Raw genomic sequence first — 57671 nt, forward strand, 5'->3', positions numbered from 1 at the left:
TGCACTGCCGGAGATCCGCGGCTACGACGCCGACGCCAAGGTGCTGTTCGCGGCCGAGGCGAATATCGCCCGCGCCGGCCTGGAGCGGCAGGTGCGGGTCAGCTGCCGGCCGGTATCGGCATTCAAGGTGCCCAGTCACCGCGAGATCAAGCCCGGCCTGGTGCTCAGCAACCCGCCCTACGGCGAGCGCCTGGGCGAACAGGAGGCCCTGCGCGAGACCTATGCTGAGCTGGGTCGCCAGCTGAAAACGGAGTTCGCCGGCTGGAAGGTGGGGATCTTTACCGGCAACCCGGAACTGGGGTTCGCCACCGGCCTGCGCTCCCACAAGCAGTACCAGTTGTACAACGGCAGTATTCCCAGCCAGTTGCTGCTGTTCGATGTGCGCGAGCGCGGCGGGGATTCTGCTGCCGAACGGGAGCCGGTGCTGTCTGCAGAGGTGCAGATGGTGGTCAACCGCCTGAAGAAAAACCTGCGCACCACCGGCAAGTGGGCCGCTAAAAATGCCATCGACTGCTACCGGCTCTACGATGCGGACCTGCCGGAATACGCCGCCGCCGTGGATCTGTACCGCTCCACAGAGGGTGCGCTCTACGCCCATGTGCAGGAATACCGTGCGCCGGCCAGTGTGCCGGAGGACAAGGCGCGTTCGAGGCTGCGGGACCTGGTGCGCGCGGTGCAGGTGGCACTGGAAATCCCGCAGCGCCATATCAGCATCAAGGAGCGCCGCCGCCAGAGCCACAAGGGCGGCGACCAGTACGGCAGGCGCGATGTCGACGGACAGGCATTCTGGGTCAGGGAATACGGTGCGCAGCTGGAAGTGAACCTGTGGGCCTACCTGGATACCGGCCTGTTCCTGGATCACCGGCCGGTGCGCCAGTACCTGCGCGAGCGGGCGCGCGGCCGGAAACTGCTCAACCTGTTCTGCTACACCGCCACCGCGACGGTACAGGCGGCGCTGGGTGGCTGCGAACAGAGCACCAGTGTGGACATGTCGAAAACCTACCAATCCTGGAGCGCGCGCAATTTCCGCCGCAACAACCTCGATCCCTACCGCCACCAACTGGTGGAGGCGGACTGCCTGCAGTGGCTGGAATCCGCGCAGCAGAACCGCCGCGGCCACTACGACCTGATCTTCCTCGACCCGCCGAGCTTTTCCAACTCCGCCAAAATGCGCGGCGTACTGGATATCCAGCGCGACCACGGCAGGTTGATTCGCCAGTGCATGGCGCTACTCGCCCCGGGCGGTACGCTGGTGTTTTCCAACAATCTGCGCAGCTTCACGATGGACGAAGATATTAAAGCGGCGTTCGCAGTGGAGAAGTTGCCGTTGCTGGACCGGGATTTCCAGCGCAACCCGAAAATTCACAATGTGTGGAAAGTCCAGGCTTGAAGGATGTGTGCGGCGCACCCTACTCACCGTAATCCCATCCTTCCTTTTCGACAGACTGTCTGCCCCAGTCCGCAGGATAGAGTCCTCGCCGCACCTCCCGGTGAAGCGTCGAGTACGGCCATTGTGATGGTGACAGTACCAGCCCATGTTTTACCGGATTCCAGTAGCAGTAATCGAGATGGTGCTGAAAGTCTTTCTCGTCCCTTATTTCGTGCTCCCAAAAGCGCCGTTGCCACAGGCTTCCCTCCCGCCGTCTGCTCTGTGACAGTGTAGGGTGCGCCGTGCGCACCGCCGGATCGGTTTGCAATGACTGGGTGGTGAGTCTTTTGATTATTGACCAACGTCGGGAGAAGTCGGTGTCCGGATTCGGCAGAGTCCATATGCAGTGCAGGTGGTCCGGCAGCAATACCCAGGCGTCGATTGAGAAGGGATAGCGCTGCCTGGTTTCGTTGACCGCGTCGCGCAAAGCTGCACGGCATTCAGGGGTCAGTAGAGTGGGTTGCCGTTGGTAGGTGACGAGCGTAAAAAAATAGACTTTCGATGTCGGATGATATCGGTGGTAGTTGGGCATTCCCTGCTCCTCTACGACCGGTGCGCACGGCGCACCCTACTAGCCCGGATATTTCACCAAGCCGCTCAGTATTCAACGTAACTTTATGTTTTCGTTAATGTTTTCAGGAATCTCCGCGGGGACAGATTGTCACCGGCCAACGCTGGCCACGCCCTCGCTTGATCTCTGCACGCTCAGCACATTTTTGCGGCTAATACGTGCAATAAGCATGCATGTACGCCGCAAAAACGCACTGAGCGCACAGATCTCGGCGCGATCATCGTGGCCCTTGGTGAAATATCCGGGCTAGTGGTCCATGCTTTGTAGTGGCGGCTTATTCCAGTTCCATCACCACCCGGAAGCCCACCTCCCGCGACATGCTGCTCTCGTTGAGTCCCGCCCGGTAGTCGGAGCGGACCATTTCGAGCGGGTCGCGCATGGAGCCGCCGCGTATGACCCGCTGCTCGCAGTTGGCGACCCGTGGCGGGCGTCCGTCGCTGCGGCTGTTGCTGTAGTCGCCCTGGTAGCAGTCCTGCACCCACTCGGCGACATTGCCGGCGGTGTCGTGCAGGCCGAAGGGATTGGCCTGGAAGTGGCCCACGGGGGCCGTGGTGGCGGTGAAAAAGCCGGTGAATTCGCTGGCGCAGCCGCGGCGGCAGTTGGCGCGGCCGCGGGATTCGCGCTCGCCCCACCAGAAAGGTTTCGGGACGCCACCGCGCGCCGCGTACTCCCACTCGGCCTCGCTGGCCAGGCGGTATTTCCTGCCGGTCTGCCGCGACAGCCACTGCGCGTAGTCACGGGCGTCGCGCCAGCTGACGTTGATCACCGGGCGCTTGTCGCGGCCCCAGCCGGAATCGCCGGGCAGGGCGCTGCCGGTGGCATCCACGTAGCGGTCGTACTCGCCGAAGGTGATCTCGTGGGTGGAAATGGCAAAGGTCCGCCCGATTTTCACGCGGTGCGCGGGGCTGCTGGCCGGGTACTGGTCGTTGCCCATGCGGTAGCTGCCGGCGCGCACCACCGTCATTTCCGGGCCCTCGCCGCCGTTCGTGAGCGGCGAGCGGAGTGTCTTGCCGTGATACCAGGCGCGCTCGAGCCTCACCGGCACGGTGAGATCGCTGTCATCGATTTCGATCCAGCGGCGCACTGTGGTGTAGCCGGGCTTGCTGACTTCCAGGTCGTATTCGCCGGCTTCCAGCTCGATGCCCGGCTGGTAGCGGGGCACGATATTCATGATGCGCACGCGGGCGTCGTCCGGGCGGGGGCGCACGTCGAGGCTGAATGTCGCCGGGGGCTGTGCCACAGCGGGCTCGGCGGCGGGCGCTGTCGCCGGGACTTCGTCGCCGGTCTCCGCCTGCATTGCGGCGTCCTGTTGCCCGTCTGCCGGGGATTGCGCGGCAGGCACCTGGAGGGTGGGTTCGTCTTCCGCGCCCGCGGGTGTCCCGTCGACCGCTGCGGGGGGCGTCGCCACCGGCAGCGGGTCTCGGGGCGTGTCTTCGGCGGGGGAGATTGCCGCGGTGCGCTGCGTAACCGGCTCGTTCTCCGCGGCTGCCGGCGCGTCGACTGCATCGCCGTCCGGCAACAGCAGCTGCGCGGTAAAGCGGCTGGCGCTATCGAGGGATTCGGAACCGGATTGCCAATGCAGTGTGTAGGTGATCAGGCTGAACAGCATCCAGGCGAACAGTACCGAGCTGCTCACCAGGCTGCCGAACAGCCATTGGCGTCGCTTGCGCTGCGGTGCCTGCTGGATCACCTGGTGGATGCGCATGATCGTGGCCTGCTCGGCGCGCGGGTGATTTTCGTTCAGCGGCTTGTCGCGCAGGCGCGCCCAGGCGGTGGCGATTTTGTCGCTGACCGTGCCGTACAGGGTCATCAGCAGTGCGCGCATCAGGCTGGAAACGCGCACCGAGGTATTGTTCAACTGGGTGGACTGCGCCGTGGGCTTGCCGGCCAGCGCGGCGATCAACTGGTCGATGGCATCCACCACGTCCAGGCCGCGCTGGAAGCGCTGGTCCGGATCCTTGGCCAGGAAGTGGTCGATCAGGTTCTGGTATAGCGAGTGCCGGGCCGGCAGCCGCGGGATGGGATCGGTCAGGTGCTTGATGGCGATGGCCACTGCCTCGTCCGCCTGGAAGGGCACGGCACTGGTGATCATTTCGTAGAAGACCACACCCAGGCTGTAGAGGTCGGCGCGGCCATCGATCGCGGCGCCGCGGGCCTGTTCCGGGCTCATGTAATGGGGCGTGCCCACCACCATGCCGGTGTTGGTCATGCGTGTGGTACGGGCCACCGCGCGGGCGACACCGAAGTCCGTCAGCACGGCCGAGCCGTCTTCGCGGAAGAGGATGTTTTCCGGTTTCAGGTCCCGGTGCACATAGCCTTTGCCGTGGGCGTGATCCAGGGCCAGGGCGATTTCGCGGGTGACATTCAGCGCGTCCAGGGGCTCGATGGTGCCCTTCGCCAGGCGGTCGGAGACGGAGCCGCCGGGCATATAGTCCATGGCGATATAGTTCAGGCTGCGGTAGCGGCCGATATCGTGGATGCCGACGATATTGGGGTGCGACAGCTGGCCGACGATATTGGCCTCGCGCTGGAACCGTTCGCTGAAGATGGGGTCGGCATTCAGTACCGGCGACATCACCTTGAGGGCCACCTGGCGACCGACGCTGCGCTGGATTGCCAGGTAGACGGTGGACATGCCGCCCTGGTTGATTTTCTTGAGAATCCGATAGCCGGGAATTTCCAGCGATGTGCTGCCGGTGCTGACGACTTCCATCAAACGCTTCCTCGAATCAGATAATGCCGAACAGCCAGGCGGCCAGCACGGCGCCGGCGCCGAGTGCACAGGCCGCGACTGCCAGTGTGCCCCGGGAACCCAAACCAAGCGCTGAAGCGTGTAGCGCTTTGCCTGTGCGCGAAGTCCACTTTTGCACACTCGTCGGCGCCGGATCCGGTGCGTCGATCACCTGCACGGTAATATTGTCCTTGCCGCCGGCGTCCAGGGCCGCGGCCACCAGCAGGTCGGCGGCGCGCCGGTTGTCGCTGTTCCCGGCCAGGATGGCGGAGATCTGTTCCGACTCCACCTCGGCACTGAGGCCGTCGCTGCACAGCAGCAGCCTCTGCCCCGCGTGCCAGGGGGAGGAGACGCGATCGATGTCCAGGCGGGGATTGGTACTGCCGCCGATACAGCGGGTGATGACATGGCGGTTGGGGTGGCTGGCGGCTTCGGTGGAATTGATCGCGCCGGAATCGACCAGCATCTGCACATAGGAGTGGTCGTTGGTGAGCTGCTTGAGGCGGCCGTGCCCGGCGCCCGGAGACCAGAGATAGGCGCGGCTGTCACCGACCCAGTAAATATGAAAGTAGGCGCCGTCCTCGGCCACCACCACCGCCGTGGACCCCATATTGGCAGTGCTCTGCTCGTCGCCCAGCAGCAGCGCATGGGCGCGCTGCAGGGCCCGCTCGTAGTGGCGGTCTGTCGCCGCCGAACGCTGGATTTCCTCGACGACTGTCTTGCTGGCGATCTCGCCGGCCTGGTGTCCGCCGAGGCCGTCGGCCACCACCCAGATGCCGCGCTGCTCGTCGGCCCAGTAGGCATCTTCGTTCTGTTCGCGTTTGTAGCCTGGATGTGTGGCTCCGGCGCTGCGCCGGGGGCCACTGGTGCGCTGGACTGTCCCGCTGTGCCGCGATTCCTCGCGTACTTTGGCTTCACTCACTGGCGTGCAACTACCTGTCTTATTCTGATTTGTCCGGCGGCGCCCCGCTCCCCGGTGTGCGGGTGGTGCGGGCGAGGACCGGATGTTCCGTCCCTGAGGGGGCAGTAGCGCCGCGGCTGCCGACTGACTCTGGCGCACAGCGCATACTAATGCCCGGGGGGCATTGTAAGCTGCAAACCGAATCACACGCTAACGAAAATCCCCGTGATAAACTCGGGCCAACTCTGGAAGGGGGCGAAGTCGCCGCCCATCGATGGCGAGTAGTCGCAGACTGTGTGCGGCTGCCGACCCGGTTTAAAGGAAACAGAAGCCATGCTCAAACTCTGCGATCCCAAGGATGCCAGTCATAGTGTGTGGTTGGTAGCGCCAAAAGTGACAATCGGGCGCGCCGGCAATTGCGATTTAACCATTTCCGACGAATCCATTGCCAAGGTCCACGCCGAGGTGGTGGTGTCGGGAGACAGGCTGACGGTCCACAACCTGGCGGGGGCCGGCCAGTTGGAGGTCAACGGCAGGGCGGTGGAAGACAGCTGTCCGCTGCAGGTCAACGACAAACTCAAGATCGGCGGTCGCACCCTGGCGGTGCTGGATCCCAAGGTGACGAAACTGAAGTCGGTGGGTTCCGGCAACGGGGTTTCCTGGGCCCTGCGGGCCAATCACCCGGCCATTGCCGGGCGGGTTTTCCCGGTGCGGGACAGCAGTGTGGTGGGGCGCTCGGATGAATGCGACATCACTTTTTCCCTGTCCCACCTGTCCCGTCGCCACGCGCGGCTGGAAGTGCGCGACGGGCTGCTGTTCGTGTTCGACCTGGGCTCTTCCAACGGCACCTACCTGAACAACCGGCGGGTGGTGGAAACCCGTGTGCGGCGGGGGGACGAGCTGCGCTTTGATACGCTGAGCTTCAGCGTGGTGGGGCCGGCGGACGACCGAAACCAGACCACGGTGCGCCCGGCGGTATCGCTGGCCCAGGCCCGTTCCGCCACCGATCACCAGGATGCGGCGCGGGCGGAGGAGCGGCCGCAGCCGGTCTCCACCTCCGAGCTGACCCGGGAGCGCCGCCGCTATGAAGGCGACTCGGCGCTCGCCGACGGCGGCAGCAGTGCCTGGATCTGGATGGGCGGGCTGCTATTGGCCGGGGGCGGCCTCGCGTTTTTCTGGGCGCGCAGCCAGGGGCTGGTCTGACTTGGGGGAACTGATTCTTTACACCACCCTCGGCTGCAGCCTGTGTGAAAAGGCCAAGCCGGAAATATGGCCGGTGCTCGAGTCTCGCGGGTTGCGCCTGCGGGAAGTGGATATCGCCGGCGACGCCGACCTCGAGGCGCGTTTTGGTATGCGGATCCCGGTCGTGGGGCTCGGCGACCCGGACGATGTCTGCGCCTGGCCCTTCGACCGGGACCAGCTCGCCGACTGGCTCAGCCGGCGGTTGTGATCGCGGGCCGCCCGGCCGTCTCTGCCTCCCTTTCGATACTTTTTTTGATCCTTTCTCAGAGCTTTGCCGCCGCTTCATTCTCGCGCAGCAGCGACAGTTCGGTGCCGCTGCGATAGGCGTAGATCACGGTGTACGCCAGTACATTCTGCACGTAGCGGCGCGTCTCGCTGTAGGGGATTGTCTCTATCCAGATATCATAGGGCAGCTGGTTGGCGGTTTCCTCCAGCCAGCGGGCGACCCGGGTGGGGCCGGCGTTATAGGCCGCCGCGGCCAGGAAGCGGTTGTTGTCGAAGCGGTTCAGCAGGGTGTTCAGGTAGAAGCTGCCCAGTGCGATATTGGTGCTGGGGCTCAATAGGTCCCAGCTGCGCCGGTAGCGCACCCCGGCCCGGCGCGCCGTGGCGCGCGCGGTCGACGGCAGCAGCTGCATCAGCCCCAGCGCACCGGCGCGGGATTTGGCATCGTGGCTGAAGTGGCTCTCCTGGCGTGCCACCGCGTAGATCAGGTAGGGGTCCAGCGCGGTCTTGCCGCCCATTTCCCTGCTGACCCTGTCGACGATATCGGAGAAGGCCAGCGGGAAGCGCAGCTCAAGGTCGTCCAGGTAGTCCGCCGCCAGCACTGACTGGATCGACTTGTGGTACCAGCCCCAGGCGCTGGCCACCTTGCCGGCGGTGAGCAGCTCACCGTGCGACATGCCCTCGGTGGCGTAATGCCACTCGCGGCGGGCGTGGTAGAACTCGCCGATCGCCTGCAGCTCCCGCGCCCGTTGCATCGCCGGCCTGGCGGCCATCTCTTTGACCTGGCTGGGGGTGACCGGCGCCGGCCGGTCGACAAAGCTGTAGTTCTGGCCCAGGGTGTCGGCGGCCAGGAAACCGTAATAGCTGCGTTCCTCCGCGGCCTTCCGGTAGAGCTGCACGGCCACATCGGCGCGACCCTTGCCGTAGAGTTCCTCGATGGTGCGGGCCTTCCAGTAGAGCCAGCGATCCCGCTGCTGCTCCTCTTCCGGCAGGCGGTCGATCCAGAATTCCACCTGCGCCCAGTCCATCTGGCGCAGCGCCTGGCGCGCCAGCCAGTCGATGGTGCGCTGGTCGGAAAAATTTTCCTGCTCGATCAGTCGCCTGACCCCGGCCAGGTCGTCGTCGCGGGCCAGCTGCAGCGCCAGTTCGCGCAGGATGCCGTCGCGATCGGCGTCGTCGAACAGGTAGCTGGCCTGGTAGCGCCGCCAGGCGTGTTCCGCAACTGCCGGATCGTCGCGGGTCAGGCGGTGCAGCCCGTGCAGGACGATGGCGCGGTACTCCCGCTCGGCAGCGGGGGGCTTGTCGCCGATAAAGCGCTTGTAGTCCAGCAGTTGTTCCGGGTCGCTGTGTACGGAGCGCAGCAGCCGGGCCAGGTCCGCCTGGTCGCCGCCCATCTTGCCGGCGATGTATTCGGCCAGGTCCAGATGGCCATTTTCCACGGCCAGACGGTGCCGCTCCCACGCCAGTGTCGCCGTCAGGCGGCCGTCTTTCATCCAGCGGGCAAAGACCGGGTCGCACTCCTCGGTCTGGGAGTAGCCCACCATCCACAGATCCTCGACCAGCTTGTAGGCCGCCTCCTTGTCCCCGTGGCGGGAGAGGGCGTCGGCGTAGTAACAGCGCAGCGAGGTGCGCACGATCTTGTCCGGGTCGTAGTACTTGAGGTAGGCGCGGAAGCGCCGCTGGCTGCCCAGCTCGCGCAGTATCCGCACGCGCATCCAGTCGCCGATCGCGGTGCCGCGATAGTTGTCCAGGAAACGGTCGATTTCATCGTAGGGCAGGCTGGAAATCTTTTTGCTGATGGCCCAGTAATCGATATAGGGCAGCAGCGGGTAATCCTTCAGCTCCCGCTTGATTTTCGCCAGCTCCGCGGTATCCCGGTGGGCGATGGCCAGGCGGGCATCCTGCAGCCGCTCGCGTTGCGCGACGGCCTCCTCCGCGGAGGACTCGGCTGCGGCGGCCGGCGTGGATGCCACGGCCACCAGGACTGAAACAAGGAACGCGATTCCCTTTGCGTCAATCGACATTGCGAACACCCGATTGAAATTGCGCACCTGCAAATTTATCAAAACAGGGCGATGAATAATGCGTAAAATATCCGTTTTCCGGTGTGGAATCCGGCACTGAATACAGGTGTTGGAGTCCACAGCCCGGCCGCTGGTTCATTCTTTATCACCGCTGCGGCGGTGCCTTTGAGTGCCCGGCGGGCTCCCATTTATTGTAGTTGTTTCACGGAATCGGTTTATGTTGCTTCAGTTGGACGGTGTCAGCCTGCGTTACGGAACCCAGGTACTGGCGGAAGAGGTCAGCGCCAAGGTCGCGCGCGGCGACCGCATCTGTCTGGTGGGGCGCAACGGTGAGGGAAAATCCAGTCTGTTGCGCCTGATTGCCGGGGAGATCGATGCAGATGGTGGCGAGGTTGTGCGCGCCAATAACCTGGTGCTGGCGAGCCTGGACCAGGAATTGCCGTCGGGTTGCCGCGACAGTGTCTACCGCTTCGTCGCCGGCGGTCTCGGCGACGTGGGCCTGTGGCTGGCCGACTACCGCGATGAGCCGGTTGCCGACCTGCAGGCGCGTATCGAATCCGCACACGGTTGGGACCTGATGCCGCGCATCGATGCGGTACTGGATCGCCTGGGCCTGAACGCAGGGGACTGGGTCGCGGACCTGTCCGGTGGCTGGCAGCGTCGCGCGGCGCTGGCGCGGGCACTGGTGATCGAGCCCGACCTGTTGATTCTCGACGAGCCCACCAACCACCTGGATATCGCCGCGGTGGAATGGCTGGAGAGTTTCCTCGCCAGTTACCGTGGCGCCCTGCTTTTCGTGACCCACGACCGCGCCCTGGCGCAGCGGCTGGCCACCAGTGTCTGGGACCTGGACCGCGGGCGGCTGACGGTATTCGAAACGGGTTTCAATCGCTACCAGGCCGACAAGGAAAAACTGCTGGAGGAGGAGGCCAGGAACGAGGCCCTGTTCGACAAGAAGCTGGCGCAGGAGGAGGCCTGGATTCGGCAGGGGATCAAGGCGCGGCGCACGCGCAACGAGGGGCGGGTGCGGTCGCTGCAGGCGCTGCGACGCCAGCGGGAGGCGCGCCGCGATCGCCAGGGCAGGGCGAAGCTGTCACTCGACGCCGGCGAGATGTCGGGCAAGCTGGTGGCGGAACTGGACGATGTCTCCTTCGCCTACCCCGGGGAGGCGCCCCTGATCCGCGATCTGTCATTCACCCTGATGCGCGGCGACAGGGTGGGCCTGATCGGCCCCAACGGCGCCGGCAAGAGTACCCTGATCCGCCTGTTGCTGGGTGAACTGCAGCCGGACGGCGGGAAGGTGCGCCTGGGTACCAAACAGCAGGTGGCCTACTTCGACCAGCGTCGCGACCAGCTGGATCCGGAGCAGACGGTGCTCGACAATATCGCCGGTGGGCGCGAGTCGATCACGGTCGGCGGCAAGAGCCGCCACGCCATGTCCTACCTGGCGGACTTTCTGTTCAGCGGCGTCAAGGCGCGCACCCGGGTGGAGGCGCTCAGCGGCGGTGAGCGCAACCGCGCGCTGCTGGCCAAGCTGTTCAGCCAACCGGCGAATATCCTGGTGCTCGACGAGCCCACCAACGACCTGGATGTGGAAACCCTCGAGCTGCTGGAGCAGCTGTTGCTGGATTTTCCCGGCACGGTGCTGCTGGTGAGCCACGACCGCGCCTTTCTCGACAATGTGGTGGATTCCTGCCTGGCGTTTGAAGGTGAGGGCGTGGTGCGCGAGTACGTGGGCGGCTACGCGGATTTCCTGCGCCAGGGAGGCAGCTTCGCGACGGCCGGGGACAGGGCGGCAGAGAAAGCGCAAAAACCGAAGGAAAAGCCGGCCCCAGCGCCGCAACCGCCACAGAAAAAGAAAAAACTCAGTTACAAGCTGCAGCGCGAACTGGACAGCCTGCCGGCGCTGATCGAACAGCTGGAGGAGGAGATCGGCGAACTGGAAACGGCCACGGCGCAGCCGGATTTCTACCAGCAGGAACAGGCGTTGGTGGAGGAAAAGTTGAAGTTGCTGGCGGACAGACAGGCGCAGCTGGAGGCCGCGTTCGAGCGCTGGGCAGAACTGGATCAGTGACCGAATGCGGAAATCGGGGACCGGGGAAGCCGCTCCCCGATCCCGCGGTCCGCTTATTGATCGTCCGCAGTGACCCGCACTGCCAGCACGTCACAACCGGCGCCGTGCAATACGCCGTTGGCGGTGGAGCCCAGCAGCAGGGCCAGGCCGTGGCGGCCGTGGCTGCCGATGACAATCAGGTCGCTCTCCTGTTCCTCTGCCAGGCGGTGCAGTTCGGTGGCCGGCTGGCCCAGCACGACGTGTTGTCGCTCCGCGGGTATATCCAGCTTGCCTGCACATTTGGCCAGCTGTTCCTGCGCCTGGGTCTGCAACTGTTCCTGGACTTCCGACAGGTCCATGGGAATGTCGCCGCCATAGGCAAAGGTCAGCGGTTCGATGATATGGGCCAGGCTGATCTCGGCGCCAAATGCCTTGCCGAGCTCCCCGGCTCTCTGCACTACCTGTTCCGTGTCCTCGGACAGGTCCAGGCCCACGAGTATGCGTTTGTAGCTGGCCATAAGCTTTCGCTCCTTTGAATCGGCTCCGAAGAATCAGCTTCGGGAATCCGCTGTCGGAATCGGTTCCGGGTCGATCGGTTTTCGCGCCTGTACCGCCTTTGCGCCCGATCGCCGTTGCAAAAAGTCTACTTTAAAAAAAACCGGTTGACACAAGTGGCGCGCCCAACCGCAAAATGGGCGCCATTTCCCTCTGACAAGGAGCGTTTATGTCCGGCTGGCTTCCCGTGATCATTATTCTGTTCGCCGTGGTGCTGGTGGTGGGCCCGGTCATGTGGCTGAAGCCCAGCGAGCGGGACCGGCGCCTGGCCAGTCTGCGCAGCGGTGCGGCCAAGTCCGGCCTGACAGTGCAGATGATGCCATTGCCGGCGGCGCTGGGCGAGGGGTCGGCCGCGGTCTATATCCGCCGCTGGGAGGACCGGCGGCGGCTGCAGACCGGATGGGTGCTCGAGCAGCAGCGGGTCGAACACGAGATGCATTTTTCCGGGCGCTGGGACTGGCGCAATGGCCGCGCGGCACCGGAGGCCGCGCAGGAGCCGCTGCGGACAATGCTGCTGGATTTGCCGGCGGATGCCTGTGCCGTTATCTCCACCGAGAGCGGCCTGGGAATCCAGTGGCGCGAGACCAGTGGCGATACCGGTGCGTCCAGGATCCGGCGGCTCCTGTCGGAATATCGCCCCACAATAGAGGAAGCGATACGTCTGCCGCGCCGCAATGAAGAAAAATTGGAGTAGCCTGCCGGGCGCGCTTTTGCGGGTCGCGAGATTGGCCCGGAGGCCACGGATCCCGCGGCCTCCGGCACCCCCGGCGGCAGTGCCGCAACGGCCGCCGGGCAGTTGCCCGGGCGACAAGAAATTGAATTGCTCGCTTGACCCTGCCGGGGGCGGGGCTTATATATTCGCGCAGCGCGACGCTTCACCGGCGCTTTGCCGGGCGTGCGGAAGCAGTAAATTTTCTATTTAAAATCAAGTGCTTATGGGTAAATCACTGGTCATCGTCGAGTCGCCGGCCAAAGCCAAAACCATCAACAAGTATCTCGGAAAGGACTTCGTGGTGAAGTCCAGTGTCGGCCATATTCGCGATTTGCCCACCGGCGGTGGCAACAAGCAGCCGGTCGATCCGAAAGAGCGCGCCCGCCGCGCCGCTGAGACCCGCAAACTGTCGCCGGAACAGAAGGTCATCTACAAGCGCAAGAAAAACCGCGAGCAGTTGATCAAACGCATGGGCATAGACCCGGATCACAACTGGGCCGCCCACTACGAAATCCTGCCGGGCAAGGAAAAGGTGGTCAGCGAACTGCGCAAGCTGGCGGAGAACGCCGACCAGATCTACCTGGCGACGGACTTGGACCGCGAGGGGGAGGCGATTGCCTGGCACCTGCGCGAAGCCATCGGTGGCAACGACGATCGCTACCGCCGGGTGGTGTTCAACGAGATCACCAAGTCGGCGATCCAGGAGGCATTCAAGGAGCCGGGTCGGCTGAATATCAACCGCGTCAACGCGCAGCAGGCGCGCCGTTTCCTCGATCGCATCGTCGGTTACATGGTGTCTCCACTGCTGTGGGAAAAGGTCGCCCGCGGCCTGTCCGCCGGCCGTGTGCAGTCGGTGGCGGTGCGCCTGGTGGTCGAGCGCGAGCGCGAAATCCGCGCATTCATTCCGGAAGAATACTGGAATATCTTCGCCGATACCGAAACGGCGAAGAGCGATGCGCTGCGCCTGGAAGTCAAGAAGCAGGCCGGTGCGGCCTTCCGCCCGACCAACGAGGAGCAGGCCAGCGCCGCGGTCAAGGCGTTGCAGGGCAGCGAGTATGCGGTCACCCAGCGCGACGACAAGCCCACCAGCTCCAAGCCGTCCGCGCCCTTTATCACCTCGACGCTGCAGCAGGCGGCCAGCAACCGCCTGGGCTTCAGCGTCAAGAAAACCATGATGCTGGCGCAGCGCCTCTACGAGGCCGGTCACATCACCTATATGCGGACAGATTCCACCAACCTGAGCCGGGAGGCGGTGGAGTCGGCGCGGGAATTTATCGGCGAGAACTACGGCGATAAATACCTGCCTTCGAGCCCCAACAGTTACTCCAGCAAGGAGGGCGCCCAGGAGGCGCACGAGGCGATCCGGCCGTCGGATGTGCGCGTGCAGCCGAATATGCTCTCCGGTGTCGAGCGCGATGCAGAGCGCCTGTACAACCTGATCTGGCAACAGTTCGTGGCCTGCCAGATGACGCCGGCCCAGTTCACTTCCACCTCGGTTGTGGTCAGTGCCGGTGATTTTGAACTGCGCGCCCGCGGCCGGGTGATCCGCTTCGACGGTTTTCTCAAGGTGGCCCCACCGTCCAACAAAAAGGAAGAGGATGCGGTCCTGCCGGACGTGAAGGTCGGGGACAAACTGTCGCTGAAAAAGCTGGATCCGAAACAGCACTTCACCAAGCCGCCGGCGCGCTACAGCGAAGCGGCGCTGGTCAAGGAGCTGGAAAAGCGCGGTATCGGCCGCCCGTCCACCTATGCCTCGATCATCTCCACCATCCAGGATCGCGGCTATGTGCGCCTGGAGAACCGCCGCTTCTACGCGGAGAAAATGGGCGATATCGTCACCGACCGCTTGAGCGAAAGCTTTACCAACCTGATGGACTACAGCTTTACCGCCAACCTGGAGGAGTCCCTGGACTCGGTGGCCGAGGGCGACCGGGGCTGGAAGGACCTGCTCGACGCGTTCTTCAAGGATTTCTCCGGACGCCTGGAAAAGGCCCAGGATGCCGACGACGGCATGCGCCGCAATACACCCACGGACACGGATATCGAGTGCAGCAAGTGCGGTCGCCACATGCAGATCCGCACCGGCTCCACCGGTGTCTTCCTCGGCTGTTCCGGCTATGCACTGCCGCCCAAGGAGCGCTGCACCAACACCATGAACCTGGTCTCCGGCGACGAGGCCGTGGATGCGGACAAGGATGAGGAGGCGGAATCCCGCCAGCTGCGCGACAAGCGCCGCTGCCCGAAATGCGGCACGGCCATGGACAGCTACCTGCTGGACGAACATCGCAAGCTGCATATCTGCGGCAACAACCCGGACTGCCCCGGCTACGAGGTGGAGAAGGGCACCTTCAAGATCAAGGGCTATGACGGCCCGGTGATCGAGTGCGACAAGTGCGGCAGCGATATGCAGCTGAAATCCGGCCGTTTCGGTAAATATTTCGGCTGCACCAACGAGGACTGCAAGAACACCCGCAAGCTGCTCAAGAGCGGCCAGCCAGCGCCGCCGAAGATGGATCCGGTGCCGATGCCGGAATTGCCCTGCCAGAAGGTGGACGACCACTACATCCTGCGCGACGGCGCCTCCGGGCTCTTCCTGGCGGCGAGCCAGTTCCCCAAGAACCGCGAGACCCGCGCGCCACTGATCAAGGAGATACTGCCGCACAAGGACGAGATCGATCCCAAGTACAGTTTCCTGTTCTCGGCGCCGAGCGAAGATGACCAGGGGCGCGACACTGTGGTGCGTTTCAGCCGCAAGACCCAGGAGCAGTATGTGCAGTCCGAGGAGGACGGCAAGGCGACCGGCTGGCGCGCCTTCTACCGCGACGGCAAGTGGCAGGTCGAGGCGGCCAGCAAGGCCAAGGCGACGACCAAGCGCAAACCTGCGCGCAAGAAGGCGGCGGCGAAAAGCAAATGAGCAATCCGTATACGGGCGCCGTGGCATCGGCGCTGCGCAAGGGCGAACTGCTGCTGTCACTGGAACAGGCGGCGCCGCTGCAGCAGGCGGCGGTGCTGGAGGCGGCCGTGTTGCACCTGTGGCGGGCGTACCGGGCGTTTCTCGCCGAGCTGGCCTACCAGCTGCAACTGAACAGTGAGCCGGAGTCGGCGCAGGCACTCGCCGAGCGGGCTACGGCGCTGGGCAAGACCTGCTCCGAAGCGGTGGAGTTGAGTGACCTGGCGGCAGACCCCGACAGCTGGCTGTCGCAGTTACAGGCCGCCTGGGTGCAGTTGTGGAGCTTCTCGGCGGAGAGCCGCCCGCACACGGCTGCCGACAACCTGATTCCCCTGCAGAACCTGTCTGCGCCGCAACCGGCGGCGCTCACCGAGACGCGGTTGCGGCAGTGGCACGCGGGCCTGGCGGAGCTGATCCGGCGCCAGCGGGCCCAGTCCGAGGAGTGGTGAGGCGACTTCCGGGTGCGGGTGTCCGCCGCCGATTTCTGGCTATTGGCGCGGGTGTGTTACCCTGCACACAATCTTTGGAAGTACAGAAGGGAGAAGTGAATGTCCTCCGAGACCTTTGAGATCATCGAGCTGGCCAACGGCGATGTGGCCCTGCGCCGCGCCGGTGAACGGGAGGACCCGCTCGTGCGTATTCACTTTTCCGAGGAGAGCCGCCATTTCCTGCGCGAACACAAAATCGCCATCGCCCGAGCGATGCTGGAAGCCGGCATAGAGGCGGTACAGAATATCGATGAGATCGACCCCGACTTCCACGAGGAAGAAGAACTGGAGCCGATCAACCACACCATTCATTGAATGCGGAGTTCCGCATTCAGCACTGTCTGATCACACCCACCGCCAGCCCCTCGATCGCAAAGCTGTTGTTGCGCATATCCACCTGAATCACGTCGAAGTCTTCGTTTTCCGGCAGTAGCTGCACCGTGGCCTGGTTGCCCTTGCGGCGGAAACGCTTGACTGTCACCTCGTCTTCAATTCGCGCCACGACGATCTGGCCGTTGCGGGCCTGGTCGGTTTTCTGCACTGCCAGCAGGTCGCCGTCGAGAATGCCCGCGTTGCGCATGCTCATGCCGTGTACGCGCAGCAGGTAGTCGGCCGGCGGGTGAAAGAAGTCCGTCGGCAGATCGCAGTAATCCTCGATGTTTTCCTCCGCCAGGATCGGGTTGCCGGCGGCCACGCGGCCGACGATCGGCAGGCCCGGCTGGTAGTCGGGGATACGGATGCCGCGGGAGGCGCCGGCCACCATTTCGATGGCTCCCTTGCGCGCCAGTGCCTTGAGGTGCTCCTCCGCGGCGTTGGGTGAGCGGAAGCCGAGTTCCCGGGCAATTTCCGCGCGCGTTGGGGGGTAGCCGGTTTCATCCAGATACACCTTGATCAACTCGAGCACCTGGCTCTGTCGGGCTGTGAGGTTGGTCATGGGCTTCACCTGGCCCGGGCGCGATGCCGGGCCGCTCCTTTCAGTTAATGGCAGTTAATGGCTGCCGATTCAGTTAATCGCTGCCGAGGACTCAAACGGTGCCCGTTTGCCGGCGGCCGCGCCGCTGTCTCGGGGCAGGTTTTCTTCTGTATTTATATACAGTTGCTGTGATTATATACAGATTTGCACGCCGCGCAATCTTTCCGGCAGCTGCTAAAGTGGAAGTGATCGGCGGATGCATGGAGGCACTTCGTCGCCGGGAAAAATAACAATGCGGTTGGAAAACGCGACAAAAAAGGGATAAGTAATAATGCTCGATGCAAAGATGCCGGAAGCCTGGCGGGTCCTGCGAATTCAATCGGAACTGGTGGACGGGATAGAGCGCCTGATTGCGCTCAGTGGCGCGGTTACCGTGTTCGGCAGTGCGCGCTTTGCGGAAGACAGCCCCGAGTACCGGCAGGGCGTGCGCCTGGGCGAGCTGCTCGCGGCCGAGGGCATCCCGGTGATTACCGGTGGCGGGCCGGGCCTGATGGAGGCCTGTAATCGCGGCGCCTATCCGCAGCCGGGTGCATCCATCGGCCTGAATATCGAATTGCCGTTCGAGCAGGTGGCCAATCCCTACCAGGACATCAGTCTGCATTTCCGCTACTTTTTTGTGCGCAAGTTCATGTTCGTCAAGCACGCAGTGGGGTTTATCGGGCTGCCCGGTGGCTACGGTACGCTGGATGAACTGTTCGAGGCGCTGACGCTGGTGCAGACACAGAAAGTGCGGCGTTTTCCGATCGTGCTGGTGGGGGAGCGCTACTGGGCGGGGCTGCGCAACTGGCTGGTGGATACCGTGCTGGAGAGCCGCTGCATCGACGCCGCCGACCTGGATCTGTTCCGGGTGGTGGATACCGTCGACGAGGCGGCGGAGGTGATCGTCGACTATATCCGCGGTCGCGAATAGGCGGTTCGTGCCCCGACCTGTCAGTAGCTGGATTCGTCGGTGCCGTCGAAGTGTTCGCCCTCGATGGTGTCGAGCGGATTGTTGAAATCCAGTTGGCCGGTATCCGGTGCGAGCTCCCGCGCGCTCAGGCCGTAGGCGATGTTTGCATCTTCCGGTGGCGCAGCGCCGGCGATGGGGAGGTTTTGCCACTGGTCCAGATCGTACTCATCGACGGTACCGTCCAGGTACTGGATTTCCACCGTGCGCTCGAGATCGTCGACTGCCACCACTTCGAACAGGTCGCCGTCCTCGATGTTCTCAAACCAGTTGCCGATATCCGGTTGCAGCTGTGCCATGGCTGTGTGCCTCTCTGCTTTTTTGCTCTCTCTCCAATCTAACGTCTGTGCCGCCGCGGCGGTAACGCGCCGGGCTGGCGCCTACTGTGCTAATCTGGTCCAATAATCCAAACGAGCGTTTTAATTGTCGGTTTGAATGGGTATGAGCCAGACGGATACAGTCAGTCGAATACTGGATGCGGCGGAGGTGCTGTTTGCCGAGCGCGGCTTCACCGAGACCTCCCTGCGCACCATCACCAGTACTGCCGGAGTCAATCTCGCCGCTGTAAATTACCATTTCGGCTCGAAAAAAGAATTGATACAGGCGGTATTCGAGCGCTTTTTGACGCCGTTTACCGATAGCCTGGTCGCAGACCTGGACCGGCGTGTCGCCGCCGGCGAGCGGCTGACGGTCGAGGGGCTGCTCGAGAGCCTCTACCGGACGGGCATGAACAGCCTGGCGGAGGAGGGGCGGGATCCACAGCGTTTCATGCGGCTGTTGGGCCTGGCCTATACCCAGTACCAGGGTCACCTGCGCCGCTTTATCGTGAGCCGTTACGGGAACAGCTACCGCCGCTTTGCCGGCCTGCTGGCCCAGGCGCTGCCGGGCCTCGACCCGGTCACATTCTACTGGCGGCTGTATTTCATGCTCGGTGCCACAATCTTCACCCTGTCGAGCTTCGACGCCATTGAGGCTATCCTGAGGGAGGATTTTGGCGCGCAGAGCAGCCTCCCCGAAGCGCTGGAGCGGCTGGTACCGGCCGCGGCGGCGATGCTCAAGGTCAATGCGGAATGAAGGATCATTTGCCTGGAACAAATTTGAACAGGCGAAGGTGGCCCGCGTCGCTTTCGGCTGGCACCGCGACTGCGCGCGTATTCCGCATCCATCACCCCGTAATAAGGAACTCCCATGCTCGGCCCGCTAATGATCGATGTCGATGGACTGGACCTCACCGCAGAGGACCGCGAACTGCTGCAGCACCCGCTGGTCGGGGGGCTGATCTTTTTTGCGCGCAATTACCGCGATCGCGCCCAGTTGCAGGAACTGGTGGCGGCCATTCGCGCAGTGCGGCCGGATATCCTGCTGGCGGTGGACCAGGAGGGCGGGCGGGTACAGCGTTTCCGCGACCAGTTCACCCGGTTGCCGTCCATGCAGGCGTTGACCGCGGTTGCCGATGAGGCACTGCTGCGCGACGCGGGCTGGCTGCTGGCGGCCGAGCTGCTGGCGGAGGGTATCGATTTCAGTTTTGCCCCGGTGCTGGACGCGGACGACCAACACTGCCGGATCGTCGGCGACCGCAGCTTCTGTGCCGACCCGGCGGGCGTGGCGGCCCGCGTACGCCCGTTTATGGCCGGTATGCACGAAGCGGGCATGGCCACGACCGGCAAGCATTTCCCGGGGCACGGCCACGTGCTGGAGGACAGCCACGAGGAACTGCCGGAGGACGAACGCACCCTGGAGCAGGTGATGGCTGGCGACGCGCTGCCGTTTGTCGAGTGCATCGGCGCCGGCGAGCTGGACGCGGTGATGCCGGCCCATATCCGCTTTGTCGAGGTGGACAGTCAGCCGGTGGGGTTTTCCCGCTTCTGGCTGCAGGACGTCCTGCGCGGCCAGCTGGATTTCGACGGAGTCATCTTCAGCGACGATCTGTCGATGGAGGGCGCCGGTGCCGCGGGCGGTTACGGGGCCAGGATCCGCGCCGCCCTGGATGCCGGCTGCGATATGGGGATCGTATGCAACAACCGCGCCGGCGCGCTGGAGGCGCTGCAGGCACTGGAGAACTTTTCCCCGCGGCGCGAGTCCAGTGACAGGTTACAGCGCATGCGCGGCCGATCGCAGGTAGAATCCCGAGCTGAACTGGAAGCCAGTGACCGCTGGCAGCGCACGCGGGCGAAACTGCTGGCGTTGGGGAATACCTGAATGCGCCCATGATGCCCGTCGGGCGGGGGTGTGAAGGGCGGAAGAGTTCGAGAGGAGTGTTATTCGGTGGACTCAATGAAAGAACTGGTGTTGTCCTGGGTGGGGGACAACCGTCTGTGGATAGTGGCCATTTTCCTGATTGTGCTGGCAACGGCGCTGGGTGCCTGGGTTTACGCGCGATTCGTGCGGCAGATGGCGGCCAGGGCGGAAACCACGGTGAACCCCTGGGACGACGCGCTGGTCGGCGCCCTGAATCCGCCGGGTTCGGTGCTGATCTGGCTGATGGGGTTGACCCTGGCCGCCGGGCGTGCCGGCACGGCCACCGGTGCCGAGGTTTTCAACCTGGCGCAGCCCCTGCGCGATGTGGGGCTTATCCTGGTAGTGGCCTGGTTCGCATGGCGCTTTTCCCACAACGCCGAGCGCAACCTGCGCGACCCGCGCTATATGGGCAAGCCGGTGGATGCGACCACGGTGCGGGCCGTGGGCAAGCTGGTGCGCGCGTCCATCATGATTACCGCCGGCATGGTGTTGATGCAGTATTTCAACTACAGCATCAGCGGCATACTGGCGTTCGGCGGTATCGGTGGCCTGGCGGTGGGCTTTGCGGCCAAGGACCTGCTGGCGAACTTCTTCGGCGGGCTGATGATCTACCTCGACCGGCCGTTCTCTGTCGGCGACTGGGTGCGTTCCCCGGACCAGGAGATCGAGGGCACGGTGGAGGATATCGGCTGGCGCCTGACCCGTATCCGCACTTTCGACAAGCGCCCCCTGTATATCCCCAACGGTATCTTTACCCAGATATCGGTGGAAAACCCCTCGCGTATGCTCAACCGGCGTATATACGAAACCGTGGGTATCCGATACGAGGATGCGCCGTTAATGGCAGCCATCGTGGACGATGTCAAAGCCATGTTGCTGCAACACCCGGAAATTGATGCCAACCAGACACTGATCGTCAATTTCAACAGCTTTGCGCCGTCGTCCCTGGATTTCTTTATTTACACATTTACCCGGACCACGGAATGGGTGCGCTACCACGAAATCAAGCAGGATGTATTGCTGAAGATATTACAGATTATCGAAGGTCACGGCGCCTCCTGTGCATTCCCGACCTCGACCCTGCATATCGCCGAACTCCCCGGAAGTGCCGCGGAAATGGCGGCCGGATAGGGCTTGGGCGATGGCGGGCCGCGGTACAAAAAAGCATGATCGGTCAGTTATTGGGGGAATGACCGCCTGATTTGGCGATTTATTGCCCATAAATGATAAACAGTAGTATTTATTTCATATTCAAAACTAGACACTGGCGCTGTTTTATCTAAGAATCGGACTACGTACACTGAGCATGACTTAGTGGACAGTGCAAGACAGTATTCGATATGGATATCCGTATCGATTACTGGTTTCGGGGAGGCGTTTTTCCCGCTTGCCTGCAGGGGAAGTAGAGGTAAACGCAATAACAATAATGAGGTTGTTTCAATGAGTGATCGCGTTACAGGTACCGTGAAGTGGTTTAATAACGCCCGGGGTTATGGCTTCATCACCTGTGGAGAAGGAACTGAAGATATTTTCGTGCACTACCGCAGCATTCGTGGCGAGGGTTACAAAACCCTGAACGAAGGCCAGGCTGTAGAGTTCGAAATGCAGAAGGGCGACAAGGGATTGCTGGCGGAAGACGTTGTTCCCTGTGAGTGATTCGTTCCGAATCGCCCAGAGTCGATAATTCCGTAGACAGGATCTGGTCCGGAAGCCCGGTGTTTCCACCAGATATCGGACCGGCGTCCCGAGCGCCGGCCGCCGAATCCGTCCGGGCGGGCCAGTCGGCCCGCTTTTCTCATTTCCGCAGTGCTGCCACGCCCGACCCGCAGGGTGCGCCGTGCGCACCATTGGCCGGAGTCCCGGGAAGGTACTACCCCCCCGCAACCATCCGCAGCAGCTGTCCGCAGAACCAGGCGGCGTAAGTGCCGAGTGCGTAGCCCATTACCGCCAGCAGCACGCCCACCGGCGCCAGTGACGGGTGGAAGGCCGCCGCCACGACCGGCGCCGAGGCGGCACCGCCCACGTTGGCCTGGCTGCCCACGGCCATGAAGAAGGTGGGGGCCTTGATCAGCTTGGCCACCAGCAGCATCAGGCCTGCGTGCACGGCCATCCAGATGGCGCCCAGCAGGAAGAGTTCGGGGCTGTCTTTCAGCGCGGTGATATCCATATGGGTGCCGATGGTAGCCACCAGGAAGTAGATAAACACCGAGCCGACCCTGGAGGCGCCGGCGCCCTCCAGTTTCTTCGCCGGGGAGAAAGCCGCGGCCACGCCCAGGGTGGTGGCGATGACGATCAGCCAGAAAAAAGAGCTGGTAAAGCTGAAGCGCGCCAGTTGCGGTGCATTGGCCTGGAACCAGGGTGCCAGCAGGTCGGCGCAGGCGTGGGCGATGGCGGTGATGCCGAAGCCCACCGCGGCGATCAGCATCAGGTCCGGCAGGCTGGGGATGCGGGCGTGCTTTTTCTGCATCGCCTCCACTTTTTCCCGCAGTACGGTAATGGACGACGTGTCAGCGCCGCGGCGGGCGTCCAGCTGTTTGGCGTTACCGGCCATGATCAGCAGCACCGCCATCCAGATATTGGCCACGATCACATCCACCGCCACCATGGCGGAGAACACCTGTCCGCCCACGTCGTAGATCTCTTTCATCGCCGCCTGGTTGGCGCCGCCGCCGATCCAGCTGCCGGCCACGGTGGTCATGCCGCGCCACACCGCCTCGGGGCCGGTCACATTCAGCATGTCGGGGTCGATCGCCGACATGATCAGCAGTGCGATGGGGCCGCCGATGGCGATACCCAGGGTGCCGGTCAGGAACATGATCAGCGCCTTGGGCCCCAGGTTGATGATGCCCTTGAGGTCGATACTCAGGGTCAACAGCACCAGGCTGGCCGGCAGCAGGTAGCGCGAGGCCACGAAATAGAGCTGGGAGTGCTCGGCATCGATAATACCGAAAGTGGTCAGCAGCGAGGGCAGGAAGTAGCACAGCAGCAGTGCCGGCACAAAGCGGTAGAAACGTTTCCAGAAGCGGTGCTCACTGCCCGCGGTGTAGAAGACAAAACCGAGAATGGCGGCGAGCATGCCGAGAATAACAGCGTCGTTGGTAATCATGGAGTCAAATAACAACGACCAATGATCACATATCGATGATCAGAGGCCATTGCCCTTACGTTGTTGGCTGGTTATCGATCGTGGTTCTTTGAGTTTTTATTGTTGGTATTCAGTCGCTATCGCTGGGTTCGACGGTGCGGACTTCGATCAGGATGCCGAAGGCGGGATTGTCGAGGTAGTGCAGTTCGCCGCTGCGCATGCGGCGCTCCTCGCGCAGCAGTGTGACGTGGCTTGCGTAGGCCGGTTCCGGCGCGGCGTCCGCGGCGACCGGCTCGAGCGGGGACGGGCTGGGGCCCATGTCCTGCGCCTGCAGGCCCATCGGCTCCTCGCCGGCGACAGCGGCGATTTCCGCCACCGGGCGGCTCGGCAGCAGGACGCCGCCGCCCTCGACGGGTTGGCCGCCGCCGAAGTCGTTCAGCCACAGGTCGGTGCTCAGGTGCAGGTAGCGGGACACACTCAGCTTGACGCTGCCCTCGAGGCGGTGGTGCTCGCCGAAAGTGTCGCCGCCGGCGATCAGGATGGCCGGCGAGTTGCGCTTGAGCTGCAGTACCTGTCGCCAGGCCTTGTGGAACAGGACCCGATAGCTGCCGCCCCGGTTCAGCGCGGCGGTCTTGTTGTTCAGGCGCGTGGCCACCGGGGACAGGAACAGGTTCTCTCCGTCGGCGGTATCGAAATCGACCCATTCTTCCGGGTACTGCAGCCGCGGCGCGGCGGGCCAGGTCTCGCGGGACTGCGCCATGCCCCCGGTGCGCTCGAAGACAATCATTTCGATTTCGAAGGTGGTGCCGGCGTAGTTGGCCGCCTGGGCGCCCGCGGCGGCCAGGGCCAGTACCAGGGTGGCGCAGAGCTGGGAAAGTCTTGTCATGCTGTTACCGCTGTAATCGTTATCTTTTGTTGCCTGTAGGAGCAGGGTCCTTGGAATCCCGTGCATGGTATCACTGGGCCAGTCGCTCCAACACTCCCGAGACCTGCTGCAGCCGCTGTTCCGGGCCCTCCTCGTCGAGCGCGAAGCTGAGCTGGTTGGCGCCGGCCAGCTGGTAGCGGCCGGGTTCCGTCTGCACCATCTTCACCAGCGTAAGCGGGTCGACCCGGGTATTCTCGGCAAACTCGATCCGGCCGCGCGCGGCGGAGGCCTCCAGTTTGCGGATGCCCATGCCGTCGGCCACAAGCTTGATCTCGGTGGTGCGGAACAGGTGTTTGACCGGCTCCGGCAGCAGGCCGAAGCGGTCGATCATTTCCACCTGCAACTCCTTCAGCTCTTCGACGTTGGCGGCGTTGGCGATGCGCTTGTACATCATCAGGCGGCCGTGCACGTCCGGCAGGTAGTCTTCCGGAATCAGCGCCGGTATCCGCAGGTTCACATCCACGGCCGGCGATTCCAGCGGCTGGTCGATATTGGGCGTCCTGCCCTCGCGGATGGCCTTTACGGCCTGGTCGAGCATCTCCATGTAGAGGCTGAAGCCGACGCTCTGGATCTGGCCGCTCTGCTCCTCGCCCAGCAGTTCGCCGGCGCCGCGGATCTCCAGGTCGTGGGTGGCCAGGGTAAAGCCGGCGCCCAGGTCCTGGGCCTCGCTGATGGCCTCCAGGCGCTTGACGGCGTCGCCGGTCATGGCGCGCTTGTTGGGCGTCAGCAGGTAGGCGTAGGCCTGGTGGTGGGAGCGGCCCACGCGGCCGCGCAGCTGGTGCAGCTGCGCCAGGCCGAACTTGTCGGCGCGCTCGATCAGGATGGTATTGGCGCTGGGCACGTCGATGCCCGTCTCGATGATGGTGGTGCAGACAAGGACATTGAAGCGCTTGTGGTAGAAGTCGCCCATCACCTGTTCCAGCTCGCGCTCGCGCATCTGGCCGTGGCCGACGGCGATGCGGGCCTCGGGCACCAGTTCCTCCAGCTCACGCGCGATGCGCTCGATGCTCTTGACCTCGTTGTGCAGGAAGTACACCTGGCCGCCGCGCAGAATCTCCCGCAGCACCGCCTCCTTGATCAGCGCCTCGTCGCGCTCGCGCACGAAGGTCTTGACCGACAGGCGCCGCGCCGGCGGCGTGGCGATCACCGACAGGTCGCGGATGCCGGCCATGGCCATGTTCAGCGTGCGCGGGATCGGCGTCGCCGTCAGGGTCAGGATATCCACCTCGGCGCGCAGGCTCTTCAGCCGTTCCTTCTGGCGCACACCGAAGCGGTGTTCCTCGTCGATGATCAGCAGGCCCAGGTTCTTGAAGTCCAGATCGCTCTGCAGCAGCTTGTGGGTGCCGACCAGGATATCCACCTGGCCGCTGGCGACCCGCTCCTTGACGCTCTCGATCTCCTTGCCGGAACGGAAGCGCGATACCACCTCCACGTTCAGCGGCCAGTCGGCAAAACGGTCCTGGAACGACTGGAAGTGCTGCTGGGCCAGCAGGGTGGTGGGCACCAGCATGGCCACCTGCTTGCCGGCGTGGGCGGCGACGAAGGCCGCGCGCATGGCGACTTCGGTTTTTCCGAAACCGACATCGCCGCAGACCAGTCGATCCATCGGTTTTTCCGACAGCATGTCGGCTACCACGGCCTCGATGGCCTGCTGCTGGTCCGGCGTTTCCTCGAACGGGAAACCGGCGGCAAACTCGCGGTAGGCGAGCCCGGGGTTGTCGAAGGCGTGGCCGCGGCGTGCCTCGCGGCGGGCGTAGATGTCCAGCAGTTCGGCGGCGGCGTCGCGGACCTTCTCCGCGGCCCTGCGCTTGGCTTTCTGCCACTGCTCGCTGCCCAGCTTGTGTTGCGGCGCCAGCGCCTCGTCGGCGCCGGAATAGCGGCTGATCAGGTGCAGGGCGGCCACCGGTACGTACAGCTTGGCCTCGTCGGCGTATTCCAGGGTCAGGAATTCCGCCGGCTGTCCGTCGATCTCCAGATGCTGCAGGCCGCGGTAGCGGCCGACGCCGTGGTCGATATGCACCACCGGCGCGCCGATGCGCAGCTCGGCCAGGTTCCTGACCGCGTTGTCGGCGTCGTCCTTGGCTTTCTTGCGCCGGCGCTGCTGCAGCACGCGGTCGCCGAACAGCTGCGGCTCGGCGATCAGGTTCAGGGCGGGGTCGTCCAGCTTCAGGCCCTGGTCCAGCGGCGCCACGGTGATGCCGAACGGCTCGTCGCTGGCGACGAAGTCCGACCAGCTGTCGAAGTGGGGCGGTTTGAGGCGGATGCCCTGCAGCAACTCCAGCAGCGACTCGCGCCGGCCGCCGCTCTCGGCACAGAAGAGCACGCGCCCGGCGTACTCCATCAGGTAGCTCTCCAGCGCCGCCAGCGGCTGCTCGGACTTGCCGTCCACCGGCAGCCGGGGCGGCACCTCGGTGGCGAAATTGTGATTGCCCTGGGCCCGCGGCAGTGTCTCGGCCGAGAAGATGGCGCGCGGCATCTGCTTCAGCGCCGCATTGCACTCGGCGATATCCAGCAGGATCCTGCGCGGCGGCAGGATCGGGCGGGTCAGGTCGCCGCGGCGGCTTTCATACCGGTTGCCGACTTCGCGCCAGAAGTTCTCCAGCGGTTCCTGGATGTCGCCCTGCAGCATGGCGATGCTGCCCTCCGGCAGGTAATCGAACAGGCTCGCGCAGCGGTCGCCGAAAAACAGCGGCAGGTAGTACTCGATCCCGGCCGGCGCGATGCCGGCCTGGATGTCCTGGTAGATCGGCACCTGGCCCGGGTCGCAGTCGAACTGTTCGTGCCAGTTGACCAGGAATTCGCTCAGTGCGGCCTTGTGCAGCGGAAACTCGCGCGCCGGCAACAGGTCGATGCTGTCCACCCGGTCGACGGTGCGCTGGGTCTCCGGGTCGAAGGTGCGCAGGGATTCGATCTCGTCGTCGAACAGGTCGATGCGGTAGGGCAGGCGGCTGCCCATCGGGAATATGTCCATCAGCGCGCCGCGCACGGCAAATTCGCCGTGCTCGTAGACGGTGTCCACGCAGTGGTAGCCGGCCTGCTCCAGCAGCCGGCGCTGGATGTCCATGTCGAACTGCTCGCCCTCGTTCAGTACCAGAGCGTTGCCGGCCACATAGTCCCGCGGCGGCAGCCGGTGCAGCAGTGTGCTGACCGGCACGATGACGATGCCCCGGCCCATGCGCGGCAGCCGGTACAGGGTGGCGAGGCGGTCGGAGATGATGTCCTGGTGCGGCGAAAAGGTGTCGTAGGGCAGGATTTCCCAGTCCGGGAAATGGAAGATCTCCAGCGCTTCGCCGGCGCCGCCATCTCGCCCGGGCTTGTTAAAAAATTTCAGCTGCACCTCCAATCGGTGCGCCTCGAGGCTGTCGCGGGCGATCAGCAGGGTGGGGGCGTCGGCCCGGCGGGCGGCGTTCAGGATCGCCAGCGAGGCGGCCGCGCCGTGCAGCTGCCCCCAGAATTGCCGGTCACTGGAACTGCGGAAGTCCGGGGGGGACAGGGTGTGTAATTCGGTCATCTTTCCTTATATATCCGCGCTTTCGGTCGGAGCTGGGCTCGGGGGACGCTATTGTAACGGTGAACTCCCGCGGGTGCAGTGGCGGGATAAAAACGGGTGGTTGAAACAGGGCCCCGGAGACGGAAAGGTCCCGCTTTTGCCCGCTGGTGAATTGGTAGTTTTACTACAGATTTTTGCCGTTTTTTTGTGCGGTTGCGCGCCTGCGGTGCAGTGCCTATATTCCGCAGCCACGCGGTCGGGCCCCGGCTCGCAGGCCGCGAATTTCCCGCCTACAAATCACATTGCAGAGGTGTCTGACAGTGACTCAGAAGCGACCAAAGCCCGCTGACTTTTTCAAGGACTGGAAAGAGCGCGAAGCGCTGGCCGAAGCCATGATCCCGATGATCGGCAAGCTCAACCGCGAGCGCAACGTCGGTATCTATATGTACGGCCGCAACCTGGTGAACCGCTCCGTGCTGAGCATCATGAAGGCGCACCGCTTTGTGCGGCAGGTCGAGGAGAACGAGCTCTCTGAGTGGGAAACCTTCCCGGTGCTGGAGGCCATCTGCAAGCTGGACCTGGGGCCGGTGCATATCGACCTGGGTACCCTGACCAACAAGTTCATGCGCGACGGCAACGGCCTGTCCGTAGACGAATTCGTCCAGCGGGAGCTGGTCGACGCCGAGGGCGCCGGCAAACCGCTGCCGGAGCCGCGCGACGTGGTGATCTACGGCTTCGGCCGCATCGGCCGCCTGGTGGCGCGCCTGTTGATCGACAAGGCCGGCAGCGGCGATGTACTGCGCCTGCGCGCCATCGTGCTGCGCAAGGGCAAGGCGCCGAACGACCTGGTCAAGCGCGCGTCGCTGCTGCGCCGCGATTCGGTTCACGGCGCCTTCAAGGGCACCATCCGCGTGGATGAAGAGACCAGCAGCCTGATCTGCAACGGCAACGAAATCAAGGTGATCTACGCCGATTCCCCGCAGGAGGTGGATTACACCGAACACGGTATCCACGACGCCATCATCGTCGACAGCACCGGTGTCTGGCGCGACGAGGCCGGCCTGAGCAAGCACCTGGAAAGCCGGGGCGCCTCCAAAGTGATCCTGACTGCGCCGGGCAAGGGCGATATCAAGAATGTCGTCTACGGCATCAACAATGGCGAGATCACCGACGACGACAAGATCCTGTCCGCGGCTTCCTGTACCACCAACGCCATCGTGCCGGTGCTGAAGGCGATGATGGACGGCTTCGGTGTCGAGCACGGCCACGTGGAGACGGTACACGCCTACACCAACGACCAGAACCTGATCGACAACTACCACAAGGGCGAGCGCCGCGGCCGCGCCGCCGCGCTGAACATGGTGTTGACCGAGACCGGCGCTGCCAAGGCGGTGGCCAAGGCGCTGCCGGAGCTGAAGGGCAAGCTGACCGGCAATGCCATCCGCGTGCCGACCCCGAACGTGTCCATGGCGATCCTGAACCTGAACCTGGGCCGCGAGACCACCAAGGATGAGGTCAACGACTACATGCGCGAGGTGGCGCTGCACTCGCCGCTGCGCCAGCAGATCGACTACACCAACTCCCCGGAAGTGGTCTCCAGCGACTTCGTCGGCTCCCGCCGCGCCTGTGTGTTCGACTCCATCGCCACCATCGTCGATGGCAAGAACGCCGTGCTCTACTGCTGGTACGACAACGAGTTCGGCTACAGCTGCCAGGTGGTACGCTGCCTGGAGGATATGGCCGGCGTCCGCTACGAGCTGTTCCCGAAAAAGGATTGATGCGCCGGGCCCGCGGGCCCTGCGGGGCGGTTGTGCAGGCCGCCCGGCGACCGGGCTGAAGGGCCCGGCCGCCCCGGCCAACTCCCTCAAATCCCTGTTTTTTCAGCAAAATTTTCCTATCGGTTCGTCGATTCGCGGGCTGGCACTCTGGTAAACCTCCCGTCCCATCTTTATAATGCGCGCGATTTTGGCGGGGCCGCCGTGCGCCGAGAAGTTCTCTCCTGTCCCGATCCCGGGCAAAGCGGTTTAAGCCCTCGCATACGCGCGAATTCCCAAAGAGTGACTTCGCGATCCGGGCGCGGATCAGCGTTTCGCTGTGCGTCCGGACGTGCAGTCACTGTTTGCATACTTTTTAAACTAGAAACTTAGGCATAGGCGTATGAGAAAGATCCGTCGGGGATTGGATTTACCCATATCCGGCGCGCCCGAGCAGGCCATCCAGGATGGCCCTGCACTCAAGACCGTCGCTGTGCTCGGCCCCGATTACCACGGGATGAAGCCGACCATGGAGGTGGCCGAGGGGGATAGCGTCAAACTCGGACAGCTGCTGTTTACCGACAAGAAGACCGAAGGTGTGCGCTACACGGCGCCGGCTGGCGGTCGCGTAGTGGCGATCAACCGCGGCGCCCGCCGCGCGCTGCAGTCCGTGGTCATCGAGATCGATGGCGACGAGGCCGAGCAGTTTGCCAGCTACAGCGCCGACCAGCTGGGCAGCCTGACTGCCGAGCAGGTGCGCCAGAACCTGGTCGAGTCCGGTCTTTGGACCGCACTGCGCACCCGTCCGTTCAGCAAGGTGCCCGCCCTGGACGCGGAGCCGGTGGCAGTCTTCATCAACGCGATGGACACCAACCCGCTGGCCGCGGATCCGGCCATCGTGATTGCCGAGCAGCGCGAGGCCTTCTCCCAGGGGGTCGAGATCCTGTCCCGGCTCGCGGATACCACCTACGTCTGCACCGCCCCGGACGCCGATATCCCGGTGCCCGAAGCGGGCAATATCCGTCGCGAGACCTTCGCCGGTCCGCACCCGGCGGGCCTGCCCGGAACCCATGTCCACTACCTGAGCCCGGTCAAGACCGGCCGCAGTGTCTTCACCATCGGCTACCAGGACGTGATCGCCGTCGGCAAGCTGTTTGCCACCGGCAAGCTGTTCACCGATCGCGTCGTCGCCCTCGGCGGCCCGCAGGTTGAGAAGCCGCGCCTGCTGCGCACCCGCCTGGGTGCCAACCTGGACGAGCTGACCGCCGGCCAACTGAAAGAGGCCGATAACCGCGTGATCTCCGGATCCGTGTTCGGCGGCAGCACCGCCGCCGGCCCGCTGGCTTACCTGGGCCGCTATCACAACCAGGTGAGTGTGCTGGAAGAGGGGCTCGAGCGCCCGTTCCTGCACTACCTGCGCGCGGGCAACAAGCGTTTCTCGATTTTCCCGATCTACCTGTCCCGCCTGTTCAAGAACCGGCTGTTCAACTTCACCACCAGCACCAACGGCTCCGAGCGCGCACTGATGCCGATCGGCACCTACGAAAAGGTCATGCCGCTGAACGTGCTGCCGACCCAACTGCTGCGCGCGCTGATCGTCGGCGATACCGCCACCGCCCAAAAGCTGGGCGCGCTGGAGCTGGATGAAGAAGACCTGGCGCTGTGCACCTTCGTGTGCCCGGGCAAATACGAGTACGGCCCCATTTTGCGGGACAACCTGACCCGTATCGAGAAGGAGGGTTAAGGATGTTGCGTAAATTCCTCGATTCGATTGAGCCGCATTTCCACAAGGGCGGCAAGTACGAGAAGCTCTACGCGCTGTACGAGGCCGTCGATACCGGCCTGTTCCAGCCCGCGGAAACCACCAAGACCACATCCCATGTGCGCGACGGCATCGACCTGAAACGCATCATGATCACCGTGTGGGCCTGCGCCATGATCCCGATGTTCTACGGCATGTGGAACGTCGGCTTCCAGGCCAATACCATCATCGCCGGTATGGCCAGCCCGGAACTGACCGGCTGGCGCCACGCCATCATCGGTGCACTGGCCGGTTACGATCCCGCCAGCCTGTGGGACAACCTGGTGTACGGCGCCATGTACTTCCTGCCGATCTACGCCGTAACGTTTATCGTCGGCGGCATCTGGGAAGTGCTGTTCGCGGCGGTGCGCGGTCACGAAGTCAATGAAGGCTTCTTTGTGACCTCCATCCTGTTCGCGCTGGCCTGCCCGCCGGACCTGCCGCTGTGGATGGTGGCCATGGGCATCAGCTTCGGCGTCGTCATCGGCAAGGAAGTGTTCGGCGGTACCGGCAAGAACTTCCTGAACCCGGCCCTGACCGGCCGCGCCTTCCTGTTCTTCGCCTACCCGGCGAGCATGTCCGGCGATGCGGTCTGGACCGCCGTGGACGGCTACACCGGTGCCACCGCGCTGTCCGCCATGGCCAGCGAAGGTGTGCAGAACGGTGCCCTGGGTGTGGCCGGCGGCCAGCTGAGCTGGTTCGACGCCTTCCTCGGCAACATGCACGGCTCCATCGGCGAGACCTCCACCCTGGCGATCCTGATCGCCGGCGCCATCCTGCTGTTCATGAAGATCGCCAGCTGGCGCATCGTCGCCGGCACCCTGCTGGGCATGATGGCTACCGCCTTCCTGTTCAACATGATCGGTTCCGATACCAACCCGATGTTCAATGTACCCTGGTACTGGCACCTGGTGGTGGGCGGTTTCGCCTTCGGCCTGATCTTCATGACCACCGACCCGGTATCCGCCTCCATGACCGACGCCGGTCGCTGGTGGTACGGTATCCTGATCGGTGTCATGTGCGTACTGATTCGTGTGGTGAACCCTGCCTTCCCGGAAGGCATGATGCTGGCGATCCTGTTCGCCAACCTGTTCGCACCGCTGTTTGACCACTTTGTGGTGCAGTCCCATATCAAACGGAGGTTGGCACGTGGCTAATAAAGATTCTGTAAAGGGCACGCTGCTGGTCGCCCTGATCATGTGTCTCGTCTGCTCGGTGGTGGTTTCCACCGCGGCGGTGATGCTGAAACCGCAGCAGCAGGCGAACGCCGAACTGGACATGAAGCGCAACGTCCTGATGGCCGGTGGCCTGATCGATGCCGACCAGCACAACGCCAAGGTGATCGAGGAGGCGTTCGAGAACGTCACCATCAAGTATGTCGACCTGCGCACCGGCCAGTTTACCGATGAGGCGCCGGCGGGCGGCAGCGGCCGCGCGGCCGCGAAGATTGCCGACGCCAGCGAAAAGCTGTCGCCGGAGCAGGACCGGGCCAACATCATCCGCCGCGAGCACATCAAGGAGGTGTACCTGGTGGAGAAAAACGGCGAGCTGCAGAAAATCATCCTGCCGGTTCGCGGTTACGGCCTCTGGGGCACCCTGTACGGCTTCCTCGCCCTGCAGGATGATCTCAAGACCGTCGCCGGCCTCGGCTTCTACGAGCACAAGGAAACCCCGGGGCTGGGCGGCGAAGTGGACAACCCCAACTGGAAAGCCCAGTGGGTTGGCAAAGAGGTCTACGACGATCAAGGCAACGTGGACATCTCCGTGATCAAGGGCAGCGTTGGCCCCGGGACCCCGGATGCCGAGCACAAGGTGGACGGCCTGTCCGGTGCTACCCTGACCAGCAGGGGGGTCAACAACCTGATCAACTTCTGGCTGGGCAGTGAAGGCTATGGTCCCTTCCTGAAAAACCTGAAAGCAGGGGAGGCGTGAGCATGAAAGTAAAAGACACTCTGCTCGAACCCATTTTCAACAACAACCCGATCGCGCTGCAGATTCTCGGCATCTGTTCCGCCCTGGCGGTGACCAGCTCGCTGCAGGTCACGATCGTCATGTGTATCGCACTGACCACCGTGGTGGCCTTTTCCAACACGGCGGTATCGCTGATCCGCAAGCAGATCCCGAACAGCATCCGCATCATCGTGCAGATGACAGTGATCGCATCGCTGGTGATCCTGGTGGACCAGGTGATCAAGGCGGTGGCTTACGACATCTCCAAGCAGCTGTCGGTCTTCGTCGGCCTGATCATCACCAACTGTATCGTCATGGGTCGCGCGGAAGCCTTCGCCATGAAGAACCCGCCGCTGCCGAGCTTCTTCGACGGTATCGGTAACGGCCTGGGGTACAGTGTGATCCTGCTGGGCCTCGCGTTTATCCGCGAGCTCTTCGGCTCCGGTAAGTTGTTCGGCGCCGAGATCCTGTCGACCGTCAACAATGGCGGCTGGTATGTGCCCAACGGCCTGCTGCTGCTGCCGCCCTCGGCCTTCTTCCTGATCGGCCTGTTTATCTGGGCCATCCGCACCTGGAAACCGGCCCAGGTGGAAGAGGATGAGTTCAGGATTGCGCCCAACTCCAAACCTCTCCCGACACAAGCGCAGGAGGCCTGATCGTGGAACATTTAATTTCGTTGGTTATTCGCGCGGTGTTCGTTGAGAACATGGCGCTGGCCTTCTTCCTCGGTATGTGTACCTTCCTGGCGGTGTCCAAGAAGGTCGAGGCCGCTGTCGGCCTGGGTGTCGCGGTAATCGTGGTGCTGACGCTGACGGTACCGGTCAACAACCTGATTTACACCTACCTGCTGAAAGACGGCGCGCTGGCCTGGGCCGGCTACCCGGATGTGGACCTGAGCTTCCTCGGCCTGCTGTCCTACATCGGCGTGATCGCCGCGCTGGTACAGATCCTGGAGATGTTCCTGGATAAATATGTGCCGGCGCTCTACAACGCGCTGGGTGTGTTCCTGCCGCTGATCACCGTGAACTGCGCCATCATGGGTGCCTCGCTGTTCATGGTGGAGCGCGAATACAACTTCGGTGAGAGTGTCGCCTACGGTTTCGGCGCCGGCCTCGGCTGGGCTCTGGCGATTACCGCACTGGCCGGTATTCGCGAGAAGCTGAAGTACAGCGATGTCCCGAATGGCCTGAAAGGCCTGGGTATCACCTTCATCACCGTCGGCCTGATGTCCCTGGGCTTCATGTCCTTCGGCGGCATCGACATCTAAGCGGGGGAGTAAGATCTTATGAATTTGGAAATTATCCTCGGCGTCGCCATGTTTACCGTCATCGTGCTGGCGCTGGTGGCGGTGATCCTCGCCGCCCGCTCGCGCCTGGTAAACACCGGTGACGTCAACATCCTGGTCAACGGCGAAAAGACCCTGACCGTACCGGCCGGCGGCAAGCTGCTGCAGACCCTGGCGGCCAACAACCTGTTCCTGGCTTCGGCCTGTGGCGGCGGTGGCAGCTGTGCCCAGTGCACCTGTATCGTCAAATCCGGTGGCGGCGACATGCTGCCCACCGAGGCCTCCCATTTCACCCCGCGCGATGCAAAGGAGGGCAAGCGCCTCTCCTGCCAGGTGGCGGTGAAACAGGACATGGAAATCGAGGTGCCGGAAGAGGTGTTCGGTGTGAAGCAGTGGGAGTGCACTGTGGAATCCAACCCCAACGTGGCCACCTTCATCAAGGAACTGACGCTGAAGCTGCCGGAAGGCGAGAACGTCGACTTCCGCGCGGGCGGTTACGTCCAGCTCGAGGCGCCGGCCTACCACGTGAAATTCTCCGATTTCGATATCGAGGAAGAGTACCGCGGCGACTGGGAGAGGTTCGGTTTCTTCAACCTGGAGTCCAAGGTCAGCGAGCCGATCCAGCGCGCCTACTCCATGGCCAACTACCCGGAAGAGAAGGGTGTTGTGAAATTCAACATCCGTATCGCCACGCCGCCGCCGCGCACCGAAGGGGTGCCGCCGGGCCAGATGTCCTCCTATGTGTTCAGCCTCAAGCCGGGCGACAAGATCAAGGTGTACGGTCCCTTCGGTGAGTTCTTCGCCAAGGACACCGACAACGAGATGGTCTTTATCGGCGGTGGTGCCGGTATGGCGCCGATGCGCTCGCACATCTTCGACCAGCTCAAGCGCCTGAACTCCAAGCGCAAAATCAGCTTCTGGTACGGCGCCCGCTCGCTGCGCGAGATGTTCTACGAGGACGACTACAACGGCCTGCAGGACGAGTTCGACAACTTCCAGTGGCACGTGGCGCTGTCCGATCCGCAACCGGAAGACAACTGGGACGGCTACACCGGCTTCATCCACACCGTGGTCTACGAGAATTACCTCAGGGACCACCCGGCTCCGGAAGACTGTGAGTACTACATGTGTGGGCCGCCCATGATGAACGCCTCGGTGATCAATATGCTCAAGGACCTGGGCGTAGAGGATGAGAACATCATGCTCGACGACTTCGGTGGTTGACAGGTCGGCTGATCGGAGTAGCGATATTGTTTACTGCTGACAAAATGCCGATAACAACAAAAACAGGGCCCATATTCCGGGCCCTGTTTTTGCTTGTGTGGACGGTCGCCGGCGCGCTGGCGCTGTCCGCCTGCTCACCGGCGGAGCGCAACTGGCAACTCAGCGGGCCCACCATGGGCACCCGCTATCACATCACCGTGGTGGATGTGCCCGCGGCGGTGAAGAAGGGCAAACTGCAGCAACGGGTGGATGCGGAGCTGGCGCAGGTCAACCGGGAAATGTCGACCTATATCGACGACTCGGAACTGATGCGCTTCAACCGTGGCCCGGTGGGGCAGGCGGTCCCGGTCAGCGCCCACCTGGCCGATGTGCTGGCGCGCTCGCTGGATATCTACCGGCGCAGTGGCGGCGCCTTCGATGTCACCGTCGGCCCGCTGGTCAACCTGTGGGGCTTCGGCCCGCAGCCGGAACCGGAAAAGGTGCCGGACGACGCGACCATCGACAGGCTGCGCGAACAGATCGGTTCCGATGCGCTGACGGTCGAGCGCAATCCGGACCGCGTGACCCGCAGCCGCCCGGTGGAGGTCGACCTGTCGGCCATTGCCAAGGGGCACGGCGTCGATCGCGTGGCAGCGCTGCTGGAGGCGCAGGGCATCCGCAACTACCTGGTCGAGGTGGGCGGGGAACTGCGCACCCAGGGCCGGAATCCAAAGAACAGGCCCTGGCGCATCGGCATCGAGAGCCCCGATCCCACCGGTCAGGTGGTGCAGGAGCCCATCGAGGTCAGCGGCAAGGCGGTTGCTACCAGTGGCGATTACCGCAACTACTACGAGCGCAACGGTGTCCGCTATGCGCACAGCATCGACCCGCGCACCGGCCGCCCGTTGCAGCATCGCCTGGCGTCAGTGACGGTGATCGCCGACAACTGTGCCGAGGCGGATGGCCTGGCCACGGCCCTGAATGTGCTGGGTGCGGAAGCCGGGCTGGAATTGGCACAGGCGGAAAATCTCGCCGTATTCATGTTGGTGAAAACCGACGCGGGATTCGAGGAGCGCTATAGCCGCGCCTTCGAACCCTATCTGGAAAAATCCCGGCAATAGTGTCCGGGCAGTGAGGTACTGGCAATGACCATCTTCATTTTTGCATTTATCGCCATGGTGCTGATCATGACCGGTATGGCATTGGGTGCGATACTGCAGAACAAACCCCTCAAGGGCTCCTGTGGCGGCCTCAACAATATCGGCATGAAGCAGGACTGCGAGATCTGCGGCGGCGATGACGACGAGTGCAAGAAAGAGCAGGAGCGCCAGCAGCGCCTGGCCGGTGGCGCCGACCTGGCCTACGACGCTACCAAACGCTGATCCCTCTCCAGCAGGAGGGGAGGGCGTAGGGTGCGCCGTGCGCACCGATCCAGTTTGCGGTGCGCACGGCGCACCCTACAGACCACGATTAAACGGATAAACCAGAGCTTGTAGATGGCAGAACAAAAATTCGACCTGGTAGTAATCGGCTCCGGCCCGGCCGGTGAAGCCGCGGCCATGAGCGCGGCGAAAAAGGGCATGCGCGTCGCGGTAGTGGAGCGCTACTCGGCGGTCGGCGGCAACTGTACCCACAAGGGCACCATTCCCTCGAAGGCGCTGCGCCATGCGGTCAAGCAACTGATGCGCTACAACACCCAGCCGGTATTCCGCGCCCTGGGCGAACCGCGCCGGCTGACTTTCCCGGAAGTCATGCAGTCGGTCAACAAGGTGATCTCCTACCAGGTGGAAATGCATACCAGCTTCTACGCGCGCAACCGCGTGGAATTGATTCTGGGCGAGGCGAAATTCCGCGATGCCAACAGCCTGGAAGTCCAGTTGCCGGATGGTGCCGCCGAGATCATCACCTCGGAAAAGTTCATCGTCGCCACCGGTTCGCGCCCCTACCGCCCGGCCGATGTGGACTTCGGGCATCCGCGTGTCTACGACAGCGACACCATCCTGGATATGCAGCATACGCCGCACTCGATCATGATCTACGGCGCCGGCGTGATCGGCTGCGAGTACGCCTCCATTTTTGCCGCGCTGGGTGTGAAGGTGGACCTGATCAACACCCGCGGCAGCCTGCTGGAATTCCTCGACGACGAGATCTCCGATGCGCTCAGTTACCACCTGCGCGACATGGGCGTCGCCGTGCGACACCGCGAAGAGTACGCCAGGGTCGTGCCCACAGACAGTGGCGTGATCATGGAAATGCAGTCCGGCAAACGCATTCACGCGGACGCACTGCTGTGGTGTAACGGCCGCTCCGGCAATACCGGCACCCTGGGCCTGGACAACATCGGCCTGGAGGCCAACCACCGCGGCCAACTGAGTGTCGACGAGCACTATTGCACCGAGGTGGACAATGTCTTCGCGGTGGGCGATGTGATCGGCTGGCCCAGTTTGGCCAGTGCCTCCTACGACCAGGGCCGCGCCGTGGCCGCCGCCATCGCCGGCCGCGGGCACCGGGTGATCGAGGATGCGCCCACCGGTATCTATACGCTGCCCGAGATCTCCTCGGTGGGCAAAACCGAATCCGAACTGACGGCCGCGAAAGTGCCCTACGAAGTGGGCCGCGCGCTGTTCAAGCACACCGCGCGCGCGCAGATTTCCGGCGAGCGGGTGGGCATGCTGAAGATCCTGTTCCACATCGAGACCCGCGAGATTCTCGGCATCCACTGCTTCGGTGCCGAGGCGGCGGAGATCGTGCATATCGGCCAGGCCATCATGAAACAGCCGGCGCCGAACAATACGATCGATTTCTTCGTCAACACCACCTTCAACTACCCGACCATGGCCGAGGCCTACCGCAGTGCGGCGCTGGACGGGCTCAACCGGGTGGCGCGACTGTGACGCAGCCCTCGCCGAGCGAGTTCCGCGAACTGGTCAAGGGCTTCTTCGAGCAGATCCCGTTCAACCGGCAGATCGGCCTGGAGATGCAGGACCTGGACCTGGAAAAGCTGACCCTGTCAGCGCGCTTCGAACTGCGCCCGGAACTGATCGGCAATCCGTGGCAGAAGATCCTGCACGGCGGCGTCATGGCCACGGCGCTGGATACCGTCGGCGGCCTCACCGCAATGGTGGCCGCCTACGAGCGGCTGGGGAATATCGCCTGGCAGGAAAAGACCGAGCGGCTGTCAAAGCTCGGCACGGTCGATATGCGGGTGGATTACCTGAAGCCGGGCAGGGGGGAGGAGTTTCTCTGCCAGGGCTCGATTCTGCGCACCGGCAACAAGCTGGTGGTGACGCGGATGGAATTGAGCAATGAGCGGGGCGAATTGCTCGCCACGGGTACGGCGACCTATTTGTACTGAGGGGGCACCGCCGACCCTTTGTCGATCGGGGCTTCCCGCCACCAGCCTCTCATCGGCGGCTGGTGGGCCTTTGCAATGTTAACTTTCTAGCCCCGGTGCTTCTTCACCGTGTGCAGCGCCACATCCCATTCGAAGTAGACGTAGAAGTCTGCGTACTCCCAGCGGGTGATGGCCGGCTCGCCCACCGGGCCCTGGATACCGATGGGATCGCCCAGGCGCGCCGTAATCTCTTCTTTCTTCAGGCCGCGCACCTGTTCGATGCGGGTGGCTTCCCCCTGTGCCCCCACCGGGACTTCCAGCGTGTCTGCGGCGGCGCCCATCGGCAGGAGCAGGGCGGTGGCGAGCAGGGATGTGCGGAGCTTGTTGAACATGTGTCCTTCTCCGGGTTCTTGTTCTGGATCGGTCTGCATTAAAGCAGATATTGTGCCTAAACACTTGGCATTCTTCACGTTTTTCCAATATCGGCCGCAGGTCTCCAGTGGCGGAGCGCCGCGGTGCCTGTGCTAATCTGGGGAATCGAACCCGTTGAAGCGGACACCCAAGAATGCGGATTGGACAATATTTCTCCACAACCGGACTGCTGGTTGGCACGGCTTTTTTCGCGCTTTCGCTGACCCCGTCCCTGATTCCCCGCAGCGCCGTGGTCCAGGGCGTCATATCCGGTCTCTCGTTTACCGCGGGTTATGCGGTGGGTGTTTTCTGCGTCTGGTTGTGGGGCTTCCTGGAATTCCGCAAGCCGGGCGACAAGGTCCAGCGCATTCTGGAGTGGCTGGCGACCCTGCTCTGCGCGCTGCTGGCCTTCGGTTTCCTGTGGCAGGCCAGCGGCTGGCAGAACTCGGTGCGCGAGCTGATGGGGCTGGAGCCGGTGCCCGGCGTGCGCCCCTACACCGTCGCCCTGATCGCGCTGCTGCTGTTCCTGGTGCTGCTGATGCTGGGGCGGCTGTTTTTGCGCACCTTTCATTTCGTGTCCCACAAGCTGCAACGGGTGATACCGCCGCGTATTTCCATGCTGGTGGGGCTGGTGGCGGCATTCGCACTCTTCTGGGCCATCGTCGATGATGTGCTGTTGAGCGCCGCATTGCGCAAGGTGGACAACGTCTACCGGGAACTCGATGCGCGCATCGCGCCGGATATGCCCGCGCCCACCGATCCGCAGAAACCCGGCGGCGCCGATTCCCTGCTGCGCTGGCAGGATATGGGGCACCAGGGGCGCCGCTACCTGGCGCTCGGCCCCACGGTCGGGGACATCCGCGAACTGGATGGCGAGGCCAGGGAGCCGATCCGGGTCTATGTGGGGCTGAATGCGGCCGCGACACCGCAGCAGCGTGCGAGGCTGGCGCTGGAGGAACTGCAGCGGCTGGGCGGCTTCGAGCGCTCGGTGCTGATCCTGATCACGCCCACCGGTACCGGCTGGGTGGACCCGGGGGCCATCAACTCGGTGGAGTACCTGCACCGCGGGGATATCGCCAGCGTCGCCGCGCAGTATTCCTACCTGCCCAGCCCCATCGCGCTGATGACCGAGGACGCCTACGGTCGGGAGACGGCGGAGGCGCTGTTCGACGCGATCTACGGACACTGGAGCAGCCTGCCGGAGGGCGCGCGGCCGCGGCTGTTCCTGTTCGGGCTCAGCCTGGGCGCGCTGAACTCGGACCGCTCCTTCGATTTCTACGACATTATCGACGATCCCTTCGAGGGGGCGCTCTGGACTGGCCCGCCGTTTCGCAGTAATACCTGGCGGCAGGTCACGGCGGAGCGCGATCCGGGCTCCCCGGCCTGGCTGCCGCAGTTCCGCGACGGTGCGGTGGTGCGCTTCGGCAACCACTTCGGCGGCTACGACCAGGGCGAGGCGCCCTGGGGCAACTTCCGCCTGGCCTACCTGCAGCACGCCAGCGACCCGATCGTCTTCTTCGAGCCGGAAGCGGCCTACCGCAAGCCGGCCTGGATGAAGCCGCCGCGGGGTCGGGACGTGTCGCCGGACCTGCAGTGGTACCCGATCGTGACCATGTTCCAGCTGGCCGCGGACATGCACGCCGGGGTAGCGCCGATGGGTTTCGGCCACAGCTATGCACCGGCGGATTATGTGCACGCCTGGTTCAAGCTGACGGAACCGGAGGGCTGGAGCGAGGAGAAGCTGGAGCGGCTGCGCAAAAAACTGTTGCAGTACAACAAGATCTGACGCAGGGTTGGCTTTCCCGCAGTTTTTCCGCTTAAATCACCCGCTATGATAAAGCCCGTTCCCCTGTTTATCGGCCTGCGTTACGTGGCCGCCCGCCGCCGGCAGCAGTTCATCTCCTTTATCAACGGCTTCTCCCTGCTCGGCATGGCGCTGGGTGTGATGGCGCTGATTGTGGTGACTTCGGTCATGAACGGCTTCGACCGCGAATTGAAGACCCGCATCCTCAGTGTGGTGCCGCACGGTTTCGTGGAGAAAACCGGCGGCCTGGAGGACTGGCATTCCGCCGCCGCACAGCTTGAACAACGGCCCCATGTGGAGGCGGCCAGTCCCTTCGTGCGCGGCTTTGCGCTGCTGGCGGCCAACGGCAACAGCCACGGGGTCGAATTCCAGGGCGTGGAGCCGCAGGCGCTGCGCGATGTCTCCGCGGTGGGCGAGCATATCCTGATGGGCAGCCTGGATGCGCTGCAGTCGCGCAGCTACAACATCGTGCTCGGGCGCATTCTCGCCCGGCAGCTGGACGTGGTCCCCGGCGACAGCGTGGTGCTGACGCTGCCCGAGGTGGTCATTACCCCAGCCGGTATTTTCCCGCGCACCAAGCGTTTCACCGTGGCCGGGGTCTTCTCCGTCGGCGCCCAGGTGGACCAGAGCCTGGCGCTGGTCCATATCGACGACGCCGCGCGGCTACTGAGAATGAGCGGAAGGGCCCAGGGCCTGCAGTTGCGCTTCGACGATATGGACAACGCCCTCGGCCGTGTCGCCCCCTATGCCGAATCCCTCGGCCAGGGTTTCAGCGGCGAGGACTGGAGCCACTCCCAGGGCAGCCTGTTCCAGGCCGTGAAAATGGAGAAGACGGTCGTCACGCTGATGCTGATGATCATCGTCGCCGTTGCCGCCTTCAATATCGTCTCCGCACTGGTGCTGATGGTGGCCGACAAGCGTTCGGATATCGCCGTGCTGCGCACACTGGGTTTGACCTCGCGGCAGATCATGTCGGTGTTCGTGGTGCAGGGCAGTGCCATCGGCATTATCGGCGCCTTTATCGGCGCGGTGCTGGGCATACTGATCGCCTTCAACCTGACGGAGATGGTCGGCTGGATGGAAAACCTGCTGGGCATGAAGATCTTCGATCCGCGCGTCTTCTTCGTCAGCTTCCTGCCTTCAGAACTGCGCACCGGCGACGTGGTCATAGTGCTGACCGCGGCGGTGCTGATGAGCCTGCTGGCAACCCTGTTCCCGGCCTGGCGCGCGGCGCAGATACAGCCGGCGGAAGCGTTGCGGTACGAGTGATCGCTAAATGGTAGGGTGCGCCGTGCGCACCGTCTGCCCGTGTTGAAATCCCGCTATCGCGGTGCGCGCGGCGCACCCTACAGGCAGGCGGGAGTCGAAAAAACTGAGCCAAGAAAAATTGATGAATAGCGAAGTGGAAATAGAATCCGAGCAGGCCGCGCCCGCGAATGCCGCCGAAGTGGTGCTGGCCTGTCGCGAGCTGCGCAAGCACTACCGCCAGGGCAACAGGGACCTGGAAGTACTGTGCGGCGTCGAGCTGGCAGTGCGCAAGGGCGAAAAACTGTCCATCGTCGGCGCTTCCGGTTCCGGCAAGTCGACGCTGCTGAACCTGCTCGGCGGGCTGGATACACCCAGCTCCGGCTCCGTGCACGTTGCGGGTAAAAACCTGGCCGAGCTGGATGCCAACCAGCGCGGCTGGCTGCGCAACAGCAGCCTCGGTTTCGTCTACCAGTTCCACCACCTGCTGAACGAGTTCTCCGCGCTGGAAAATGTGGCCATGCCGCTGCTGATCGGCAAGCGCCCGGTGGCCGAGGCGCGCGCGGAGGCCACGGAAATGCTGGAGGCCGTCGGCCTCGGTGAACGCCTGAGCCACAAGCCCTCGCAACTCTCCGGCGGCGAGCGCCAGCGGGTTGCGATCGCGCGCGCGCTGGTCACTCGCCCGGCCTGTGTGTTGATGGACGAACCCACCGGCAACCTCGACCGCGCCACCGGCAGGGAGATTCACAAACTGATGGACCGTCTCAACCGCGACCTCGGCATCAGTTTCGTGATCGTCACCCACGACCCGGACCTGGCTGCGGCGCTGGACCGCACCCTGCACCTGATCGACGGCAAGCTGGAGAGTGACTGGCACCAGGGTGACCATGTTTAGGCCGCTGCCCGCGTTTATCGGCCTGCGCTACGCCGGCGCCCAGCGCCGCGGCGAGGACTCCGCCGGGCTGGTGTCGTTTATCTCCGGGCTGTCGATGATCGGCCTGATCCTGGGTGTGGCGCTGATGATCGTCGTCATGTCGGTCATGAACGGTTTCGACCGCGAGTTGCGCGAGCGCATCCTCGGCATCATGCCGCACGCCACCATCTACAACGCCAGCGCCGATATCGACTGGCCGGCGGTGCGCGACCAACTGGCGGCCGAGCCGCAGGTAGTGGCCGCCGCCGAGGTGTGGCAGGTCAATGCGCTGGCCCGCAAGGGCAGGGAGGTTGCGCCGCTGCTGGTGCAGGGCATCAATCCGCAGACCATTGTCGAGGTCTCCAATATCGGCCAGTTCCTGGCGCCGGAAAGCCTGGCGACACTGACCAATCCCGCCGAAGCCGGTGTTATCCTCGGCCGCGGTATCGCCGACAAACTGGGCGTGAAGAAGGGCGAGCACCTGTCCCTGATCGTGCCCGATAGCGGCGGTGCCGATGGCGGCCGCCGCGCCGCGCACCTGGCGGGTTTCCGGGTGGTGGATATCTTCCACTCAGGCACCGCGCTGGACCAGTCCCTGGCGCTGGTGGACTGGCAACAGGCGCAGTCCCTGGCCGCTGGCGCCGGCGGTGCCGGTGTGCAACTGCGGCTCGAGAATATGCTCGACGCCAACTGGATCATGCGCCAGTTGCTGGGCCAGCTGCCGGCACAGAACTTCTACGGCAACGACTGGAGCAGCACCCACGGCAACCTCTACCAGGCGATCCAGATGTCGCGCAACCTGGTGGGCCTGCTGGTGCTGCTGATCATCGCCATCGCCGCCTTCAACGTGGTGTCGACACTGGTGATGGTGGTTATCGACAAGCACAGCGATATCGCCATTCTGCGCACCATGGGCGCCAGCACCCGCGAGATACTGCTGACCTTCGTCAGCCAGGGCGCGCTGGTGGGCCTGGTGGGCGCTGCGGTCGGCGGCCTGCTGGGTGTGATCGGTTCGCTGGTGGTGACGGACCTGGTATCGGCGATCGAATCCCTGTTCGGGATACAGTTCCTGAAATCCGACGTCTACCCGGTGGACTACCTGCCGTCGGAGTTGCAGTGGGGCGATGTGGCCCTGGTGGTGGGTGCCGGCCTGCTGCTCAGCCTGCTGGCGACACTCTACCCGGCGCTGCAGGCGAGCCGGGTACAACCGGCGGCGGCGCTGCGGCACGAGTAGGGTGCGCCGTGCGCACCGGCTGGCGGCGTGCGCGCAGCGCCCCCTGCGAGGGCCAGGCGATCAGAAAAACGCTACCGGAATCAGCCGATCACCGAGCGCTTCTGGATCCGCAGCTTCCACCGCTTCACCACATGCCAGCGCCACAGCGCCTGCATCGCAAAGTAGGACACGGCGGCGAAGAAAATGCCGGCCAGCAGCGAGCCGAAGAACAGCGGCAGCCAGATTTTCCCCACCTCTTCCGACAGCCACTCCCAGGAAAGCTCGATCCTGAAATCCAGCGGCGGCGTTCCCAGCAGCCAGGTGCCCAGTTTGTAGGTGCTGTAGAAGATTGCCGGCATGGTCACCGGGTTGCTGATCCACACCAGGATCATTGACAGCGGCAGGTTGCAGCGGAACCACAGCGCCAGCAGCGCGGCGATGATCATCTGGCCCGGCAGGGGCAGGAAGCTGGTGAATACACCCACGGCAAAAGCCACGGACACCGAGTGTCGGTTCAGGTGGAAGAGGTTGGGGTCGTCCAGCAGCTTGCCGAGAAACTTCAAGCCACTCTTGGCGCGAACCTGTTCGGGTGTTGGCAGCCAGCGCCTGATAATACTCTTCGGCATAACTCAATCTATCCGGATCGGGCAGCTAACCAATCAATTTCGTCGTCCAGGGAAACAGAGCGTGTACCGGGGCCGGCTCCCTGAGCCGCCACCGGTAAGCATAGAGTGTCCCGCCCGGGTCTTGCACCGGCGGGAGCCGGCGCGGCGGCAAACGCCGCGCGGGCGCTATTATGCCCCCATCGGGGTTACAAGACTACTCTCCCGGGGAAAGTCTCCCTCTATGACTGATTGTCAACAATAGTCGCCGTTTTGGCCTATTGACCACCATAAGTCTGTGCTTTACTGTTTTCACCCTATAAGATTGTCGACAATGTTGAGCCCTTGAGGAGCACCAGGCCGTGGAGAACGCAGAGGCAAAGCCGGTGGAGAACAGCCAGAGCCTGGCCGAACGGCTGTTTGTGACCCTGCGTGGTGAAATCGTCGACGGCACCATTCCCGCCGGTAGCAAGGTCAGTGAGCCCGAGCTGGCACGGCGCTTCGAGGCCAGCCGCGGCAGTCTGCGCGAAGCGGTAATGCGCCTGGAATCCCTGGGGCTGCTGGAGCGCCGGGTCAATGTCGGCGCGCGGGTCGTCGACCTGACCGAGCGCGGCCTGCTGGAACTCTACGACGTGCGCGAGGCGCTGGAGGGCATGGCCTGCCGCCTGGCGGCCACGGAACGCAGCGAGGAAGACCTGGTCGAGCTGCGCCGCATGCTCGCCCGCCACGAACAGCAGGAAGAGCTGCAGGCCGGCACCGGCTACTACCAGCCGGAAGGGGATTTCGACTTCCACTTCCGCATCGTGCAAGCCTCCAACAACGACCTGCTGATCGACACCCTCTGCAACCGCCTCTACTACCGCGTGCGCATGTACCGCTACCAGTTGGGCATGTTCAGCCCGCGCGCGCAGCGGGCCTTCCGCGAGCACAGCCATATTATCGAAGCCATCGAGGCCGGCGACGGCGAACTGGCGGAGATCCTGATGCGGCGCCATATCCGCGCGTCGCGACTGAATATCGAGAAGAAACTGACACGAGGTAGTCCATGAGCCAGACACTGACCGCCGGCGGCCGTTTCCGCCGCGCTCTCGCCGACAACAAGCCCCTGCAGGTGGTCGGCACCATCAACGCCTACAGCGCCATCATGGCCGAGCGCATCGGCCACCAGGCGATTTACCTGTCCGGCGGCGGTGTCGCCAACGCCTCCTACGGCCTGCCGGACTTAGGGTTAACCAGCCTCAACGACGTGCTCGAAGACGTGCGCCGCATCACCGCCGCCAGCGAACTGCCGCTGCTGGTGGATATCGACACCGGCTGGGGCGGCGCCTTCAATATTGCCCGCACGATAAAAGAAATGATCCGCGCCGGCGCCGGCGCCGTGCATATCGAGGACCAGGTGGCGCAGAAGCGCTGCGGCCACCGCCCGAACAAGGAGATTGTCTCCAAAGAGGAGATGGTCGATCGCATCAAGGCCGCCGTCGACGCTCGCACTGACGACGACTTCTTTATCATGGCGCGCACCGATTCCTTCGCCCAGGAGGGCCTCGATGCCGCCATCGACCGTGCCCAGGCCTGCATCGAAGCCGGCGCCGACGGCATCTTCGCCGAAGCCGTCACCGAACTGGAACACTACCGCGCCTTCAAGGATGCGCTGAACGTACCGATCCTCGCCAACATCACTGAGTTCGGTAAAACCAGGCTCTACAACAAGGCGGAACTGGGCGAAGCCGGCGCCGACATGGTCCTCTACCCGCTGTCCGCCTTCCGCGCCATGAACAAGGCGGCGGAAAACGTCTATACCAGTATTCTCGAAAACGGCGACCAACAGGCCGTGGTCGACACCATGCAGACCCGCGCCGAGCTGTACGACTACCTGAACTACCACGAGTTCGAGCAGAAGCTGGACGAGCTTTTCAAGAAGTAGGTATCACCGGTCGTCATCCCGGACTTGATCCGGGATCCAGAGCGGAGCCGCTGGGAAGCACGGCACTGGATACCGGATCAAGTCCGGTATGACGAAAGCAGTAAATCGCAACCATCGTCATCCCGGGCTTGACCCGGGATCCAGAACGGAGTCGCCGGAGGTACAGCACTGGATACCGGATCAAGTCCGGTATGACGAAAGCAGTAAATCGCAACCATCGTCATCCCGGGCTTGACCCGGGATCCAGCACGGAGTCGCCGGAGGCACAGCACTGGACACCGGATCAAGACCGGTATGACGAGAGCAGTGAGTGTGATCAACCGTCATCCCGGGCTCGACCCGGGATCCAGAGCGGAGTTATCGGACGGCACAGCACTGGATGCCGGATCAAGTCCGGTATGACGAAAGCAGTAAATCGCAACCATCGTCATCCCGGGCTTGATCCGGGATCCAGGACGGAGCTGCCGGAAGGCACAGCACTGGACACCGGATCCTCTCCGGTATGACGAAGCAAAAAACTCTTTCCTAAAAAAGGGGAATCAAAGATGGCAGAGAAAAAACAGGGAGGCGCAGGCCTCCGCGGCCAGGTGGCCGGCAAAACCGCACTGTCCACCGTCGGTGTCTCCGGCTCCGGCCTGACTTACCGCGGCTACGACGTCAAAGACCTGGCGGAACACTGTGAGTTCGAGGAAGTCGCCTACCTGATTTTCTACGGTGAACTGCCCACCCGCGCGCAACTGGCGGACTACAAAGGCATCCTGAAAGCCATGCGCGGCCTGCCACAGGCATTGAAAGAAGTCCTCGAACGCATCCCCGCCGACGCCCATCCGATGGATGTGATGCGCACCGGCTGCTCCATGCTGGGCAATCTTGAGGGCGAAGAGTCCTTCGACCAGCAGCAGGAAAAAGCCAACCGCCTGCTGGCCGCCTTCCCGTCCATCATCTGCTACTGGTACCGCTTCAGCCACGACGGTGTGCGCATCGAAACCGAAACCGACGACGACTCCATCGGCGGCCACTTCCTGCATATGCTGCGCGGCGAGAAGCCCAACGCATTGCATGAACAGGTGATGAACGTCTCCCTGATCCTCTACGCCGAGCACGAGTTCAACGCCTCCACCTTTACCGCCCGCGTTTGCGCCTCGACCCTGTCCGACCTGTTCAGCTGCATCACCGGCGCCATCGGCTCCCTGCGCGGCCCCTTACATGGCGGCGCCAACGAAGCGGCGATGGCACTGATCGAGCGTTTCTCCTCCGCCGACGAAGCCGAGAAAGAACTGCTGGGCATGCTCGAGCGCAAGGAAAAGATCATGGGCTTCGGCCACGCGGTCTACACCGAATCCGACCCGCGCAACGCCATCATCAAAAAATGGTCCGAGAAACTGGCCGCGGACGTGGGCGACAACGTGCTCTATCCGGTCTCCGTGCGCTGCGAGGAAGTCATGTGGCGCGAGAAGAAGCTGTTCTGCAACGCCGACTTCTTCCACGCCTCCGCCTATCACTTTATGGGTATCCCGACCAAGCTGTTCACCCCGATCTTCGTAATGAGCCGCCTCACCGGCTGGGCCGCCCACGTATTCGAACAGCGCGCCGACAACCGCATCATCCGCCCCAGCGCCGAATACACCGGCCCGGAACTGCGCGAAGTGACGCCGATCGCCGAGCGCGGCTGACCCTGGGACCGCGTAGCCCGGATGCAGGCGCGCAGCGCCGGAATCCGGGAGGGGCCGCAGACGGCAGCCAATCCCGGATTGCGCTGCGCTCCATCCGGGCTACAAGCCTGGGACCGCGGAGCTCGGGAGCGCCCGCCGCCAGCTCCGCTTGCGGGCCGCAGTCTCGCCGTAGGAGCCTGCCTTGCAGGCGAATGGCTACGGAGCACCGCTCCTTTCGCCTGCAAGGCAGGCTCCTACAAAATCCATGCCGGAAATTGACCGCAGATACGTTTAGACAGATTTACCAAATGATGAACACCGAACACCGCAAAAACCTCCCCGGCACGGACCTCGACTACTTCGACACCCGCGCCGCCGTAAACGCCATCCAACCCGGCGCCTACGAAAAACTGCCGTACACCTCGCGCATCCTGGCAGAAAACCTGGTCCGCCGCTGCGATCCGCAACAGCTCACCGACGCGCTGAAACAGATCGTCGAACGCAAACGCGACCTGGACTTCCCCTGGTACCCGGCCCGCGTCGTCTGCCACGACATCCTCGGCCAGACCGCCCTGGTGGACCTCGCCGGCCTGCGCGATGCCATCGCCGAAAAGGGCGGTGACCCGGCCAAGGTCAACCCGGTAGTACCGACACAACTGATCGTCGACCACTCCCTGGCCGTCGAACACCCCGGCTTCGAAGAAAACGCCTTCGAAAAAAACCGCGCAGTGGAAGAACGCCGCAACGAAGACCGCTTCCATTTTATCAACTGGACCAAAACCGCCTTCGAAAACGTCGACGTCATCCCGCCCGGCAACGGCATCATGCACCAGATCAACCTGGAGAAAATGTCTCCGGTTGTTCAGGTTAAAGATGACGGTAAAGGCGGAAAGGTAGCCTTCCCGGACACCTGCGTCGGCACCGACAGCCATACGCCGATGGTGGACGCCCTCGGCGTGATTTCCGTGGGAGTAGGGGGCCTGGAAGCCGAGAGCGTGATGCTCGGCCGCGCCTCCGCCATGCGCCTGCCGGATATCGTCGGCGTGGAGCTGACCGGCAAACTGCAGCCGGGCATCACCGGCACCGACCTGGTACTGGCCCTGACCGAATTCCTGCGCCGCGAGCGCGTGGTCGGCGCCTACCTGGAATTCTTCGGCGAGGGCGCCTCCAGCCTGAGCCTCGGCGACCGCGCCACCATCTCCAACATGACCCCGGAGTACGGCGCCACCGCCGCCATGTTCTCCATCGATGAGCAGACCATCGACTACTTGAAGCTGACCGGCCGCGACGACGAGCAGGTGGCGCTGGTAGAAAAATTCGCAAAAGAAACCGGCCTCTGGGCCGACAGCCTCAAGGACGCCGAATACGAGCGCGTCCTGAAATTCGATCTCTCGTCGGTCGGCCGCAACCTGGCCGGCCCCTCCAACCCGCACGCGCTGCTGCCGGCCGCCGAACTGGTCTATCGAGGAATCGCGAAAGGATGGGAAGAGAAAGAAGGCGAGATGCCCGACGGGGCCGTAATCATCGCCGCCATCACCAGCTGCACCAACACCAGCAACCCGCGCAACATGATTGCCGCCGGCCTGATCGCCCGCAACGCCAACAAACTGGGCCTGGTCCGCAAGCCCTGGGTGAAATCCTCCCTGGCACCGGGCTCCAAGACGGTAAAAATGTACCTGGAAGAAGCCGACCTGCTGCCGGAACTGCAACAGCTGGGCTTCGACGTGGTCGCCTTCGCCTGCACCACCTGCAACGGCATGAGCGGCGCGCTGGATCCGAAAATCCAAAAGGAAGTCATCGACCGCGACCTGTATTCCACCGCCGTACTGTCCGGCAACCGCAACTTCGACGGCCGCATCCACCCCTACGCCAAGCAGGCCTTCCTGGCCTCGCCGCCTTTGGTGGTGGCCTACGCAATCGCCGGCACCATCCGCTTCGATATCGAGAAGGATGTGCTGGGCCACGATAAAGACGGCAACCCGATCACGCTCAAGGATATCTGGCCGAACGACGAAGAGATCGATGCGATCGTCAAGCAGAGCGTAAAGCCGCAGCAGTTCCGCGACGTCTATATCCCGATGTTCGACCTGGAGAAGGGCGCGGAAGAGAAGACCGAGCCACTGTACGACTGGCGCCCGCAGAGCACCTATATCCGCCGCCCGCCCTACTGGGAAGGTGCGCTTGCGGGAGAGCGTGCGCTAAAAGGTATGCGCCCGCTGGCGGTACTCGGCGACAATATCACCACCGACCACCTGTCGCCGTCCAACGCCATCCTCGCCAGCAGCGCTGCCGGCGAATACCTGGCGAAAATGGGCCTGCCGGAGGAGGACTTCAACTCCTACGCGACGCATAGAGGCGACCACCTCACCGCCCAGCGCGCCACCTTCGCCAACCCGAAACTGCTGAACGAAATGGTGCGCGACGAAAACGGCGAAGTGAAACAGGGCTCCCTGGCCCGCATCGAGCCGGAAGGCAAGGTAACCCGCATGTGGGAAGCCATCGAAACCTATATGGAACGCAAACAGCCACTGATCATTATCGCCGGCGCCGACTACGGCCAGGGCTCGTCAAGAGACTGGGCTGCAAAAGGCGTGGCACTGGCCGGAGTGGAAGCCATCGTCGCCGAAGGCTTCGAACGCATCCACCGCACCAACCTGATCGGCATGGGCGTACTGCCGCTGCAGTTCCAGGAAGGCACCACCCGCAAGACCCTGGGCATAGACGGCACCGAGACCTTCGACGTACTCGGCGAACAAAAGCCGGGCGCCACCCTGACGTTACTGATCCACCGCAAAGACGGTGAAACCATAGAAGTCCCGGTAACCTGCCGCCTGGATACCCAGGAAGAAGTCTCCATCTACGGCGCCGGCGGCGTACTGCAACGCTTCGCCAAAGACTTCCTCGAAGCGGAAGCAACAGCCTGAGTTCAAAAAAAGTCGTCATGCCGGACTCGATCCGGCATCCAGCGACGAAGCCCTGGATCCCGAGGCAAGCCCGGCATGACGAACGAACACACAGGATGCGCCGTACGCACCACACAACACTGTAGGAGCCTGCCTTGCAGGCGAAGAAGCGAAGAACCACAGAACCGTAGCCCGGATACAGCGCAGCGGAATCCGGGGCCCAAGGCCCCAGGAACCCCGGTTCCACCCAAACATCCAGAATTTGTAGCCCGGATGCAGCGCAGCGGAATCCGGGACCCAAGGCCCCAGGAACCCCGGTTCCACCCAAACATCCAGAATTTGTAGCCCGGATGCAGCGCAGCGGAATCCGGGGCCAAGGCCCCAAAATCCCCGATTCCACTCCACCCCATCCAGGCCACCGGAGAGAACCATGAAATTCCCCCCCCAAATCAAAATCCCAGCCACCTACATGCGCGGCGGCACCAGCAAAGGCGTCTTCTTCCGCCTCCAAGACCTACCGGAGCCCGCCCAGATCCCCGGCCAGGCCCGAGACAACCTGCTCCTGCGAGTCATCGGCAGCCCCGACCCCTACGCCAAACAAACCGACGGCATGGGCGGCGCCACCTCCAGCACCAGCAAGACGGTCATCCTGTCTAAGAGCGAACAGCCCGACCACGACGTGGACTACCTCTTCGGCCAGGTCTCCATCGACAAACCCTTCGTAGACTGGTCCGGCAACTGCGGCAACCTCACCGCCGCAGTAGGCGCCTTCGCCATCAACAGCGGCTTCGTCGATGCCAAGCGCATTCCCGGAAATGGCCACTGCACCGTGCGCATCTGGCAGGCCAACATCAAAAAAACCATCATCGCCCACGTTCCCATCACCAACGGTGAAGTGCAGGAAACCGGCGATTTCGAACTGGACGGCGTCACCTTCCCGGCCGCCGAAGTCCAGATCGAGTTTATGGACCCGGCCGGCGAGGGCGCCATCTTCCCCACCGGCAATCTGGTGGACGACCTTGAAGTGCCCGCTGATGTTGTAGAGGGGGGCACCCTGAAAGCCACCATGATCAACGCCGGCATCCCCACAATCTTCGTCAACGCCGACCAGATCGGGTACGAAGGTACCGAATTGCAGGAAGCCATCAACAGCGACGACAAGGCCCTGGCCATGTTCGAAAGCATCCGTGCCCACGGCGCAGTGAAGATGGGCCTGATCGAAAAGGTGGAAGACGCAGCCAACCGCCAACATACCCCCAAGGTCGCCTTCGTCGCGCCGCCCAAGGGCTACACGGCATCCAGCGGCAAGCAAGTGGCAGCCGATGATATCGACCTGCTGGTGCGCGCCCTGTCCATGGGCAAACTGCACCACGCCATGATGGGCACCGCCGCCGTCGCCATCGGTACCGCCGTGGCCATTCCCGGCACCCTGGTGAACCTGGCCGCGGGGGGAGGGGAGCGCAATGCCGTGACCTTTGGCCACCCGTCCGGCACCCTGCGCGTCGGTGCGGAGGCGGAAGCCGTCAACGGCCAGTGGACTGCAACCAACGCCATTATGAGCCGCAGTGCGCGGGTGCTGATGGAGGGCTGGGTACGAGTGCCCGGGGATTCCTTCTAAGGTGGCTTTGCCGGGTGTAAACTTTGTGTAGCACCTGTTAGAGGCCCCTGATATGTCCGCATTATTGAAACAGCTGGAAGAGCAGGCCAGAGCGCTGAGCGCCGAAGAGCGGGCCCAGCTGGCCGAGTTCATGCTTGAGTCCCTGAGCCCGCTCACTTCCGAGATAGAGTCCGCCTGGGACGAGGAAATCGAACGGCGCGTAGCGGCTTTCGATCGTGGAGAAGTCCCAGCCTGCGCGGCGGAAGATGTATTTGTGGAGGTCCGGCGGATCTCACTGTCCAGGAGGTAAAACGCGGACGCTGTCTCTCTCCTGAATTACTACAGCTAATCCACCAGTCGTACAGTCTTCGGGTCATAGGTCGCATTAGTAATCGACTCATCCCGAATACGCTGTACCGCCTCATCAATCACATGTAGCGGCACCAGGAACCATTCCTTTGGTTTTACGGGGTGGCCAAAGCGGTCATTAATTGTGAGATCAATCTGTGCCGGCGCAAAGATTCGGTGGAGCAGTCCTTCCAGCTTGGTACGGTTGATGCCCGCCAGTTTGTAGCTGGCAATGACTTCTACATCCGCGAGAAGGTAGGTTGCATCATGCGCTGCATTGGCAATTCGGGCTTCTACCTTGCCGCCGGTGACGCCGATCTTGTGGATTAGTTCACGATGCTCGACAACAAAGGGGTGCTTGGACTGGCTGCGAAGCACATAGATGGTACCGCTTTCGATGTCATCGTCCTCCAAGGTTCCTCCAAATAGCGGTCCAGCGTCTGGGTCACTTATCCGGCGGCCCGTCTCATCCTTGTATAGGGCGCGTTGAAGTGATCTCAGGAGTAGATTGCTTTCGGTTCCATTGGAGTAAATCACACGAAGGCGAGCGTCATTCTCACCATTGGGAGCCTTGATGGTTTCGCCTACCTCGGCTACGTAAGTAAGCTGGCCGTTCAGGATGAAGAAGTTGCCTTCTTCAATGCTGGCATCTTTTGCAAAACGACGGGTTTGCCGGATGTCAACCTTGAGGTCGCTCTCAATTTGGTCAAAAAGAGACTTGAAGCGGTCAAAGTCTTCACATTTTTCCCGGTTGGCAATTTCTTCAGCAGCTCTGATTTCAGATCTGGAGCGGACATGGCGCAGTTCCGTGATGTCAGACTGGCCTGCAGCTCCCTCCAGTTCCGCGAGTAGATCGTCATCGTCCACCATTTCTGCAGATTCCGCCGCCTTCATTTCGGCTCCGTCCAGTAATCCCTGGTGGTCGTATGGGGCTAGCATGGCACGTAAATCTTCCTGTGTGCGCAACCGATCAAGCCTTAAGGCGTACAGGCGCTCGAAGATGTCCTTGTCTTCACCGTGCAGGGGGCTGCGCCCCTCTTGCTCAACAAAGCGCTGAATTTCCTCGAAGCCAGCTATAACGCGCTCTTCACGAGCCGATAGCGCTTTCTTTTTTTCCGGCTGCGCAAATGCATCAAGTTCGGCGCGCAGATCGTCTAAATCACTCATAGCGGCCCTCGTCTTTAAAGCGCACGAAAGCGGCGGCACCTTCGGCCATGCGTTGTTCCCAGGGGTCTGCTGCACTCACTGAAGGCAGCCGCCCACGCTCTTTCTTGAATTTCACAGCCCTGATGGCGAGCTCTTTGGCTTCCTCGGGTGCCAGGCTGGTACGTTTGGCTGAAATTGCCGCAGCCACCTGCTTCAGGCTGTCTTCGCTCATGGTTTTGGCGAGAATAGCGTAAGCTTCACTGAAGGGGTTGATGCTGTCGATCAGGTCGATGTCCAGTTCGCGGACGTCCATGGCAAACTTGCGCACACCGGCAATCAGGGCTGTGTTGGGTTTTGTTTCACCGTTGTCGTCATCTCCGCTCTCTGTCAGAAGTTGCTTGGCTTGCTGAGTGAGGTTCAGGGCGGCGATGGCGTGCTGGCGAACGGCTTCCTGATCTGCTTCGTCCAGCTCCGGGTACTTTTCCTTGATGATTTTGCCCATGCGCACCTGAGTTAGCTCCTCAGGAATCATTTCCTCGTCGAACAAGCCCTTTTCCACAGTCGTCTTGTCCTGAACAAAGCTGGCGATCACCTCGTTAAGGTCCTCCTGGCAAATACGAGAGGCCTCTTCGCTCTTGGGTTCGGCAAGACCCTTGATTTCAATTTGATACTGCCCGGTTTGCTCGTTAATACCGACATTGCACTTGTCAGGATCGTAGCCGCCTTCGCCGTAGTTAAACCCCTCTTGAGGTCCGCTGGTAGGATTCTTTGGCGTGAACTCGAACCGTGGAGCCAGGACTTGTTCCATCAGCAGGCTGGCAGCAATGGCCTTCAAGGTATCATTGATAGCCTCGGTAACCGCCTGTTCAGAAGCATCGGGTTCGGCGATCAGGTTGGTGAAGCGTGCACGGGTTTTGCCCGGTGCATCCCGGGTGGCGCGACCGATAATCTGGACGATTTCAGTGAGGCTTGAGCGATAACCGACGGTTAGCGCATGTTCGCACCAGATCCAGTCGAAACCTTCCTTCGCCATCCCAAGAGCGATGATGATGTCCACGTGGTCGCGATTGTTCTTCTGCGCCGGGTTTTTCAGTGCGGCAGATACCCGATCACGCTTTGTGGGGTCATCGTCCACCAGGTCGGCAATACGCAAAACTTGACCATCTGAGGTCTTGACCAACTGGAACCCGGTCGCTGGATCAGCGCCTTGCCACTCACCCAGCGCCTCAATGATGTGCTCTACCTCCCGGATCTTGTCCTTGGTGCTTTCCCGGGAGTTGACGTTGGGAATATGGATAATGGTCTTCTCAGAGGGATCGAGGACCTTGAGGATTTCGTCGGCATAGGAGCCAGAATAGAAGAAATAGCCGATATCGAGCTTTTTCAGATACTCGTAACCATTGAGCTGTTCATAGTAGGTATAAGTTACGGTATCAAAACGGGCTTCATCCTGCGGAGCCAGCACGGCTTCGGCATCCCCGCGGAAGTAGGAGCCGGTCATGGCCACGATATGCACCTTGTCGCGGGCGATGAATTCACCCAGATGAGTACCGAGCCTGTTGTCCGGGTTGGCCGACACATGGTGGAATTCATCGACAGCAACCAAGCGGCCATCGAAGGCCTCTACGCCAAACTGGTCCACGGCGAAGCGGAAAGTAGCGTGGGTGCATACCAGCACCTGATCGTCGCTTTCCAGGAAAGCGCCCACGGATTTGACCTTGCCGCCATTGTCGGAACCTGGGGCATTACACAGGTTCCATTTGGGTTCCACCTTCCAATCGGCCCAGAAACCGAACTTGCTCAGGGGTTCGTCATTGAAGCTCGAACCGATGGACTTTTCCGGCACGACAATAATGGCCTGTTTGAGACCCTGATTTTGCAGTTTATCCAGGGCAATAAACATCAATGCCCGGCTCTTGCCCGATGCTGGTGGCGATTTAATCAGCAGATATTGTTCGCCGCGCCGCTCATATGCTCGCTCCTGCATCGGTCGCATGCCGAGCTCATTGGATTTGGTTGAGCTGCCGTTACCGGCATATGCAACCGATACGGAAGGGATGGACTGGGTCATTGATCAACCTCTTCAAGCAAGCTATTCGGGTTCCAGACTTTTTTTTGCTATCTGCCGATACAACTCGCCACGCTCCTCTATATTGTTCTTCTTGAAACTAGTTATCGCCGAAAAGGGAAGACCTTCTTCCTTCATAAAGCGAATAAAGCCCGGATTATGTTCATAGCATTTCGGGTGTAGAGATTTGGCCAAGATATTCTGGGAAAAATACTGCTCCAGCTTGTCTATATAGGGCTTGTCGTTGTAGCTGGCATTAAACGATTTCGGTAGCAGAAGGAGCCCGCCAATACGGTTGCGCTGTTCGGCAAAGTCAGCCGGGTGTTCGAATTCATCGGTATGGCGGTCGAACTGGTCAGCCCAGATATGTTCAATTTCATACTTGACGCTGCCACCCCCCACCAATTCTTCAAAGCAGGGTGCCATGCCAGAGCTAACGGCAACGTAATCGGTGATCCGGGCCAGCATCCGGTGAAGCACTTTGCGATTCTGCTGATGCAGATACAGCCCTACACCCTGACGGTGATAGTCGCTGTTGTTGTCGAAGTTTTCTTCTTCGGCCTGCAATTTATCGAACAGTACTTGGGCTAGATCATGAGCATCCAGTCCGCGGATATCGCGCATCACCAGAAACATCGCATACTGCATGGTGGAATAGGCAATGCTACGGAAATTCCAGAGTCGCCAAGTCAGCAGAATGTCGATAAATTTTGCGGTAATACGGGTTTTTTGAGTGATTTCATTTTGCGCGTCACTTGGCTTCAACGGTGCCAGCAATAGCATGTGTTGCAAAGTAAAGCCGTTCCAGGCGTTGTAACAAACGTGCTCCAATCCAGTAGTTATTTGCTCTGAAGCGTCCAGCAGGTGCAGATACTGCTTGGAGTAGAACTCAAAGTCCGTACTAAGAAATCTCAGGTAGTCAGATGGTTTGTCCAGCCCCACTTGGGCTCTGGCATCTCGAAGCCAACGGTGATATTCGGTGC

At 62.7% G+C, this 57671-nt stretch carries 49 protein-coding genes (2 of these 49 only partly in view); 34 read left to right on the forward strand and 15 right to left on the reverse strand.

Going from position 1 to position 57671, the window contains the following annotated elements; translation table 11 throughout:
* Positions 1-1390 carry the 3' portion of a bifunctional 23S rRNA (guanine(2069)-N(7))-methyltransferase RlmK/23S rRNA (guanine(2445)-N(2))-methyltransferase RlmL gene (gene rlmKL / locus MWN76_RS15030; protein WP_250462487.1) on the forward strand. The gene continues 812 nt to the left of window position 1, outside the view, so 1390 of the gene's 2202 nt are visible here — the last part of the coding sequence; the start codon falls outside the window, past its left edge; its stop codon occupies positions 1388-1390.
* 19 nt (positions 1391-1409) lie between these two features.
* Here rlmKL and MWN76_RS15035 read toward each other — a convergent pair whose 3' ends face one another.
* The 3 genes from MWN76_RS15035 to MWN76_RS15045 form a co-directional block, all read right to left on the reverse strand.
* Positions 1410-1961 (reverse strand): REP-associated tyrosine transposase, encoded by a 552-nt coding sequence (locus MWN76_RS15035; RefSeq protein ID WP_250462491.1) that lies wholly within the window; start codon positions 1959-1961, stop codon positions 1410-1412.
* A gap of 313 nt (positions 1962-2274) precedes the next feature.
* Positions 2275-4713 carry a bifunctional serine/threonine-protein kinase/formylglycine-generating enzyme family protein gene (locus MWN76_RS15040; RefSeq protein ID WP_250462494.1) on the reverse strand — a complete coding sequence of 813 codons (2439 nt, stop codon included), beginning with the start codon at positions 4711-4713 and terminating at the stop codon, positions 2275-2277.
* Positions 4714-4729: 16 nt separating this feature from the next.
* The gene (locus MWN76_RS15045; protein ID WP_250462497.1) at positions 4730-5653 is read right to left on the reverse strand and encodes a PP2C family protein-serine/threonine phosphatase; all 924 of its coding nucleotides are present in this window, start codon (positions 5651-5653) and stop codon (positions 4730-4732) included.
* Between the two features lie 312 nt (positions 5654-5965).
* Here MWN76_RS15045 and MWN76_RS15050 point away from each other — a divergent pair, with 312 nt between their 5' ends.
* Both MWN76_RS15050 and MWN76_RS15055 read left to right on the forward strand, forming a co-directional pair.
* Positions 5966-6835, forward strand: a complete 870-nt coding sequence (locus MWN76_RS15050) for an FHA domain-containing protein (RefSeq protein ID WP_250462499.1) — start codon at positions 5966-5968, stop codon at positions 6833-6835.
* Between the two features lies 1 nt (position 6836).
* Positions 6837-7082: a glutaredoxin family protein gene (locus MWN76_RS15055; protein ID WP_250462501.1), complete on the forward strand. Its 246-nt coding sequence runs from the start codon at positions 6837-6839 to the stop codon at positions 7080-7082.
* A gap of 55 nt (positions 7083-7137) precedes the next feature.
* Here MWN76_RS15055 and MWN76_RS15060 read toward each other — a convergent pair whose 3' ends face one another.
* Complete coding sequence (locus MWN76_RS15060) at positions 7138-9120, reverse strand: transglycosylase SLT domain-containing protein (protein WP_250462504.1); 1983 nt, start codon at positions 9118-9120, stop codon at positions 7138-7140.
* Positions 9121-9337: 217 nt separating this feature from the next.
* On the opposite strand from MWN76_RS15060, the gene MWN76_RS15065 reads away from it, so the two are divergent.
* Positions 9338-11194 carry an ATP-binding cassette domain-containing protein gene (locus tag MWN76_RS15065; protein ID WP_250462507.1) on the forward strand — a complete coding sequence of 619 codons (1857 nt, stop codon included), beginning with the start codon at positions 9338-9340 and terminating at the stop codon, positions 11192-11194.
* Between the two features lie 53 nt (positions 11195-11247).
* Here MWN76_RS15065 and MWN76_RS15070 read toward each other — a convergent pair whose 3' ends face one another.
* A complete protein-coding gene (locus MWN76_RS15070) occupies positions 11248-11691 on the reverse strand; it encodes a universal stress protein (protein WP_250462511.1) in 444 nt (147 codons plus the stop codon).
* Between the two features lie 206 nt (positions 11692-11897).
* Here MWN76_RS15070 and MWN76_RS15075 point away from each other — a divergent pair, with 206 nt between their 5' ends.
* The 4 genes from MWN76_RS15075 to MWN76_RS15090 all read left to right on the forward strand — a co-directional run bounded on the left by MWN76_RS15075 (position 11898) and on the right by MWN76_RS15090 (position 16193).
* Positions 11898-12422: a hypothetical protein gene (locus MWN76_RS15075; protein WP_250462514.1), complete on the forward strand. Its 525-nt coding sequence runs from the start codon at positions 11898-11900 to the stop codon at positions 12420-12422.
* A gap of 241 nt (positions 12423-12663) precedes the next feature.
* Positions 12664-15354, forward strand: a complete 2691-nt coding sequence (gene topA / locus MWN76_RS15080; RefSeq protein WP_250462518.1) for a type I DNA topoisomerase — start codon at positions 12664-12666, stop codon at positions 15352-15354.
* Positions 15351-15839, forward strand: coding sequence for a DUF6586 family protein (locus tag MWN76_RS15085; protein WP_250462521.1), 489 nt, complete (start codon positions 15351-15353; stop codon positions 15837-15839). Before topA ends, MWN76_RS15085 begins: the two co-directional genes overlap by 4 nt.
* 99 nt (positions 15840-15938) lie before the next feature.
* Entirely contained in the window at positions 15939-16193 is a 255-nt protein-coding gene (locus tag MWN76_RS15090; protein WP_250462522.1) for a hypothetical protein, read from the forward strand.
* Positions 16194-16209: 16 nt separating this feature from the next.
* Here MWN76_RS15090 and lexA read toward each other — a convergent pair whose 3' ends face one another.
* Entirely contained in the window at positions 16210-16812 is a 603-nt protein-coding gene (gene lexA, locus MWN76_RS15095) for a transcriptional repressor LexA (RefSeq protein WP_250462525.1), read from the reverse strand.
* A 310-nt stretch (positions 16813-17122) separates the two neighbouring features.
* Here lexA and MWN76_RS15100 point away from each other — a divergent pair, with 310 nt between their 5' ends.
* On the forward strand, positions 17123-17761 hold the full coding sequence (locus MWN76_RS15100) for an LOG family protein (RefSeq protein ID WP_250462528.1): 639 nt from the start codon (positions 17123-17125) through the stop codon (positions 17759-17761).
* A 20-nt stretch (positions 17762-17781) separates the two neighbouring features.
* On the opposite strand, the gene MWN76_RS15105 is transcribed toward MWN76_RS15100, so the two are convergent.
* Positions 17782-18096 carry a DUF6763 family protein gene (locus MWN76_RS15105; RefSeq protein WP_250462531.1) on the reverse strand — a complete coding sequence of 105 codons (315 nt, stop codon included), beginning with the start codon at positions 18094-18096 and terminating at the stop codon, positions 17782-17784.
* 142 nt (positions 18097-18238) lie between these two features.
* Here MWN76_RS15105 and MWN76_RS15110 point away from each other — a divergent pair, with 142 nt between their 5' ends.
* The 4 genes from MWN76_RS15110 (at position 18239) to MWN76_RS15125 (ending at position 21691) form a co-directional block, all read left to right on the forward strand.
* Positions 18239-18871 carry a TetR/AcrR family transcriptional regulator gene (locus MWN76_RS15110; protein WP_250462533.1) on the forward strand — a complete coding sequence of 211 codons (633 nt, stop codon included), beginning with the start codon at positions 18239-18241 and terminating at the stop codon, positions 18869-18871.
* Positions 18872-18985: 114 nt separating this feature from the next.
* The gene (gene nagZ, locus MWN76_RS15115) at positions 18986-19996 is read left to right on the forward strand and encodes a beta-N-acetylhexosaminidase (RefSeq protein ID WP_250462534.1); all 1011 of its coding nucleotides are present in this window, start codon (positions 18986-18988) and stop codon (positions 19994-19996) included.
* Between the two features lie 75 nt (positions 19997-20071).
* Positions 20072-21166, forward strand: coding sequence for a mechanosensitive ion channel family protein (locus MWN76_RS15120; protein WP_250462635.1), 1095 nt, complete (start codon positions 20072-20074; stop codon positions 21164-21166).
* A gap of 309 nt (positions 21167-21475) precedes the next feature.
* Entirely contained in the window at positions 21476-21691 is a 216-nt protein-coding gene (locus MWN76_RS15125; protein WP_067081471.1) for a cold-shock protein, read from the forward strand.
* A gap of 214 nt (positions 21692-21905) precedes the next feature.
* On the opposite strand, the gene MWN76_RS15130 is transcribed toward MWN76_RS15125, so the two are convergent.
* From MWN76_RS15130 to mfd, 3 genes are all read right to left on the reverse strand, one after another.
* Positions 21906-23141, reverse strand: a complete 1236-nt coding sequence (locus MWN76_RS15130; protein WP_250462537.1) for a DUF819 family protein — start codon at positions 23139-23141, stop codon at positions 21906-21908.
* 109 nt (positions 23142-23250) lie between these two features.
* Entirely contained in the window at positions 23251-24006 is a 756-nt protein-coding gene (locus tag MWN76_RS15135) for a CsiV family protein (RefSeq protein WP_250462539.1), read from the reverse strand.
* A gap of 70 nt (positions 24007-24076) precedes the next feature.
* Positions 24077-27556, reverse strand: a complete 3480-nt coding sequence (gene mfd / locus MWN76_RS15140) for a transcription-repair coupling factor (protein ID WP_250462541.1) — start codon at positions 27554-27556, stop codon at positions 24077-24079.
* A 293-nt stretch (positions 27557-27849) separates the two neighbouring features.
* Between mfd and MWN76_RS15145 the strand changes: the two genes are divergently transcribed.
* From MWN76_RS15145 to MWN76_RS15195, 11 genes are all read left to right on the forward strand, one after another.
* Positions 27850-29313: a glyceraldehyde-3-phosphate dehydrogenase gene (locus MWN76_RS15145; protein WP_250462637.1), complete on the forward strand. Its 1464-nt coding sequence runs from the start codon at positions 27850-27852 to the stop codon at positions 29311-29313.
* A gap of 379 nt (positions 29314-29692) precedes the next feature.
* Positions 29693-31033: a Na(+)-translocating NADH-quinone reductase subunit A gene (locus MWN76_RS15150; RefSeq protein WP_250462543.1), complete on the forward strand. Its 1341-nt coding sequence runs from the start codon at positions 29693-29695 to the stop codon at positions 31031-31033.
* Positions 31034-31035: 2 nt separating this feature from the next.
* On the forward strand, positions 31036-32247 hold the full coding sequence (locus MWN76_RS15155) for an NADH:ubiquinone reductase (Na(+)-transporting) subunit B (protein WP_250462545.1): 1212 nt from the start codon (positions 31036-31038) through the stop codon (positions 32245-32247).
* Positions 32240-33022, forward strand: coding sequence for a Na(+)-translocating NADH-quinone reductase subunit C (locus tag MWN76_RS15160; RefSeq protein WP_250462547.1), 783 nt, complete (start codon positions 32240-32242; stop codon positions 33020-33022). The genes MWN76_RS15155 and MWN76_RS15160 overlap by 8 nt, the downstream gene beginning before the upstream one ends.
* A 2-nt stretch (positions 33023-33024) precedes the next feature.
* Complete coding sequence (locus MWN76_RS15165) at positions 33025-33696, forward strand: NADH:ubiquinone reductase (Na(+)-transporting) subunit D (RefSeq protein WP_250462549.1); 672 nt, start codon at positions 33025-33027, stop codon at positions 33694-33696.
* Positions 33697-33698: 2 nt separating this feature from the next.
* Positions 33699-34307 (forward strand): NADH:ubiquinone reductase (Na(+)-transporting) subunit E, encoded by a 609-nt coding sequence (gene nqrE, locus MWN76_RS15170; RefSeq protein ID WP_250462551.1) that lies wholly within the window; start codon positions 33699-33701, stop codon positions 34305-34307.
* Positions 34308-34325: 18 nt separating this feature from the next.
* The gene (gene nqrF / locus MWN76_RS15175; RefSeq protein ID WP_250462553.1) at positions 34326-35549 is read left to right on the forward strand and encodes an NADH:ubiquinone reductase (Na(+)-transporting) subunit F; all 1224 of its coding nucleotides are present in this window, start codon (positions 34326-34328) and stop codon (positions 35547-35549) included.
* Between the two features lie 95 nt (positions 35550-35644).
* Positions 35645-36649, forward strand: coding sequence for an FAD:protein FMN transferase (locus MWN76_RS15180; protein ID WP_250462640.1), 1005 nt, complete (start codon positions 35645-35647; stop codon positions 36647-36649).
* A gap of 24 nt (positions 36650-36673) precedes the next feature.
* The gene (gene nqrM / locus MWN76_RS15185) at positions 36674-36910 is read left to right on the forward strand and encodes a (Na+)-NQR maturation NqrM (protein WP_250462555.1); all 237 of its coding nucleotides are present in this window, start codon (positions 36674-36676) and stop codon (positions 36908-36910) included.
* Between the two features lie 114 nt (positions 36911-37024).
* Positions 37025-38422: a Si-specific NAD(P)(+) transhydrogenase gene (gene sthA / locus MWN76_RS15190; protein ID WP_250462557.1), complete on the forward strand. Its 1398-nt coding sequence runs from the start codon at positions 37025-37027 to the stop codon at positions 38420-38422.
* Positions 38419-38883: a thioesterase family protein gene (locus tag MWN76_RS15195; RefSeq protein ID WP_250462560.1), complete on the forward strand. Its 465-nt coding sequence runs from the start codon at positions 38419-38421 to the stop codon at positions 38881-38883. Before sthA ends, MWN76_RS15195 begins: the two co-directional genes overlap by 4 nt.
* An 86-nt stretch (positions 38884-38969) precedes the next feature.
* Here the strand turns inward: MWN76_RS15195 and MWN76_RS15200 are convergent, their stop codons facing one another.
* Complete coding sequence (locus MWN76_RS15200) at positions 38970-39254, reverse strand: hypothetical protein (RefSeq protein WP_250462562.1); 285 nt, start codon at positions 39252-39254, stop codon at positions 38970-38972.
* A 173-nt stretch (positions 39255-39427) separates the two neighbouring features.
* On the opposite strand from MWN76_RS15200, the gene MWN76_RS15205 reads away from it, so the two are divergent.
* The 4 genes from MWN76_RS15205 to MWN76_RS15220 all read left to right on the forward strand — a co-directional run bounded on the left by MWN76_RS15205 (position 39428) and on the right by MWN76_RS15220 (position 44469).
* Positions 39428-41059, forward strand: a complete 1632-nt coding sequence (locus tag MWN76_RS15205; protein ID WP_250462565.1) for an alpha/beta hydrolase — start codon at positions 39428-39430, stop codon at positions 41057-41059.
* Positions 41060-41104: 45 nt separating this feature from the next.
* A complete protein-coding gene (locus tag MWN76_RS15210) occupies positions 41105-42346 on the forward strand; it encodes a lipoprotein-releasing ABC transporter permease subunit (RefSeq protein ID WP_250462568.1) in 1242 nt (413 codons plus the stop codon).
* Positions 42347-42467: 121 nt separating this feature from the next.
* Positions 42468-43217, forward strand: coding sequence for a lipoprotein-releasing ABC transporter ATP-binding protein LolD (gene lolD / locus MWN76_RS15215; protein ID WP_250462572.1), 750 nt, complete (start codon positions 42468-42470; stop codon positions 43215-43217).
* Complete coding sequence (locus tag MWN76_RS15220) at positions 43210-44469, forward strand: lipoprotein-releasing ABC transporter permease subunit (RefSeq protein WP_250462575.1); 1260 nt, start codon at positions 43210-43212, stop codon at positions 44467-44469. The genes lolD and MWN76_RS15220 overlap by 8 nt, the downstream gene beginning before the upstream one ends.
* A gap of 80 nt (positions 44470-44549) precedes the next feature.
* On the opposite strand, the gene MWN76_RS15225 is transcribed toward MWN76_RS15220, so the two are convergent.
* Positions 44550-45074, reverse strand: a complete 525-nt coding sequence (locus tag MWN76_RS15225) for a DUF2062 domain-containing protein (RefSeq protein WP_250462578.1) — start codon at positions 45072-45074, stop codon at positions 44550-44552.
* 338 nt (positions 45075-45412) lie between these two features.
* Between MWN76_RS15225 and MWN76_RS15230 the strand changes: the two genes are divergently transcribed.
* From MWN76_RS15230 to MWN76_RS15255, 6 genes are all read left to right on the forward strand, one after another.
* Positions 45413-46099 (forward strand): GntR family transcriptional regulator, encoded by a 687-nt coding sequence (locus MWN76_RS15230; RefSeq protein ID WP_250462582.1) that lies wholly within the window; start codon positions 45413-45415, stop codon positions 46097-46099.
* Complete coding sequence (gene prpB / locus MWN76_RS15235) at positions 46096-46974, forward strand: methylisocitrate lyase (RefSeq protein ID WP_250462585.1); 879 nt, start codon at positions 46096-46098, stop codon at positions 46972-46974. Before MWN76_RS15230 ends, prpB begins: the two co-directional genes overlap by 4 nt.
* Before the next feature lie 545 nt (positions 46975-47519).
* Positions 47520-48647: a bifunctional 2-methylcitrate synthase/citrate synthase gene (prpC, locus tag MWN76_RS15240; protein ID WP_250462589.1), complete on the forward strand. Its 1128-nt coding sequence runs from the start codon at positions 47520-47522 to the stop codon at positions 48645-48647.
* 287 nt (positions 48648-48934) lie between these two features.
* Positions 48935-51550 (forward strand): Fe/S-dependent 2-methylisocitrate dehydratase AcnD, encoded by a 2616-nt coding sequence (gene acnD, locus MWN76_RS15245; protein ID WP_250462592.1) that lies wholly within the window; start codon positions 48935-48937, stop codon positions 51548-51550.
* A 409-nt stretch (positions 51551-51959) separates the two neighbouring features.
* Complete coding sequence (prpF, locus tag MWN76_RS15250; protein ID WP_250462595.1) at positions 51960-53147, forward strand: 2-methylaconitate cis-trans isomerase PrpF; 1188 nt, start codon at positions 51960-51962, stop codon at positions 53145-53147.
* A 52-nt stretch (positions 53148-53199) separates the two neighbouring features.
* Positions 53200-53436, forward strand: coding sequence for an addiction module protein (locus MWN76_RS15255; RefSeq protein WP_250462598.1), 237 nt, complete (start codon positions 53200-53202; stop codon positions 53434-53436).
* A gap of 35 nt (positions 53437-53471) precedes the next feature.
* On the opposite strand, the gene MWN76_RS15260 is transcribed toward MWN76_RS15255, so the two are convergent.
* The 3 genes in view from MWN76_RS15260 to MWN76_RS15270 are tightly spaced (at most 21 nt apart) and all read right to left on the reverse strand, a layout consistent with a single transcriptional unit that may run on beyond the window.
* Positions 53472-54641, reverse strand: coding sequence for a GIY-YIG nuclease family protein (locus MWN76_RS15260; RefSeq protein WP_250462599.1), 1170 nt, complete (start codon positions 54639-54641; stop codon positions 53472-53474).
* Positions 54634-56691 (reverse strand): DEAD/DEAH box helicase, encoded by a 2058-nt coding sequence (locus MWN76_RS15265; protein ID WP_250462602.1) that lies wholly within the window; start codon positions 56689-56691, stop codon positions 54634-54636. The genes MWN76_RS15260 and MWN76_RS15265 overlap by 8 nt, the downstream gene beginning before the upstream one ends.
* Before the next feature lie 21 nt (positions 56692-56712).
* On the reverse strand, positions 56713-57671 hold the 3' portion of the coding sequence (locus MWN76_RS15270; protein WP_250462605.1) for a GmrSD restriction endonuclease domain-containing protein. Its footprint extends 865 nt past the window's final position; only the last 959 of its 1824 coding nucleotides appear in the window; the start codon falls outside the window, past its right edge; its stop codon occupies positions 56713-56715.

The organism is Microbulbifer litoralis, from assembly GCF_023634065.1.
Lineage (GTDB): Bacteria > Pseudomonadota > Gammaproteobacteria > Pseudomonadales > Cellvibrionaceae > Microbulbifer > Microbulbifer litoralis.

Coding starts and splice junctions, on each gene's coding strand:
- MWN76_RS15035 (WP_250462491.1), bottom strand. CDS start 1,961: ATGCCCAACTACCACCGATATCATCCGACATCGAAAGTCTATTTTTTT.
- MWN76_RS15040 (WP_250462494.1), bottom strand. CDS start 4,713: ATGGAAGTCGTCAGCACCGGCAGCACATCGCTGGAAATTCCCGGCTAT.
- MWN76_RS15050 (WP_250462499.1), top strand. CDS start 5,966: ATGCTCAAACTCTGCGATCCCAAGGATGCCAGTCATAGTGTGTGGTTG.
- MWN76_RS15060 (WP_250462504.1), bottom strand. CDS start 9,120: ATGTCGATTGACGCAAAGGGAATCGCGTTCCTTGTTTCAGTCCTGGTG.
- MWN76_RS15065 (WP_250462507.1), top strand. CDS start 9,338: ATGTTGCTTCAGTTGGACGGTGTCAGCCTGCGTTACGGAACCCAGGTA.
- MWN76_RS15070 (WP_250462511.1), bottom strand. CDS start 11,691: ATGGCCAGCTACAAACGCATACTCGTGGGCCTGGACCTGTCCGAGGAC.
- MWN76_RS15075 (WP_250462514.1), top strand. CDS start 11,898: ATGTCCGGCTGGCTTCCCGTGATCATTATTCTGTTCGCCGTGGTGCTG.
- topA (WP_250462518.1), top strand. CDS start 12,664: ATGGGTAAATCACTGGTCATCGTCGAGTCGCCGGCCAAAGCCAAAACC.
- MWN76_RS15085 (WP_250462521.1), top strand. CDS start 15,351: ATGAGCAATCCGTATACGGGCGCCGTGGCATCGGCGCTGCGCAAGGGC.
- MWN76_RS15090 (WP_250462522.1), top strand. CDS start 15,939: ATGTCCTCCGAGACCTTTGAGATCATCGAGCTGGCCAACGGCGATGTG.
- lexA (WP_250462525.1), bottom strand. CDS start 16,812: ATGACCAACCTCACAGCCCGACAGAGCCAGGTGCTCGAGTTGATCAAG.
- MWN76_RS15100 (WP_250462528.1), top strand. CDS start 17,123: ATGCTCGATGCAAAGATGCCGGAAGCCTGGCGGGTCCTGCGAATTCAA.
- MWN76_RS15105 (WP_250462531.1), bottom strand. CDS start 18,096: ATGGCACAGCTGCAACCGGATATCGGCAACTGGTTTGAGAACATCGAG.
- MWN76_RS15110 (WP_250462533.1), top strand. CDS start 18,239: ATGAGCCAGACGGATACAGTCAGTCGAATACTGGATGCGGCGGAGGTG.
- nagZ (WP_250462534.1), top strand. CDS start 18,986: ATGCTCGGCCCGCTAATGATCGATGTCGATGGACTGGACCTCACCGCA.
- MWN76_RS15120 (WP_250462635.1), top strand. CDS start 20,072: ATGAAAGAACTGGTGTTGTCCTGGGTGGGGGACAACCGTCTGTGGATA.
- MWN76_RS15125 (WP_067081471.1), top strand. CDS start 21,476: ATGAGTGATCGCGTTACAGGTACCGTGAAGTGGTTTAATAACGCCCGG.
- MWN76_RS15130 (WP_250462537.1), bottom strand. CDS start 23,141: ATGATTACCAACGACGCTGTTATTCTCGGCATGCTCGCCGCCATTCTC.
- MWN76_RS15135 (WP_250462539.1), bottom strand. CDS start 24,006: ATGACAAGACTTTCCCAGCTCTGCGCCACCCTGGTACTGGCCCTGGCC.
- mfd (WP_250462541.1), bottom strand. CDS start 27,556: ATGACCGAATTACACACCCTGTCCCCCCCGGACTTCCGCAGTTCCAGT.
- MWN76_RS15150 (WP_250462543.1), top strand. CDS start 29,693: ATGAGAAAGATCCGTCGGGGATTGGATTTACCCATATCCGGCGCGCCC.
- MWN76_RS15155 (WP_250462545.1), top strand. CDS start 31,036: ATGTTGCGTAAATTCCTCGATTCGATTGAGCCGCATTTCCACAAGGGC.
- MWN76_RS15165 (WP_250462549.1), top strand. CDS start 33,025: ATGAAAGTAAAAGACACTCTGCTCGAACCCATTTTCAACAACAACCCG.
- nqrF (WP_250462553.1), top strand. CDS start 34,326: ATGAATTTGGAAATTATCCTCGGCGTCGCCATGTTTACCGTCATCGTG.
- nqrM (WP_250462555.1), top strand. CDS start 36,674: ATGACCATCTTCATTTTTGCATTTATCGCCATGGTGCTGATCATGACC.
- sthA (WP_250462557.1), top strand. CDS start 37,025: ATGGCAGAACAAAAATTCGACCTGGTAGTAATCGGCTCCGGCCCGGCC.
- MWN76_RS15200 (WP_250462562.1), bottom strand. CDS start 39,254: ATGTTCAACAAGCTCCGCACATCCCTGCTCGCCACCGCCCTGCTCCTG.
- MWN76_RS15205 (WP_250462565.1), top strand. CDS start 39,428: ATGCGGATTGGACAATATTTCTCCACAACCGGACTGCTGGTTGGCACG.
- MWN76_RS15210 (WP_250462568.1), top strand. CDS start 41,105: ATGATAAAGCCCGTTCCCCTGTTTATCGGCCTGCGTTACGTGGCCGCC.
- lolD (WP_250462572.1), top strand. CDS start 42,468: ATGAATAGCGAAGTGGAAATAGAATCCGAGCAGGCCGCGCCCGCGAAT.
- MWN76_RS15220 (WP_250462575.1), top strand. CDS start 43,210: ATGTTTAGGCCGCTGCCCGCGTTTATCGGCCTGCGCTACGCCGGCGCC.
- MWN76_RS15225 (WP_250462578.1), bottom strand. CDS start 45,074: ATGCCGAAGAGTATTATCAGGCGCTGGCTGCCAACACCCGAACAGGTT.
- prpB (WP_250462585.1), top strand. CDS start 46,096: ATGAGCCAGACACTGACCGCCGGCGGCCGTTTCCGCCGCGCTCTCGCC.
- prpC (WP_250462589.1), top strand. CDS start 47,520: ATGGCAGAGAAAAAACAGGGAGGCGCAGGCCTCCGCGGCCAGGTGGCC.
- acnD (WP_250462592.1), top strand. CDS start 48,935: ATGATGAACACCGAACACCGCAAAAACCTCCCCGGCACGGACCTCGAC.
- prpF (WP_250462595.1), top strand. CDS start 51,960: ATGAAATTCCCCCCCCAAATCAAAATCCCAGCCACCTACATGCGCGGC.
- MWN76_RS15255 (WP_250462598.1), top strand. CDS start 53,200: ATGTCCGCATTATTGAAACAGCTGGAAGAGCAGGCCAGAGCGCTGAGC.
- MWN76_RS15260 (WP_250462599.1), bottom strand. CDS start 54,641: ATGAGTGATTTAGACGATCTGCGCGCCGAACTTGATGCATTTGCGCAG.
- MWN76_RS15265 (WP_250462602.1), bottom strand. CDS start 56,691: ATGACCCAGTCCATCCCTTCCGTATCGGTTGCATATGCCGGTAACGGC.